51 protein-coding genes and 1 riboswitch (2 of these 52 only partly in view) are annotated in these 56,560 nt (G+C 71.7%); of the genes, 20 read left to right on the top strand and 31 right to left on the bottom strand.

Annotated elements, in window-relative coordinates; genetic code table 11:
* From ABZ842_RS28015 to ABZ842_RS28025, 3 genes are all read left to right on the top strand, one after another.
* Nucleotides 1–470 carry the 3' portion of a thiazole synthase gene (locus ABZ842_RS28015; protein ID WP_361542437.1) on the top strand. The gene continues 325 nt to the left of window position 1, outside the view, so the window shows 470 of its 795 coding nt (coding positions 326–795); its start codon lies beyond the left edge, outside the window; it ends in the stop codon at nucleotides 468–470.
* Nucleotides 471–615: 145 nt separating this feature from the next.
* The gene (gene pknB, locus ABZ842_RS28020; protein WP_361542440.1) at nucleotides 616–2,610 is read left to right on the top strand and encodes a Stk1 family PASTA domain-containing Ser/Thr kinase; all 1,995 of its coding nucleotides are present in this window, start codon (nucleotides 616–618) and stop codon (nucleotides 2,608–2,610) included.
* An 8-nt stretch (nucleotides 2,611–2,618) separates the two neighbouring features.
* Nucleotides 2,619–3,518 (top strand): deoxyribonuclease IV, encoded by a 900-nt coding sequence (locus ABZ842_RS28025; RefSeq protein ID WP_361542443.1) that lies wholly within the window; start codon nucleotides 2,619–2,621, stop codon nucleotides 3,516–3,518.
* A 122-nt stretch (nucleotides 3,519–3,640) separates the two neighbouring features.
* Here the strand turns inward: ABZ842_RS28025 and ABZ842_RS28030 are convergent, their stop codons facing one another.
* A complete protein-coding gene (locus ABZ842_RS28030) occupies nucleotides 3,641–4,273 on the bottom strand; it encodes a sulfite oxidase-like oxidoreductase (RefSeq protein ID WP_361542446.1) in 633 nt (210 codons plus the stop codon).
* A 159-nt stretch (nucleotides 4,274–4,432) separates the two neighbouring features.
* Between ABZ842_RS28030 and bfr the strand changes: the two genes are divergently transcribed.
* On the top strand, nucleotides 4,433–4,912 hold the full coding sequence (bfr, locus tag ABZ842_RS28035) for a bacterioferritin (RefSeq protein WP_361542449.1): 480 nt from the start codon (nucleotides 4,433–4,435) through the stop codon (nucleotides 4,910–4,912).
* Between the two features lie 81 nt (nucleotides 4,913–4,993).
* Here the strand turns inward: bfr and ABZ842_RS28040 are convergent, their stop codons facing one another.
* Both ABZ842_RS28040 and ABZ842_RS28045 read right to left on the bottom strand, forming a co-directional pair.
* Nucleotides 4,994–5,269: a (2Fe-2S)-binding protein gene (locus tag ABZ842_RS28040; RefSeq protein ID WP_361542452.1), complete on the bottom strand. Its 276-nt coding sequence runs from the start codon at nucleotides 5,267–5,269 to the stop codon at nucleotides 4,994–4,996.
* A 239-nt stretch (nucleotides 5,270–5,508) separates the two neighbouring features.
* Nucleotides 5,509–6,855: a class II 3-deoxy-7-phosphoheptulonate synthase gene (locus ABZ842_RS28045; protein WP_361542616.1), complete on the bottom strand. Its 1,347-nt coding sequence runs from the start codon at nucleotides 6,853–6,855 to the stop codon at nucleotides 5,509–5,511.
* Between the two features lie 360 nt (nucleotides 6,856–7,215).
* Here ABZ842_RS28045 and ABZ842_RS28050 point away from each other — a divergent pair, with 360 nt between their 5' ends.
* Complete coding sequence (locus ABZ842_RS28050) at nucleotides 7,216–9,114, top strand: anthranilate synthase family protein (protein WP_361542455.1); 1,899 nt, start codon at nucleotides 7,216–7,218, stop codon at nucleotides 9,112–9,114.
* Between the two features lie 279 nt (nucleotides 9,115–9,393).
* Here ABZ842_RS28050 and ABZ842_RS28055 read toward each other — a convergent pair whose 3' ends face one another.
* From ABZ842_RS28055 to ABZ842_RS28075, 5 genes are all read right to left on the bottom strand, one after another.
* Nucleotides 9,394–10,398 (bottom strand): 2-hydroxyacid dehydrogenase, encoded by a 1,005-nt coding sequence (locus tag ABZ842_RS28055; protein WP_361542458.1) that lies wholly within the window; start codon nucleotides 10,396–10,398, stop codon nucleotides 9,394–9,396.
* Nucleotides 10,399–10,509: 111 nt separating this feature from the next.
* Complete coding sequence (locus ABZ842_RS28060) at nucleotides 10,510–11,538, bottom strand: 6-phosphofructokinase (protein ID WP_361542461.1); 1,029 nt, start codon at nucleotides 11,536–11,538, stop codon at nucleotides 10,510–10,512.
* Between the two features lie 335 nt (nucleotides 11,539–11,873).
* Nucleotides 11,874–12,608 (bottom strand): response regulator transcription factor, encoded by a 735-nt coding sequence (locus ABZ842_RS28065; RefSeq protein WP_361542463.1) that lies wholly within the window; start codon nucleotides 12,606–12,608, stop codon nucleotides 11,874–11,876.
* Nucleotides 12,605–13,855 (bottom strand): DUF5931 domain-containing protein, encoded by a 1,251-nt coding sequence (locus tag ABZ842_RS28070; protein ID WP_361542465.1) that lies wholly within the window; start codon nucleotides 13,853–13,855, stop codon nucleotides 12,605–12,607. Before ABZ842_RS28070 ends, ABZ842_RS28065 begins: the two co-directional genes overlap by 4 nt.
* 32 nt (nucleotides 13,856–13,887) lie before the next feature.
* Nucleotides 13,888–14,670, bottom strand: a complete 783-nt coding sequence (locus ABZ842_RS28075) for a lysophospholipid acyltransferase family protein (protein WP_361542468.1) — start codon at nucleotides 14,668–14,670, stop codon at nucleotides 13,888–13,890.
* Between the two features lie 240 nt (nucleotides 14,671–14,910).
* Here ABZ842_RS28075 and ABZ842_RS28080 point away from each other — a divergent pair, with 240 nt between their 5' ends.
* Together ABZ842_RS28080 and ABZ842_RS28085 are read left to right on the top strand one after the other, a co-directional pair.
* Nucleotides 14,911–15,690, top strand: a complete 780-nt coding sequence (locus ABZ842_RS28080) for an alpha/beta fold hydrolase (protein WP_361542471.1) — start codon at nucleotides 14,911–14,913, stop codon at nucleotides 15,688–15,690.
* Nucleotides 15,683–16,318: a hypothetical protein gene (locus ABZ842_RS28085; protein WP_361542474.1), complete on the top strand. Its 636-nt coding sequence runs from the start codon at nucleotides 15,683–15,685 to the stop codon at nucleotides 16,316–16,318. Before ABZ842_RS28080 ends, ABZ842_RS28085 begins: the two co-directional genes overlap by 8 nt.
* Before the next feature lie 399 nt (nucleotides 16,319–16,717).
* Here ABZ842_RS28085 and ABZ842_RS28090 read toward each other — a convergent pair whose 3' ends face one another.
* The 6 genes from ABZ842_RS28090 to ABZ842_RS28115 all read right to left on the bottom strand — a co-directional run bounded on the left by ABZ842_RS28090 (nucleotide 16,718) and on the right by ABZ842_RS28115 (nucleotide 21,658).
* Nucleotides 16,718–17,476, bottom strand: a complete 759-nt coding sequence (locus ABZ842_RS28090; protein WP_361542477.1) for an endonuclease/exonuclease/phosphatase family protein — start codon at nucleotides 17,474–17,476, stop codon at nucleotides 16,718–16,720.
* Nucleotides 17,477–17,570: 94 nt separating this feature from the next.
* Nucleotides 17,571–18,512: an ROK family glucokinase gene (locus ABZ842_RS28095; protein ID WP_361542480.1), complete on the bottom strand. Its 942-nt coding sequence runs from the start codon at nucleotides 18,510–18,512 to the stop codon at nucleotides 17,571–17,573.
* A 72-nt stretch (nucleotides 18,513–18,584) separates the two neighbouring features.
* Entirely contained in the window at nucleotides 18,585–19,043 is a 459-nt protein-coding gene (locus ABZ842_RS28100; protein ID WP_361542483.1) for a DUF5304 domain-containing protein, read from the bottom strand.
* Between the two features lie 95 nt (nucleotides 19,044–19,138).
* Entirely contained in the window at nucleotides 19,139–20,338 is a 1,200-nt protein-coding gene (locus ABZ842_RS28105; protein WP_361542486.1) for an ArsA-related P-loop ATPase, read from the bottom strand.
* Entirely contained in the window at nucleotides 20,338–20,787 is a 450-nt protein-coding gene (locus ABZ842_RS28110) for an SRPBCC family protein (protein WP_361542489.1), read from the bottom strand. Before ABZ842_RS28110 ends, ABZ842_RS28105 begins: the two co-directional genes overlap by 1 nt.
* 115 nt (nucleotides 20,788–20,902) lie before the next feature.
* Nucleotides 20,903–21,658, bottom strand: coding sequence for a metallophosphoesterase (locus tag ABZ842_RS28115; RefSeq protein WP_361542619.1), 756 nt, complete (start codon nucleotides 21,656–21,658; stop codon nucleotides 20,903–20,905).
* 368 nt (nucleotides 21,659–22,026) lie between these two features.
* Here ABZ842_RS28115 and ABZ842_RS28120 point away from each other — a divergent pair, with 368 nt between their 5' ends.
* The gene (locus tag ABZ842_RS28120) at nucleotides 22,027–23,823 is read left to right on the top strand and encodes an AMP-dependent synthetase/ligase (RefSeq protein ID WP_361542492.1); all 1,797 of its coding nucleotides are present in this window, start codon (nucleotides 22,027–22,029) and stop codon (nucleotides 23,821–23,823) included.
* Between the two features lie 120 nt (nucleotides 23,824–23,943).
* Here ABZ842_RS28120 and ABZ842_RS28125 read toward each other — a convergent pair whose 3' ends face one another.
* Nucleotides 23,944–25,098, bottom strand: coding sequence for a glycosyltransferase family 4 protein (locus ABZ842_RS28125; RefSeq protein WP_361542495.1), 1,155 nt, complete (start codon nucleotides 25,096–25,098; stop codon nucleotides 23,944–23,946).
* Nucleotides 25,099–25,240: 142 nt separating this feature from the next.
* Here ABZ842_RS28125 and ABZ842_RS28130 point away from each other — a divergent pair, with 142 nt between their 5' ends.
* Nucleotides 25,241–26,506, top strand: coding sequence for a glycosyltransferase 87 family protein (locus ABZ842_RS28130; protein ID WP_361542498.1), 1,266 nt, complete (start codon nucleotides 25,241–25,243; stop codon nucleotides 26,504–26,506).
* On the opposite strand, the gene ABZ842_RS28135 is transcribed toward ABZ842_RS28130, so the two are convergent.
* From ABZ842_RS28135 to ABZ842_RS28155, 5 genes are all read right to left on the bottom strand, one after another.
* Nucleotides 26,463–27,719: a hypothetical protein gene (locus tag ABZ842_RS28135; protein WP_361542501.1), complete on the bottom strand. Its 1,257-nt coding sequence runs from the start codon at nucleotides 27,717–27,719 to the stop codon at nucleotides 26,463–26,465. The genes ABZ842_RS28130 and ABZ842_RS28135 overlap by 44 nt on opposite strands.
* Nucleotides 27,720–27,748: 29 nt before the next feature.
* Complete coding sequence (locus ABZ842_RS28140) at nucleotides 27,749–28,774, bottom strand: NlpC/P60 family protein (protein WP_361542504.1); 1,026 nt, start codon at nucleotides 28,772–28,774, stop codon at nucleotides 27,749–27,751.
* A gap of 207 nt (nucleotides 28,775–28,981) precedes the next feature.
* Nucleotides 28,982–30,034, bottom strand: a complete 1,053-nt coding sequence (locus tag ABZ842_RS28145; RefSeq protein WP_361542507.1) for an NlpC/P60 family protein — start codon at nucleotides 30,032–30,034, stop codon at nucleotides 28,982–28,984.
* 340 nt (nucleotides 30,035–30,374) lie between these two features.
* The gene (locus tag ABZ842_RS28150) at nucleotides 30,375–31,736 is read right to left on the bottom strand and encodes an NYN domain-containing protein (protein ID WP_361542510.1); all 1,362 of its coding nucleotides are present in this window, start codon (nucleotides 31,734–31,736) and stop codon (nucleotides 30,375–30,377) included.
* Nucleotides 31,737–31,787: 51 nt separating this feature from the next.
* Entirely contained in the window at nucleotides 31,788–32,030 is a 243-nt protein-coding gene (locus ABZ842_RS28155) for a hypothetical protein (protein ID WP_361542622.1), read from the bottom strand.
* 278 nt (nucleotides 32,031–32,308) lie between these two features.
* Here ABZ842_RS28155 and ABZ842_RS28160 point away from each other — a divergent pair, with 278 nt between their 5' ends.
* From ABZ842_RS28160 to ABZ842_RS28190, 7 genes are all read left to right on the top strand, one after another.
* Complete coding sequence (locus ABZ842_RS28160; protein ID WP_361542625.1) at nucleotides 32,309–33,079, top strand: rhomboid family intramembrane serine protease; 771 nt, start codon at nucleotides 32,309–32,311, stop codon at nucleotides 33,077–33,079.
* On the top strand, nucleotides 33,076–33,357 hold the full coding sequence (locus tag ABZ842_RS28165) for an Lrp/AsnC ligand binding domain-containing protein (protein WP_361542513.1): 282 nt from the start codon (nucleotides 33,076–33,078) through the stop codon (nucleotides 33,355–33,357). Before ABZ842_RS28160 ends, ABZ842_RS28165 begins: the two co-directional genes overlap by 4 nt.
* A gap of 165 nt (nucleotides 33,358–33,522) precedes the next feature.
* Nucleotides 33,523–33,945, top strand: coding sequence for a small secreted hydrophilic protein (locus tag ABZ842_RS28170; RefSeq protein ID WP_361542516.1), 423 nt, complete (start codon nucleotides 33,523–33,525; stop codon nucleotides 33,943–33,945).
* Nucleotides 33,932–35,392 (top strand): ATP-binding protein, encoded by a 1,461-nt coding sequence (locus ABZ842_RS28175; protein WP_361542519.1) that lies wholly within the window; start codon nucleotides 33,932–33,934, stop codon nucleotides 35,390–35,392. Before ABZ842_RS28170 ends, ABZ842_RS28175 begins: the two co-directional genes overlap by 14 nt.
* Complete coding sequence (locus ABZ842_RS28180; protein WP_361542522.1) at nucleotides 35,389–36,051, top strand: response regulator transcription factor; 663 nt, start codon at nucleotides 35,389–35,391, stop codon at nucleotides 36,049–36,051. Before ABZ842_RS28175 ends, ABZ842_RS28180 begins: the two co-directional genes overlap by 4 nt.
* Before the next feature lie 173 nt (nucleotides 36,052–36,224).
* A complete protein-coding gene (locus ABZ842_RS28185; protein ID WP_361542525.1) occupies nucleotides 36,225–37,640 on the top strand; it encodes an SLC13 family permease in 1,416 nt (471 codons plus the stop codon).
* Between the two features lie 53 nt (nucleotides 37,641–37,693).
* Complete coding sequence (locus ABZ842_RS28190) at nucleotides 37,694–38,914, top strand: glycerate kinase (RefSeq protein WP_361542528.1); 1,221 nt, start codon at nucleotides 37,694–37,696, stop codon at nucleotides 38,912–38,914.
* On the opposite strand, the gene ABZ842_RS28195 is transcribed toward ABZ842_RS28190, so the two are convergent.
* From ABZ842_RS28195 to ABZ842_RS28220, 6 genes are all read right to left on the bottom strand, one after another.
* Nucleotides 38,845–40,245 (bottom strand): aminotransferase class V-fold PLP-dependent enzyme, encoded by a 1,401-nt coding sequence (locus tag ABZ842_RS28195; protein WP_361542531.1) that lies wholly within the window; start codon nucleotides 40,243–40,245, stop codon nucleotides 38,845–38,847. The genes ABZ842_RS28190 and ABZ842_RS28195 overlap by 70 nt on opposite strands.
* Before the next feature lie 198 nt (nucleotides 40,246–40,443).
* Nucleotides 40,444–40,561: riboswitch (SAM riboswitch) on the bottom strand.
* A 370-nt stretch (nucleotides 40,562–40,931) separates the two neighbouring features.
* Nucleotides 40,932–41,999, bottom strand: a complete 1,068-nt coding sequence (trpD, locus tag ABZ842_RS28200) for an anthranilate phosphoribosyltransferase (RefSeq protein WP_361542534.1) — start codon at nucleotides 41,997–41,999, stop codon at nucleotides 40,932–40,934.
* Between the two features lie 164 nt (nucleotides 42,000–42,163).
* Nucleotides 42,164–43,840, bottom strand: a complete 1,677-nt coding sequence (locus ABZ842_RS28205) for a cytochrome bc complex cytochrome b subunit (protein WP_361542537.1) — start codon at nucleotides 43,838–43,840, stop codon at nucleotides 42,164–42,166.
* The gene (locus tag ABZ842_RS28210) at nucleotides 43,837–44,910 is read right to left on the bottom strand and encodes a Rieske 2Fe-2S domain-containing protein (protein WP_361542540.1); all 1,074 of its coding nucleotides are present in this window, start codon (nucleotides 44,908–44,910) and stop codon (nucleotides 43,837–43,839) included. Before ABZ842_RS28210 ends, ABZ842_RS28205 begins: the two co-directional genes overlap by 4 nt.
* Nucleotides 44,907–45,716 (bottom strand): c-type cytochrome, encoded by an 810-nt coding sequence (locus ABZ842_RS28215; protein WP_361542543.1) that lies wholly within the window; start codon nucleotides 45,714–45,716, stop codon nucleotides 44,907–44,909. Before ABZ842_RS28215 ends, ABZ842_RS28210 begins: the two co-directional genes overlap by 4 nt.
* Before the next feature lie 99 nt (nucleotides 45,717–45,815).
* On the bottom strand, nucleotides 45,816–46,433 hold the full coding sequence (locus ABZ842_RS28220; RefSeq protein ID WP_361542546.1) for a heme-copper oxidase subunit III: 618 nt from the start codon (nucleotides 46,431–46,433) through the stop codon (nucleotides 45,816–45,818).
* Nucleotides 46,434–46,634: 201 nt separating this feature from the next.
* On the opposite strand from ABZ842_RS28220, the gene ABZ842_RS28225 reads away from it, so the two are divergent.
* A complete protein-coding gene (locus tag ABZ842_RS28225) occupies nucleotides 46,635–47,036 on the top strand; it encodes a hypothetical protein (protein ID WP_361542549.1) in 402 nt (133 codons plus the stop codon).
* Between the two features lie 103 nt (nucleotides 47,037–47,139).
* Here ABZ842_RS28225 and ABZ842_RS28230 read toward each other — a convergent pair whose 3' ends face one another.
* The 4 genes from ABZ842_RS28230 to coxB form a co-directional block, all read right to left on the bottom strand.
* On the bottom strand, nucleotides 47,140–48,393 hold the full coding sequence (locus tag ABZ842_RS28230; RefSeq protein WP_361542556.1) for an Ig-like domain-containing protein: 1,254 nt from the start codon (nucleotides 48,391–48,393) through the stop codon (nucleotides 47,140–47,142).
* 144 nt (nucleotides 48,394–48,537) lie between these two features.
* Nucleotides 48,538–48,936 carry a cytochrome c oxidase subunit 4 gene (locus tag ABZ842_RS28235; protein ID WP_361542559.1) on the bottom strand — a complete coding sequence of 133 codons (399 nt, stop codon included), beginning with the start codon at nucleotides 48,934–48,936 and terminating at the stop codon, nucleotides 48,538–48,540.
* A complete protein-coding gene (gene ctaD, locus ABZ842_RS28240; protein ID WP_361542562.1) occupies nucleotides 48,933–50,657 on the bottom strand; it encodes a cytochrome c oxidase subunit I in 1,725 nt (574 codons plus the stop codon). The genes ABZ842_RS28235 and ctaD overlap by 4 nt, the downstream gene beginning before the upstream one ends.
* Nucleotides 50,654–51,580, bottom strand: coding sequence for a cytochrome c oxidase subunit II (gene coxB, locus ABZ842_RS28245; RefSeq protein ID WP_361542628.1), 927 nt, complete (start codon nucleotides 51,578–51,580; stop codon nucleotides 50,654–50,656). Before coxB ends, ctaD begins: the two co-directional genes overlap by 4 nt.
* Before the next feature lie 446 nt (nucleotides 51,581–52,026).
* On the opposite strand from coxB, the gene ABZ842_RS28250 reads away from it, so the two are divergent.
* Entirely contained in the window at nucleotides 52,027–53,394 is a 1,368-nt protein-coding gene (locus ABZ842_RS28250) for an aminotransferase class V-fold PLP-dependent enzyme (RefSeq protein WP_361542565.1), read from the top strand.
* A gap of 276 nt (nucleotides 53,395–53,670) precedes the next feature.
* Here the strand turns inward: ABZ842_RS28250 and ABZ842_RS28255 are convergent, their stop codons facing one another.
* Nucleotides 53,671–54,642 carry a carbohydrate kinase family protein gene (locus ABZ842_RS28255; protein ID WP_361542567.1) on the bottom strand — a complete coding sequence of 324 codons (972 nt, stop codon included), beginning with the start codon at nucleotides 54,640–54,642 and terminating at the stop codon, nucleotides 53,671–53,673.
* Nucleotides 54,643–54,771: 129 nt separating this feature from the next.
* Here ABZ842_RS28255 and ABZ842_RS28260 point away from each other — a divergent pair, with 129 nt between their 5' ends.
* Together ABZ842_RS28260 and ABZ842_RS28265 are read left to right on the top strand one after the other, a co-directional pair.
* Nucleotides 54,772–54,972, top strand: coding sequence for a hypothetical protein (locus ABZ842_RS28260; RefSeq protein WP_361542570.1), 201 nt, complete (start codon nucleotides 54,772–54,774; stop codon nucleotides 54,970–54,972).
* Between the two features lie 94 nt (nucleotides 54,973–55,066).
* Nucleotides 55,067–56,560 carry the 5' portion of a hypothetical protein gene (locus tag ABZ842_RS28265; RefSeq protein ID WP_361542573.1) on the top strand. Its footprint extends 9 nt past the window's final position, so only the first 1,494 of its 1,503 coding nucleotides appear in the window; it begins with the start codon at nucleotides 55,067–55,069; its stop codon lies beyond the right edge, outside the window.

Raw genomic sequence — 56,560 nt, forward strand, 5'->3', positions numbered from 1 at the left:
TGCCCGACCCGGTCGAGCTGCTGGACGCCGCGGAGATCCTGGTCGACGACGGGTTCACGGTCCTGCCGTACACCAACGACGACCCGGTGCTCGCACGCCGCCTGGAGGACGTCGGCTGCGCCGCGGTCATGCCCCTGGGCTCGCCCATCGGCTCCGGCCTCGGCATCCGCAATCCGCACAACTTCCGGCTGATCGTCGAGCAGGCGGGCGTGCCGGTGGTGCTGGACGCGGGGGCGGGCACGGCGTCGGACGCCGCGTTCGCGATGGAGCTGGGGTGCGACGCCGTGATGCTCGCCTCCGCCGTCACCCGGGCGCAGGAGCCGGCACGGATGGCCGAGGCGATGCGGTACGGGGTGGAGGCCGGCCGGCTGGCCTATAGGGCCGGTCGCATCCCCCGCCGCCACTTCGCCGAGGCGTCGTCGCCCACCGTCGGCGTGGCCGCGCTTGACCCGGAACGCCCCGCCTTCTAGCTCGGAGGGCCGGGGTCCCACCCGGCCCTCCGTCCAGTCCCCGCCGGTCACAACTCGGCTCCGGAGTCGCCGCAGGGTTGCTGCAAGGCGAGGGCCCCGGGTGCGGTCGGGCGGGAGTGTCGGCGCCGGCTCGTAGAATCGTTGCGTGGACACGACCCTCCAGGACCCGCTCGTCGGGCAGCTGCTCGACGGCCGCTACCGCGTCGACGCGCGCATCGCCGTCGGCGGGATGGCCACGGTCTACCGGGCCGTGGACACCCGGCTGGACCGGGAGCTCGCCCTCAAGGTGATGCATCCGGCGCTGGCCACGGACGCGACGTTCGTGGAGCGCTTCATCCGGGAGGCCAAGTCCGTCGCCCGCCTCTCCCACCCCAACGTCGTCGGGGTCTTCGACCAGGGCGCGGAGGGGGCGTACGTCTATCTGGCCATGGAGTACGTGGCCGGCTGCACCCTGCGGGACGTGCTGCGCGAGCGCGGGGCGCTGCAGCCCAGGGCCGCGCTCGACATCCTGGAGCCGGTCCTCGCGGCGCTCGGCGCGGCGCACCGGGCCGGCTTCGTCCACCGCGACATCAAGCCGGAGAACGTCCTCATAGGCGACGACGGCCGCGTCAAGGTGGCCGACTTCGGTCTCGTACGGGCCGTGGGATCGGTCACGAACACCACCGGCAGCCTGCTGGGCACGGTCTCCTACCTCGCGCCCGAGCAGATCGAGGACGGCACGGCCGACACGCGCACGGACGTGTACGCGTGCGGCGTGGTGCTCTACGAGATGCTGACGGGCGCCAAGCCGCGCTCCGGCGGCACCCCCGCCCAGGTCCTCTACCAGCACCTGAACGAAGACGTGCCGCCCCCGTCGGCGACGGTCCCGGGGCTGGCCGTGGAGCTGGACGAGCTGGTCGCCACCGCGACCGCCCGCAATCCCGAGGTCCGCCCGCACGACGCGGTGGCGCTCCTCGCCCTCACGCGCACCGCGCGGGCGGCGCTCGACGAAGAACAGCTCGACCTGGTGCCGCCGACGGCGCTCGCGGGCCCGGACTCCGCCGACCAGACCACCGGCAAGCGCAAGGGCAAGGCCGCGAGGACCGGAGCCGTCGCCCGGCGCAGCGGCTCGGAGGAGCGTACGGACGTACTGCCCCGGCCGCCCCGAATACTGCCCCCCGAGGTCGGCCGCGTCGAGCACACGGCCCGGCTGGCGACGCCCCAGGGGCCGCCGCCCGACGGCCCGCCGCGCCGTTCCTTCCGCCCGGGGCTGCCGCGCCGCGGGGTGGTCACGATCCTGGTGGCCGTACTCGCCGCCTTCGCCATCGGCGCCGGCGTCTGGTACATCAACTCCGGCCAGTTCACCCGCGTGCCCGCCGTCATCGGCAAGACCGAGGCCGACGCCCGCAAGCGGATCGAGGGCGCCGGTCTGGACGTGAAGGGCGTACGGCGCGACTTCAGCGAGACCGTCGAGCGGGGCACGGTCATCGGCTCGGACCCGGGGACGAACGAACGGATCCGGGGCAACGGCTCCGTGACGCTCGTCGTCTCCCGCGGCCCGGAGGTCGTCCGGGTCCCCGCCGTGGCGGGTGACCCGCTGGCCACCGCCGAGGACAAGCTCCGCAAGGCGGGGCTGGCGCCCGGCGTGGTCACCGGGGAGTTCAGCGCGGAGGTCCCCCGGGGCTCCGTGATCCGTACGGATCCGGCCGCGGGCACCGGTCGCAGCCCCGACTCCGCGGTGGCGCTCTTCGTCAGCAAGGGCGCGCCCATCGAGGTGCCGGACGTGACGGGCCAGTCCGTCGACGAGGCCACCGCCGAGCTGGAGGGCGCAGGCTTCAAGGTCGCCATCGCCCCCGAGCAGGTGAACGCCCCGCAGGAGGCGGGCACCGTGGCCCGGCAGTCCGCCGCCGAAGGCGCCAGGCTGGCCGCCGGGGACACGATCACGCTCACGGTCTCCAAGGGGCCGCGCATGGTCGTGGTGCCGGACGTCGGCGGCCGTTCCGAGGCCGAGGCGAAGAAGGCCCTGGAAGCCGCGGGCTTCGAGGTCAAGGTCGAGAAGAGCTTCCCCTTCCTCGGGGACAAGGTCGGCGGCCAGTCGCCGTCGGCGAACGAGCGCGCCCCCGAAGGCAGCTCGGTCACCATCACGATCAAGGGACTGTAGGCAGACGCATGCGCAACCCCGTCGGCGGCCACGTACCGGTGGCGGGCGGCCTCGCCACGACCGGACTGAGCTACGCGAGCGAGCTGGCGGCCGAGGCCGTCCAGGTCTTCGTGGCCAATCCGCGCGGCTGGGCGACCCCGCCCGGCAATCCGGCCCAGGACGAGACGTTCCGTGAGCAGTGCGCCGAGCGCGCCATCTCGCCGTGGGTGCACGCCCCCTACCTGATCAACTTCGGCTCGCACACCGAGGAGACCGCGCAGCGGTCGGTGGAGTCGATGCGGCACTCGCTGCGCCGGGGCCGGGAGATCGGGGCGCTGGGCGTGGTGGTGCACACCGGCTCGGCGACCGGGGGCCGACCGCGCGAGGTCGCGCTCGCCCAGGTGCACGAGCTGGTGCTACCGCTGCTGGACGAGCTGACGCACGACGACGATCCGTTCCTGCTGCTGGAGGGCACCGCCGGGCAGGGCGCCTCGCTCTGCTCCCGGGTGGCGGACTTCGGCCCGTACTTCGAGGCCCTGGAGCACCACCCCAAGCTGGGCATCTGTCTGGACACCTGCCATGTGTACGCGGCCGGCCACGACCTCGCGGCGCCGGGCGGGATGGCCGCAGCACTGGACGAGTTGGTGGAGACCGTGGGCGAGGGCCGGCTGAAGCTGGTCCACGCGAACGACTCCAAGGAAGTCGCCGGTGCGCACAAGGACCGGCACGAGAACATCGGCGTCGGCCACATCGGCACGGAACCGTTTCGGGAGCTGCTGCGCCACCCGTCGACCGAAGGCGTGCCGCTGGTCATCGAAACGCCCGGCGGCAAGGAGAAGTACGCGGCGGACGTGGCCCTGCTGAAGGAACTACGGTCCGCGGCGACGCAGCCCCGCGGAGATCACGAGGCCGTCTCCGCCATTCCGTAGGACAGGCCCTAGGTCGTGTCCGTAAAGTCCCGCGCGCGTTCCTGGCGTCTCTTGACGTAGCCGCCGTTTCCCTGCGGGAGCGTTGGTCTCCACTGGCCGGTGGTGGGCTTTACGGGCACGACCTAGAACTCGGGGCCGTCCCCCGGCTCCTCCTGGTAGGAGTAGCGCTGTTCGGTCCAGGGGTCGCCGACGTTGTGGTAGCCCCGCTCCTCCCAGAAACCGCGGCGGTCCGCCGTCATGTACTCCACGCCCCGGACCCACTTCGGCCCCTTCCAGGCGTACAGGTGCGGCACCACGAGCCGCAGCGGGAAGCCGTGTTCCGCGGTGAGCAGCTCGCCGTCCTTGTGGGTGGCGAAGATGGTGCGCTCGGCGGTGAAGTCCGCGAGCCGCATGTTGGAGCTGAATCCGTACTCGGCCCACACCATGACGTGGGTGGCGTCGGGGGCGGGCGGCGCGAGTTCGACGACGGTGCGGGCCGGCACGCCGCCCCACTCGGCCCCCAGCATGCTGAACTTGGTCACGCAGTGCAGATCGGCCACGACCGTCGAGTAGGGCAGCGCGGAGAACTCCTCGTGGTTCCAGCAGTGCTTGTCCCCGTCGGCGGTGGCGCCGAAGACCCGGAACTCCCAGCGCTCCGGCCGGAACTTGGGCACCGGTCCGTAATGGGTCACCGGCCATCCGCGCTGTAGTCGCTGCCCCGGCGGAAGCACGGACTCCGCTGGTTCCCGGTAATCCCGGCTCTCCGGCTGACCCATGTCCCCAATGGTGACAGACCGGGAGAGCCGGTCATGACCGGGCCCGTACCGATTCGGGCAACTCCTACTAAGGAGGCACTTACTGGACGGCCTTCGGTGGCGGTGCGAGGATGCGCGCACCTGCCCCACCCAGCCTCACGCGTGGAAGGAGCCGCTGCGATGCAGGGCGACCCCGAGGTCATCGAGTTCCTCAACGAACAGCTCACGGGCGAGCTGACGGCCATCAACCAGTACTGGCTGCACTACCGGATCCAGGAGAACAACGGCTGGACGAAGCTCGCCGCGTACACCCGGTCCGAGTCCATCGACGAGATGAAGCACGCGGACCGGCTGACGGAACGCATCCTCTTCCTGGACGCGCTGCCGAACTACCAGCGGCTGTTCCACGTCCGGGTGGGTCAGACGGTCACCGAGATGTTCCAGGCGGACCGGCAGATCGAGGTGGAGGCGATCGACCGCCTCAAGCGCGGCATCGACCTGATGCGGGCGAAGAACGACGTCACCTCCGCGCGGATCTTCGAGGAGATCCTGGAGGACGAGGAGCACCACATCGACTACCTCGACACCCAGCTGGACCTGATCGAGAAGCTGGGCGAGCCGCTGTACCTGGCCCAGCAGATCGAGCAGCCGGACAGCTGACACGGCTCTGCGGAAACGGTCCTGCCGGCGGCTCGGCGCCTGACGGCCGACATCCGGCGCACGGGCGCGCCCGACGCGTCGCTACGCCGCTTCGCCGAGCTTCTTCACGGCCGCCGCGGCAGCCGCGATCCCGTCCGGCACGGCGGTCAGCGCGGGCCTGCCCTGCTCGACCAGCTCGCGCCGGGGGCAGTTGCCCCGGCCGAGGAGCGCCTGGATCCGGCGCACGCACGATCCGCAGTCCGTGCCCGCCTTGCTGGCGGAGGCTATCTGGCGGGGAGTGCAGGCGCCCGCCGCCGCGTGCTCCTTGACCTGCTGCTCCGTGATGCCGAAGCACGAGCAGACGTACACGCGGTTCACCTCCTGACGTGGTCCCCCACGGGTCCGGTACGGACTCGGGGCTACGGAATCGGGCCGTGCCTTTCCCGACACATCGACCGATCCGTCAGTGAGGCTAACCTAACCTTACCCGTCGGGGCGAGGCCGCAAAAGCCGGATGGGGTGCGGATCACAAGGATCCACACCCCATCCGGTCAATTCGGACCGGAGCGACGATCTACGTCAACACCGCCGCCGGCACGGTCACAGTCACCGTGCGGTCACTGGTCGCGGTACATCTCGGCGACCAGGAACGCCAGGTCCAGGGACTGGCTGCGGTTCAGCCGCGGGTCACAGGCCGTCTCGTACCGCTGGTGCAGGTCGTCGACGAAGATCTCGTCGCCGCCGCCCACGCACTCCGTGACGTCGTCGCCGGTCAGCTCCACGTGGATGCCGCCCGGGTGGGTGCCCAGCGCCTTGTGCACCTCGAAGAAGCCCTTGACCTCGTCGAGCACGTCGTCGAAGCGACGCGTCTTGTGGCCGGAGGCCGCCTCGAAGGTGTTGCCGTGCATCGGGTCGGTCACCCACGCCACGGTCGCACCGGACGCGGTCACCTTCTCCACCAGCTCGGGGAGCTTGTCGCGGACCTTGTCCGCGCCCATCCGCACGACGAACGTCAGCCGGCCGGGCTCGCGCTCCGGGTCCAGCCGGTCGATGTACGTCAGCGCCTCGTCGACCGAGGTCGTCGGGCCCAGCTTGATCCCGATCGGGTTGCTGATCCGGGAGGCGAACTCGATGTGCGCCCCGTCCAGCTGGCGGGTGCGCTCGCCGATCCAGACCATGTGCCCGGAGGTGTCGTACAGCCGTCCCGTGCGCGAGTCGGTACGGGTCAGGGCGCCCTCGTAGTCGAGCAGCAGCGCCTCGTGGGAGGCGAAGAACTCGACCGCGCGGAACTCGGCCGGGTCCGTGCCGCACGCCTTCATGAAGTTCAGCGCGTTGTCGATCTCCCGGGCGAGCTGCTCGTAGCGCTGGCCGGAGGGGGAGGACTTCACGAAGTCCTGGTTCCAGGCGTGCACCTGCCGCAGGTCGGCGTAGCCGCCGGTGGTGAAGGCGCGCACCAGGTTCAGGGTGGAGGCGGACGCGTTGTACATCCGCTTCAGCCGCTGCGGGTCCGGGATCCGGGCCTCTTCGGTGAAGTCGAAGCCGTTGACCGAGTCGCCCCGGTACGTGGGCAGGGTCACGCCGTCGCGGGTCTCGGTCGGCTTGGAGCGCGGCTTGGAGTACTGGCCGGCGATCCGCCCCACCTTGACGACGGGCACGGACGCCGCGTACGTCAGCACGGCGCTCATCTGGAGCAGGGTCTTGAGCTTCGCGCGGATGTGGTCCGCCGAGACGGCGTCGAACGCCTCGGCGCAGTCGCCGCCCTGGAGCAGGAACGCCTCGCCCCTGGCGACGGCCCCCATCCGGGCGCGCAGCTGGTCGCACTCGCCCGCGAAGACGAGCGGCGGATAGCTTTCGAGCTCGGCGATCACATCGCGCAGAGCCTCGGCATCCGGGTACTCGGGCTGCTGCGCCGCGGGCAGGTCTCGCCAGGTGTTGCCACCGGAAAGGGTGGTCTTAGCGTTCACGGTCACACCGCCAACAGTACGGGGTCGCGCCGCGCCCTTCGGTGGCCGCCCAGTACGTGAGACATGCAGTCCAGCATCTTGTCGCTTTTTGCCCGCTCCCGAGGGGCCCGGTGCCGTCCGGTGCGCACTCGGGTCGTACCGCCGGGCGAAGGGCGTGCGCTACAGTTCGCCGCATGTACGCGCACTCGATCAACCGCCAGTGGTGGTGGCCCGCTCATCCGGCGGCCCGCTGATCGCGCGTACCCACGTGTTTCGAAGGCCGCCCGAGGGGCGGCCTTCTGCTTTTCCCCCGCGACCCGGTGACACCGGGCTCCCGGACCCGGCCGTTCCTCTCCCCGCCCCGATTGGGAAGGAACCCGGATGTCCCGCACCCACCCCGTACTCGCCCGGCTGCTCGACGACGACACCCCCTTCGCCCTGCTGCGCCGCCGCACCCCCGGCCGCGACCACGACACCGTCGAGGTGCTGCTGGGCTCGGTCCACACCTGTGCGACCCTCGCCGAGCTGCCCGTCTTCACCGACCTCCCCACGCTGGCGCTGGTGCCCTTCCGGCAGATCCGGGAGCGCGGCTTCGACGTGCGGGACGACGGCACCCCGCTGAGCGCGCTGGTCGCCCACGCGTCGTACGAGCTGCCCCTCTCGGAGGTCGTCGAGGAGCTGCCCGACCGGGCCGTGCGCGTGGAGGGCGGCGGCTTCGACGTGTCCGACGAGCGCTACGAGGAGATCGTCCGCCGGGTCGTGACGGACGAGATCGGCGCCGGCGAGGGCGCGAACTTCGTGATCCGCCGCACCTACACGGGCACGGTCCCCGGCTTCGGGCGAGCGGACGCGCTCGCGCTGTTCCGCCGGCTGCTCACCGAGGAGAGGGGCGCGTACTGGACGTTCGTCGTGCACACCGGCGAGCGCACCCTGGTGGGTGCGAGCCCGGAGGTGCACGTGCGCATGAGCGGCGGCACGGTCGTGATGAATCCGATCAGCGGCACCTTCCGCTATCCCCCGCAGGGCCCCGACGTCGCGTCGCTGCTGACCTTCCTCGCGGACGGCAAGGAGCGCGACGAGCTCTCGATGGTGGTCGACGAGGAGCTGAAGATGATGTGCACCGTCGGCGACCGCGGCGGGGTAGTCGTCGGCCCGCGGCTCAAGGAGATGGCGCACCTGGCCCACACCGAGTACGAGTTGCGCGGCCGGTCGACGCTCGACGTGCGCCAGGTGCTGAAGGAGACCATGTTCGCCGCGACCGTCACCGGCTCGCCGGTGCAGAACGCCTGCCGGGTCATCGAGCGGCACGAGCCGGAGGGGCGCGGGTACTACGCGGGCGCGCTGGCGCTGCTCGGGCGGGACGCGCAGGGCGGGCAGACGCTGGACTCCCCGATCCTGATCCGTACGGCCGACATCGACGCGCGGGGCCGGCTGCGGGTGGCGGTGGGGGCGACGCTGGTGCGCCACTCGGACCCGGCGGCGGAGGTCGCGGAGACCCACGCCAAGGCGGCCGGGGTGCTGACCGCGCTCGGGGTGCGGCCGGGCCGGGCGACGGAGGGCGGCGTACGGCCCCGGCTGGCGGACGACCCGCGGGTGCGGGCGGCCCTGGACGCCCGCCGTGCCGGGCTCGCGCCGTTCTGGCTGCGGATGCAGGAGCGCGCCGACGAAGCAGCCGGCGGGCTGCGCGGGCACGCCCTGGTGGTCGACTGCGAGGACACCTTCACCGCCATGCTGGCGCACCTGCTGCGCTCGACCGGCCTCTCCGTGACCGTGCGGCGCTACGACGAGCCCGGGCTGCGGTCGGCGGCGCTCGCGCACCTCGGCCCGGTGGTGCTGGGCCCGGGGCCCGGCGATCCGTCCGACGCCGGCGACCCCAAGATGCGGCTGCTGCGCCCGCTCGCCGCCGACCTGTTGCAGGGGCACCCGCACGGCGTGCTGGGGGTGTGCCTGGGCCACGAGCTGATCGCGGCGCAGCTGGGCCTGGAGGTCGTCCGCAAGGCGGAGCCGTACCAGGGCCTGCAGGAGCAGATCGACCTCTTCGGCCGGGAGCGGACCGTCGGCTTCTACAACAGCTTCTCGGCGCGCTGCGACGCGACGGAGCGGGCCCGGCTGGGTGCGCGGGCGGTGGACGTGGCGCGGGACGCGGTGACCGGCGAGGTCCACGCGCTGCGTGCACCGCGCTTCGCCTCCGTCCAGTTCCACCCGGAGTCCGTACTCACCCTGGACGGCCCGGCCCTCCTGACGGAGTTGCTGCGCGACAGCGTGCTGCTGGACGTCTGAACGTCCTCCGGGCCCGTCCATAGCGCGTCTGGGCGCAGCCGCTGTTTCCCTGCGGGAGCGTTGGTCTCCGCGGGCCGTGGTGGGCTTGCCGCGCAGTTCCCCGCGCCCCCCAAAGACCGTCCCCCAACCCGCAGACACACGACGGGGGGACGAAACAGGGGCGCGGGGTACTGCGCGAACAACCACAGACGGGCCGCAGACGCCACCGCACAGCTCGCCGCACGGCGGAACCGCGCCGGTCGAGGCGGGCGGAGGCACGCAGGACTTCGCGGACGCGGGCTACGCGTCGGCCGTCGCTGGGACGAGGACGTTCTCGTTGTGGCGGCCGGCCGCGTAGTCGGTCACGTTCCGGACCGTGGCCTCGACGATCTGGCCGACGGCGTCGTGGGTGTAGTACGCCTGGTGGGAGCTGACCAGCACGTGGGGGAAGGTGACCAGCCGGGCCAGGGTGTCGTCGGTGATCGCCTCCAGCGACTTGTCGAGGAAGAAGAGGCCGGCCTCCGCCTCGTACACGTCGAGTCCCACCCCGCGGAAGCGGCCCCGGCGCAACTCCCCCACCAGCGCTTCGGTGTCGATCAGCCCGCCGCGGCTGGAGTTCACCAGGACCGCGTCGTCCTTCATCGAGCGCAGCGCGTCGGCGTCGATGAGGTGGCGGGTGGCCGGCAGCAGGGGCACGTGGAGGCTGACGAGGTCCGCGGCGGCGAGCAGTTCGCCCTTCTCGACGTACCGCATGCCGAGCGCCGTGCAGGCGGGGTTCTCGGCGACGTCCCAGCCGAGCAGCCGCATGCCGAAGCCGTGGGCGATGCGGGTGAACGCCTCGCCGATCTTGCCGGTGCCCATCACTCCGACGGTGCGGCCGTGGAAGTCCCGGCCCATCAGTCCGTCGAGCCGGAAGTCGAAGTCGCGGGTGCGGGCGGCGGCGCGGACGATGCGGCGGTTGACCGCCATGGCCAGGGTCCAGGCGAACTCGGCGACGGAGTACGGCGAGTAGGAGGAGACCCGGGCGATGGTGAGGCCGAGCTCCTCGGCCACGTCGAGGTCGATGTTGTTGAAGCCGGTGGAGCGCTGGGCGACCATCCGGGTGCCGCCGGCGGCCAGGGTCCGCAGCACCCGCGCGTTGAGGTCCGCGTTGACGGACGTGGAGATCACCTCGTGGCCGGCGGCGATGGGGGCGGTGTCCTCGTTGAGGAAGACGTCCAGGCAGTGGACTTCGTGGAGCCCTCGGAAGGCGGCCTCGATCAGCGGCTGCTCGTCCGCCTGCACTCCGAAGGCGAGGATCTCCACGAGCGCTCTCCCTTGTACGTGCCGTGCGTACGTGAGCTGTGGGCCGAATATACGGCCCACAGCCCGAATGCGCCGATCAGAGCGGTGGCTGCGGTGCGGGGCGGGCGGCGCTCAGCCGAAGAAGACGCCGACCTCTTCGTAGAGCGCGGGGTCGACGGTCTTGAGCTTGGCCGTGGCGTCCCCGATGGGCACGCGCACGATGTCCGTGCCCTGGAGGGCGACCATCACGCCGAAGTCGCCGTCCCGTACGGCCTCGATGGCGTGCAGCCCGAAGCGGGTGGCCAGCCAGCGGTCGAAGGCGCTGGGCGTGCCGCCGCGCTGGACGTGGCCGAGGACGGTGGTGCGGGCCTCCTTGCCGGTGCGCTTCTCGATCTCCTTGGCCAGCCACTCGCCGACGCCGGAGAGCCGCACGTGCCCGAAGGAGTCCAGGGTGCCGTCCTTGAGGACCACGTCGCCGTCCTTGGGCATGGCGCCCTCGGCGACGACGACGATCGGGGCGTACGTGGCCTTGAAGCGCGAGGTGACCCAGGCGCAGACCTGGTCCACGTCGAAGCGCTGCTCGGGGATGAGGATGACGTTGGCACCGCCCGCGAGCCCGGAGTGCAGCGCGATCCAGCCCGCGTGCCGCCCCATGACCTCCACGACCAGGACGCGCATGTGGGATTCCGCGGTGGTGTGCAGCCGGTCGATCGCCTCGGTGGCGATGCCGACGGCGGTGTCGAAGCCGAAGGTGTAGTCGGTGGCGGACAGGTCGTTGTCGATGGTCTTGGGGACGCCGACGCACGGGACGCCGTACTCCCCGTGGAGCCGGGCCGCGACGCCGAGGGTGTCCTCGCCGCCGATCGCGATCAGCGCCCCGACCTCGGTCTTCGCCAGGTTCTCCTTGATGCGGCGGATGCCGTCCTCGGCCTTGAGCGGGTTGGTGCGCGAGGAGCCGAGGATGGTGCCGCCGCGGGGCAGGATGCCCCGGACGGCGGGGATGCCGAGCGGGATGGTGTCGCCTTCCAGCGGTCCGCGCCATCCGTCGCGGAAGCCGAGGAACTCGTACCCGTACTCCTGGACGCCCTTGCGGACGATCCCGCGGATCACAGCGTTGAGGCCGGGGCAGTCGCCGCCCCCGGTCAGTACTCCGACGCGCATGGAAAGAAATCCCTTCGCCAGACGTGCCCATGGAAGAGTGGTGACCGTCACGCTAATGGTGATCCAGGTCACTACGACTGGGCGGAGAAGGTCAATCCCCCTGTCGGACCGGCCGCTTCCCGCGCTGGTCAGCGGGGTGCGGCCGAGCCGAGTCCGGCGGCGCGTTCACTCGTACGAGCGCCGGTGGTGCGGCACGTGCGTCCCGTACGCCCTCCGGAGCCCCGCGAGCACCGGGCGCACCACGGTCACACGGCGGGGCTCAGGGCTCAGCGCGCCCGGCCGGCGGACGGGCCGGGCCGACCCGACTGGCCCCGCTCACCCGTCTCGCCAGCCGCTTACGGCCTGTCTGACTCATCCGGCTCATCCGGCTCGTCGATGCCTTGCTCTATCGCGTACCGCACCAGCTCCACCCGGTTGTGCAACTGGAGCTTGCCGAGGGTGTTCTGCACGTGGTTCTGCACGGTGCGGTGCGAGATCACCAGCCGCTCGGCGATCTGCTTGTACGAAAGGCCCTTGGCGACCAGCCGCAGCACCTCGGTCTCCCGGTCGGTCAGCCGGGGCGCCTTGGGGTCGCCCGGTCCGGACGTCGGGGCGGGGTCGGTGGCCAGCCGGCGGTACTCGCCGAGGACCAGTCCGGCGAGGCCCGGCGTGAAGACCGGGTCGCCGACGGCGGTGCGCCGCACGGCGTCCGTCAACTCCTCCGTGCTCGCGGACTTGAGCAGATAGCCCGTCGCCCCGGACTTCACCGCCTCCAGGACGTCCGCGTGCTCACCGCTGGCGGACAGCACCAGGACCCGCAGCCCGGGCAGCGCGGCGACCAGTTCCCTGCAGACCTGGACGCCGGGCTTCTGCGGCAGGTTCAGATCGAGGACCAGCACGTCGGGCGTCACGGCCTTGGCGCGGCGGACGGCCTGCTGGCCGTCGCCGGCCGTGGCGACGACGTCGAACCCGGCGGCGGCCAGGTCCCGGGCGACCGCGTCCCGCCACATCGGGTGGTCGTCGACGACCATCACCCGGGTCGCCGCCGCGCCGTCCGTCCGCTCCGCCACGTCCTGCGTCCGCTCCGTCATGTCCTGTCCTTCCCCCCGGGGACCCCGTGGGCCCGTGGAACCTTCAATTCGACCTCGGTGCCCTGGCCCGGCACCGAGATCAGCTCGGCGGTGCCGCCCAGGTCCCGCAGCCGGCCGCGGATCGAGAGGGCGACCCCCAGCCGCCCCTCGCCCTCGGCCTGGGCGAGCCGGCCGTCCGGAATCCCCGGGCCGTCGTCCCGGACGGTCACGACGACCTCGTCCGGCCAGTCCTCGACCAGGATCCAGGCGTGGGCGCCGGGGCCCGCGTGCCGGTCCACGTTGTCCAGCGCGGCACTGACGGCGGCGGCCAGCTCCGTCGCCGCGGCGGGCGGCAGCAGCACCGGGGCGCCCGGCTCCGAGAGCGTGACCCTGGCGCCGGCGTGCCGGGCGAGCAGCGAACGCAGGTCCTGCTCCGCTGCTGCGCCGACGTCATCGGAGGCGTCGGGGTCATCGGGGTCGTCGACGTCGACGAGTCGTACGACCGCGCCCTGGGAGGCGTCCTCGGAAGCACGGGTGGTGGGCACCAGGCCGCTGGAGACCAGGGTGCGCAGGGCGATCTCCTGCTCCCCGGCCATCCGACCCAACTCGGCGGCCTCGCCGCCGACCTCGGCGCCGCGCCGCTGCACCATGGCGAGCACCTGGAGCACGCCGTCGTGGATGTCCCGGGCCAGTCGCTCGCGCTCCCGGGTCGCGGCCTCGATCTCCAGGGCGCGCGCCAGGGTGCGCTCGGAGGCGCGGGCGACCTCGACGACGTAGCCGATGGCGATGGACGCCACCCACACCAGCACCACGTTGTGGAAGGTGTCGCCGCTCGGCTCGCCGCGCTCGACCATGTTGGCGACGGCGACCAGGGAGGACGCGAAGCCGGCCCAGCGCCAGCCGCCCTTGAGGGCGAAGGCGAGGACGGCGCCGGCGGTCCATATCGACGGCAGCGTCGGGCCGTCCGTCTCCTGCGCCTGCGCGTCGGCGAGCGGGGTGATCAGGATGCCGGTGAGGGCGATCGTCAGGTCGACGGCGAGGAAGGGGCGGGTGCAGCGGGCGGCGGAGCGCACCTTGGGCAGGGTGGCCAGGGTCCACACCGCGAGGACCGCGAGATAGCCGAGGGCGACCGCCTGACGCTCGATGTACTGCTTGTTGAGGACGAACAGGAGGAGGGCGTAGAGCATGGTGAGGACGCGGTAGCCGGCGAGGGCGCGCCACAACGGCAGCTCCACCGACATCCGTACGACCCGTTCGCGCCGTGCCATGCTCTTCGATCCCCCCGTGCCCTGCCCCGTCTTCAGTCGCGTCTGTCGCCCTCGGCGGCGTCGGACTCGACCGCGTCCTTCTTCTGCTCCGCCTTCTGCTCGGCCTTCAGTTCCGCCTTCTGTTCGGCCTTCTGCTCGGCGAGTTGACGCTTGGCCACCGTCGCGTAGATGTCCACGTACTCCTGGCCGGAGAGCTTCATGATCTCGTACATCACCTCGTCGGTGACCGAGCGCAGGATGAAGCGGTCGCCCTCCAGGCCCTGGTAGCGGCGGAAGTCCAGCGGCTTGCCGATCCGGATGCCCGGACGCATCAGCTTGGGGACGATCTTGCCGGGGGGCTGGATCTTCTCGGTGTCGATCATCGCCACGGGGATGACGGGGGCGCCGGTCGCCAGCGCCACGCGGGCGAGCGCGCCGGGCTTGCCCCGGTAGAGCCGGCCGTCCGGCGAGCGGGTGCCCTCGGGGTAGATGCCGAACAGGCCGCCGTCCTCCACGACCTTGATCCCGGCCTGGATCGCCGCTTCGGCCGCGCCGCGCGCGCCGGAGCGGTCCACCGGGAGTTGCCCGACGCCCTTGAAGAAGGCGGCCGTCAGCTTTCCCTTGACGCCGGGGGAGGTGAAGTACTCCGCCTTGGCGATGAAGGTGACCTTGCGGTCGAGGACGGCCGGCAGGAAGAACGAGTCGGAGAAGGAGAGGTGGTTGCTCGCGAGGATCGCGGGCCCCTCCGCCGGAATGTTCTCCAGACCCTCCACCCAGGGCCTGAAGGCGAGCTTCAGACTGCCCCCGAGGGAGAACTTCATTGCGCCGTAGATCAACTCGGGTGCCTCCTGTTGCCGTCGGTCAGACCTTAACCCGAGGTGGGCCCGGGCTCGCCGTGCCGGGCCGGTGCACGGGGTCCGACGCCCCTCCGAAGGCGCCGCGGCGGGGCTGTGGACCTGGTCGGTGTCAGCGCCGTCGCGTACCGTGAAGTAGACCTTCACAGCCGTGCCCTGTCGCCTGAGCGCTGTCGTCGTCCGGCGGCGGCGCCGCGGGCCCCACCCCGAAAGGAGACTCCGGTGCCGGTCCTCCCCGGAGCCGAGCCGTACCGCCACGAGGGCGGCGAGATCGGCGTCCTGCTGTGTCACGGTTTCACCGGTTCCCCGCAGTCGTTGCGCCCCTGGGCCGAACACCTGGCGGAGCGCGGTCTCACGGTCTCCCTGCCGCTGCTGCCCGGGCACGGCACCCGCTGGCAGGACTTGCAGATCACGGGCTGGCAGGACTGGTACGCGGAGGTGGACCGGGCGCTGCGGGAGCTTTCCGAGCGGTGCTCCCGGGTCTTCGTCTTCGGCCTGTCCATGGGCGGCGCGCTCACGCTGCGGCTCGCCGCGAAGCACGGGGACGCGATCAGCGGCCTGGTGCTGGTCAATCCGCTGAACAAGTTGCACGGCGTCGCGCCGTACCTGCTCCCCGTCCTGCGGCACTTCGTGCGGTCCACGCCGGGCATCGCGAGCGACATCGCGAAGGAGGGCGCCGTCGAGGTGGGTTACGAGCGGGTGCCGCTCCAGGCGGCGTACTCCCTGCGGAACCTCACCCGGCTCGTGGACGGCGACCTCCCGCAGGTCACCCAGCCCCTGGTGCTGCTGCACAGCCCGCAGGACCACGTGGTGAGCCCGGCCGACTCGGCGCGGATCCTCAGCCGGGTCTCGTCCACGGACGTCACCGAGATCCTGCTGGAACAGAGCTACCACGTCGCGACGTTGGACCATGATGCGGAGCGCATCTTCGAGGAGAGTTACGCGCTGATCGGCCGGCTGGCTCCGCACGCGGATCTGAAGGGGAGCATGACCGGTGGCTGAACAGCACGATGCGGACCGCGAACCACAACCCATCGACGAAGAGGCGGCCTGGGCCGCGATCGTGGCGGGATACGGCGAGGAGCCGCCGGACCCACCGGGCGCGAAGCCCTTCAAGTCCGTGGAGGACCTGGCCCGATTGGAGGGCCAGGTGAACGAGTCGCCGCACGCCCTGCGGAAGAAGAAGCCGGAGGGCGACGACGGGACCGATCCCGCCGACCCCGCGGGCGCCGGTGCGGGTGCCGATGCCGGCGCCGGTCCGGACGACGACGGGCCCCGGCTCGGCAGTTCGATCACCTTCGCGCCGGGTGTCGGCGGCGCCGGCCCCCGTGACTACTCCGTCGCCGAGCCCAAGGACGACGACCTCGACGAGACCGACGAGGGCCACTTCGTGCCGCCCGAGCCGCCGCCGCTGCCGGAGGCGGACGTCACGGCGAAGTTCGCCTGGCTCGCGGTGGTCGGCGGCCCCGTCCTGATGCTCCTCGCGGTGCTGCTGCGGTGGGAGATGACGTGGTGGCTCACCACGCTGTCCGTGGGCGGCTTCCTCGGCGGCTTCGTCACGCTGGTGGCCCGCATGGCGAGCGGCGACGACGAGGAGGACGACGACCCGGGCCGCGGCGCGGTGGTCTGAGCCGCGGCCCTCCACGGCGCGACACCTTCCAAATGCCGCGCTCCCTCCTGCCGAGTGCCCCGCCTTACCCTGCGCCCAGGTGAGGCTTGCTCGCGTCCGTGCGGGCACCGGGCTGCCCGACGACCTCGCCGTTCCCCTGCGGGAGCGTTGGTCTCTACCGGCACAATGTGGCTTGTCGCGCAGTTCCCCGCGCCCCTGTTTCGCTCCACCCGTCGTTTCACTGCTGCCCGATGGGGCTTGCCCACGCCCGAAGGGCGGGGCAATCAGGGGCGCTGGGGTCCCCCCACGTCCGCAGGGCACAGGGGCGCGGGGAACTGCGCGACAAGCCCACCACCGGGCCGCAGAGACCAGCGCACCCGCAAGGAGCACGGCGGCAATGTCCACCAGCCCGGGCGGAGCCTAAGACGCGGGGATTGTGAGCGTCGCCAGCACCGGCAGGTGGTCGCTCGCGGCAGCCAGGTCGCGCGAGGAGACGCCGGCCAGCCCGGAGGGCACCCCGCAGGTGTGGACCTCGACGCCCCTGCTAGCGAACACCGCGTCGATCCGCTTGCGCGGTGCCGACTGCGGAAAGGTGTGCTCGCCGCCCCACGGCGCAACCGACCAGCAGTCCTGGAGGTCCGCCGCCACGAGGCGGAAGCCCTCGCCGTCCGGCTCCTCGTTGAAGTCGCCCGCGGCGACGGCGTACGGCGTGCCGAGCCCCGCCAGCCGGTCCAGCAGCATCCCGGCCTGCGCCCGGCGTTCCGCGGCCTCCAGGCTCAGGTGGGCGCTGATGGCGCCGACGCGCGCCGCGGGCCCGAAGCGTACGACCGCGGTCGCGAAGCCGCGCCTCGGCAGCCCCGGGGCGAGCGGCAGCAGGACGTCCTCGGTGCGCTCCACCGTCGCCCGCAGCGAGCAGAGCAGCAGCGGCCCCGCGGCGGTCGCGCCGCCGGTCAGCACGAAGAGGTCCGCCTTCGCGGCGAGGCGGGCGGCGTGCTTGCGCCAGCGGAAGAAGCGGGGCGCCTCCTGGACGAACACGAGGTCCGGGTCGGTCGCCTTGATCACTCGGGCGAGGGCGTCCTCGTCGTCGCGCATCGAGCGGATGTTGTAGCTGAGCACCCTGACGACGGCCGAGCCGTCGTCATTCGTACGGGAGTTGGGCAGCGCATGGTTCACGGACATGCGCCCATCTTTGTGGCTGGGCCCGGCCGACGGGCGACCTTTCGGCAGGGCGCACGGGACGCACCGGTCAGGTGCGCCCCGTGGGACCAAGGCGTCAGCCCTGGCGGGCGAGGTCCGCCGCGCCGACGAGGCCGGCCTTGTTGCCCAGCTGCGCGGCGAGCACCTGCGCGTGCGGACGCCACTGCGCGCCGATCAGCCAGCGGCGGAAGGACTTCCGGATGGGTTCGAGCACCAGCTCGCCCTCGTCGGAGACACCGCCGCCGATGATGAAGGCGGACGGGTCGAAGAGGGAGGCGAGGTCGGCGAGGCCGGCGCCGGCCCAGCGGGCGAGTTCGCGGAAGGAGTCGACGGCGACCGGGTCGCCCTGCCGTGCCGCGGCGCTGACGTGCTTGCCCTCGATGCCCTCGACGGTGCCGTCCCCGAGGCCGAGCAGGACGGCCGCCTGCTCGGGGGTGGCCGCGGCGCGCTGGCGGGCGTACCGCACCAGGGCGCGCCCGGAGGCGTACTGCTCCCAACAACCCTGGCTGCCGCAGCCGCAGAGCAGGCCGTCGGGGACGACCCGGACATGGCCGAACTCGGCGGCGACGCCGAAGCGTCCGCGGCGGAGCTTGTTGCCGATGATGATGCCGCCGCCCAGGCCGGTGCCGAGGGTGATGCAGATGACGTCGTGGTGGCCCTGGCCCGCGCCGAAGCGGTACTCGCCCCAGGCCGCGGCGTTCGCGTCGTTCTCGACGACGACGGGGAGGCCGACGCGCTGCTCGACCTTGTCCTTCAACGGCTCGTGCCGCCAGTCGATGTTGGGCGCGAAGATGACCGTGGCCCGCTTGTCGTCGACGTAGCCGGCGGCGCCGATGCCGACGGCCTCGATGTCGCGGCCGGTGCCGGCGCCGGCGACGGCGGTGCAGATCGCGTCGACGATCGCGGCGGGCGTCGACGGGGTGGGCACCGTGTGGGTTTCGAGGATGGTGCCCTCTTCGTCGACCACACCCGCAGCGATCTTGGTGCCGCCGATGTCAACACCGATGGTGAGTCCCATATGTCCCTCAATTTCAGGTCGAGCCCCGCTAGGGAGAACCGTACCGGAGGGACTGGGGGGCGGCGGGTGGCCTCAGTCGAGGTCGATCTGCTCGCCGGGCCCCTGCTCGTCGTCGGGCTTCCGCTCCGGCTGCTTCGCCGCCGGGTCGGCGGAGGGGTCGGCGGCGCGCTGCGTCCAGCGGTGCTCGTGGCCCTGGACCGCGGAGCGGTACGCGGCGAGCAGTTCGCCGCCGGCCGCCGCGAGGTGGTCGAAGACCTGGGGGTTGCGCTCGATGACCGGCTCGACGGCGGACTTCGCCTGGTTCACGAACTGCTGCACCGCGCTCTGCGCGGCCACCCCCGGCAGCGACGTCTGGAACTCGGAGACCTTGTCGGCGACGGCCCCCAGGAGCTTGCGCAGCTCTTTGGCGGCGGAGCCGGGCGGCGTCCCGTACTCGGCGCGGCGGCGGGCCTTCTCCTCTTCGAGGTCCTCGGCGCACGCGTCGGCCCAGGCGTCGGCGTCGAGGTCGGGACGCTCGGTGGCATCGCTCATGGCGTACTCCTGCACGGGGCTTCGGCTGCGGTTCGGCTGCGGTTCGACTGTGGTCTGTGCGTACGCTCGACGGTACCCGAAGGCGCGCCGGCCGTTCAGCGCCCTGCGGGCCAGAGCCCGGGGTCGGGGGTGAAGCGGAGGGTGAGGACGCCGTCCGCGAGGGCCGCGCCGGAGACGGTGCAGCGGCGCAGTGCGGACGGCAGGGGGACGATCCTTCGGAACGGGCCCACGGTGAGGACGAGTTCGTCGCCGCGGCGCACCAGGCCAAGGCCCTCCTTCGAGGCGCCGGGCAGCGGGATCGACCAGACCAGGATGCCGTCCTCGTCGCGCCGGTCCTCTATGTCCGCCTCAAGCGCTCCAGGCAGGTCGGTCGCCTCAGGCACGTGCGGTACGTCGAGCAGCGCGAGGTCGTCGAGGCCGCGCACCTCTCGGCCGGCGTGTGCGACCTCGTGGACCTCCGTGCCGCTCCCCCACGCGCCGTGCCACTCGTCCAGGCACTTGGCCTGCTGGGCGGCGAGGCCGGCGAGCCAGGTGTCCGGGGAGTGCGCGGGCAGCATCCGGTTGGCGACGACGGTCTCGACGCGCAGCCCGTGCAGGGCGAGCCCGGGGCGAGCGGCGCCCAGGGCGTCGTTCGCCGCCGGCCCCGGCTCGGCCACCAGCCGCAGCGCGGTGCCGGGGTCGTTGATCAGCGCCTCGACGGCGGACAGTTCCCGGTCCCAGCGCGCGGCCGTCTCGTACAGCCACTCCGCCGGCATGGGCACCCCGGCGAGTTGGGCGAGGACGGGCCGCAGGGCGCGGGCGGCCTGCCGCTCGGGCGGCAGGAGCCGGCGCAGATAGCGGCGCAGTTGCTCGGGCAGCGCGAGCAGGGGAACGCTCTGGGCCAGCGGCGGCAGATCGACGACGACCACGTCGTACGAGCCCCCCGCCGAGCCGTCCGTCAGGCCGCCCGCCGCCCGCGCCACCGCACGCAACAGGGCGAACTGCTCGCTGCCGGGCAGCGGCGTCAGCTCCTCCTCGGCCAGCCGGGCGGCCCCGAGCAGGTCGAACAGGGCCGCGCCGCGGTCCTGGAGCGCCAGGAACTCGGCCCGGAAGTCGACCTCGGCGTCGATCCGCGCGGCCCACAGACCGGGGGCGCACTCCTTCGGCGTGCGGGCGAGCGGCGTCCCGAGTACGTCCCCGGGGTCCGGCGACAGCAGCAGGGTGCGGCGCCCGCCGCGGGCCGCGGCCAGCGCGGTCGCCGCGGCGATCGTGGTACGGCCCGCGCCGCCGAGGCCGGTGACGAGGACCGTGCGCATCAGAGGGCGGGTCCGCTCTCGACGCGCTTCTTCAGGCCGTCGAGGGCGCGGTCGATGATGACCTTCTCGGCCTTGCGCTTGATCATCCCGAGCATGGGGATCTTGACGTCCACGGTGAGCTGGTAGGTCACCTCGGTGCGGTCGCCGCCGCCGACCGGCCGCAGCGTGTACGAGCCGTCCAGGGCGCGCAGCATCTGTGACTTCACCAGCGTCCAGCTGACCTGGTCGTCACCGCTCCAGGTGTACTCCAGGGTGTGGTCGTCCTTGATCGCTCCGGCGTCCAGGACCAGCCTGACCTGCTCGGCGCGGCCCCGGTCGTCCCGGGAGACCACCTCGGCCTGCTTGACCTCGCCGGTCCACTCGGGATAGCGGTCGAAGTCGGAGATCACTCCCATGACGTCGGCCGGCGCCGCCTCGATGGTGATGCTAGAGCTGGTGTGTTCCGCCATCGCAGCGGCTCCTTCAGTGCGGTACCGACCCGGGGTGAATGTAGGTGTGAAGGCTATCGCGCCCGGGAGGGGCCCGGCCCCCGACCCCGGCCCCGGTCGCCGCACCGCCGGACGGTCACCAGCTCAGCGTCCAGGGCCGGCCGGAGGAGGCGAAGTGCCCCACGTTCACGCACTCGGTGGCGCCGATCCGCATCCGGGGCACCAGCGGCTGGTGGACGTGGCCGAACAGGGCGTAGCGGGGCCGCGTCCGGTGGATCGCGGCCAGGAGCGCGCCGCTGCCGCGCTCGAAGCGGCGGGCGACGGTGTCGTACGTCAACTCGGGCACCTCCGGCGGGATGTGCGAGCAGAGCACGTCGACGTCGCCGAGCGCCTCGACCTTGGCCGCGTACTCCTCGTCGGAGATCTCGTAGGGGGTGCGCATCGGGGTGCGCAGCCCGCCGCCGACGAAGCCGAAGACCCGGCCGCCGATCTCGACCCGCTCGCCGTCGAGGACGGTGACCCCGGGGCGGGCGTACTCGGGCCACAGGGTGGGGATGTCGACGTTCCCGTAGGTGGCGTACGTCGGGGTGGGGAAGGCGGCGAACAGCTCCGCGTACTGGCGGCGCACGGCCTGCTCGATGGCGGTGTCGCGGTCCGCGTCGAGTTCGGCCCAGAGCCGGCGGCCGAGCTCGCGGGCCTCGTCGAAGCGGCGGGCGGTGCGCAGGGAGACGATCAGGTCGGCGTTCTCGACCCCGAAGAGGTCGGGGAAGATGCCGCGGGAGTGGTCGGCGTAGTCGAGGAAGAGGACGAGGTCGCCGAGGCAGATCAGGGCGTCGGCGCCGTTCCCGGCGGCGGCCAGGTCCGCGGCGTTGCCGTGGACGTCGCTGATCACGTTCACCCGTGTACTCGTTCGCGGGCCCGTCCGCGTACTCACCCGTGCACCCGCCCGTGCGTTCACTCGTGCCTCCCCTGTGATCACCGGCGATCACCTCTGATCACCCTAGAACCCCGCCCGTCCGTGGGACAGGGTCGTTCTTCCGGCTCGCACCGCGCGTGGACTACCGTGGGATTGCTCTGCGCGGAGCACGGTCCGCCGTGTGACGCACGGAACATCTGGTCGGAACCCCCTATCCGGAACTGAGTACTGGTGGGTAACGTCCGGGCAGTCCAGTCGTGCTCACCCCCCGGGAGCACCCTGCCCGATCAGGCCGGCGCACCCCACAGAGCCGTGGCACCGGCGCCCGATGAGGAGCAGCAGTCTTGCGCGAGTTCAGCCTTCCGGCCTTGTACGAGGTCCCCTCCGACGGCAATCTGACCGACCTCGTCCACCGCAACGCGGCTCAGCACCCCGACGTCGTCGTGATGGGCCGCAAGGTCCCGGACGGCTGGGTCGACGTCACCGCCAGGGAGTTCCTCGCCCAGGTGCGGGCCGCCGCCAAGGGCCTGATCGCCGCGGGCGTGGAGCCCGGCGACCGGGTCGCCCTGATGTCGCGCACCCGCTACGAGTGGGTGCTACTGGACTTCGCGATCTGGTGCGCGGGCGCGGTCGTCGTCCCGGTGTACGAGACCAGCTCGCCCGAGCAGGTGTCGTGGATCCTCTCCGACTCGGGCGCGGTCGCGCTGGTCGTGGAGAGCGATGCGCACACCGCAGCGGTGGAGTCCGTACGGGGCGGGCTGCCGCAGCTGCGGGAGGTCTGGCAGCTCTCGGCGGGCGGCGTGGACGCGCTGGTGACGCTGGGTGCGGAGGTCGACGACGCGACCGTGGACGCGCGCGCCGCGAGCGCGAAGGCGGACGACGTGGCGACGATCGTCTACACCTCGGGCACCACCGGCCGCCCCAAGGGCTCGATCCTCACCCACCGGGCGTTCTTCGCGGAGTGCGGCAACGTGGTGGAGCGGCTGAAGCCGCTGTTCCGCACGGGTGAGAGCTCCGTGCTGCTCTTCCTGCCCGCGGCGCACGTCTTCGGCCGGATGGTCGAGGTGGCGGCCGTGATGGCGCCGATCAAGCTGGGCACCCTGCCGGACATCAAGAACCTCACCGACGACCTCGCCACCTTCCGGCCCACCCTGATCCTCGGGGTGCCGCGGGTCTTCGAGAAGGTCTACAACGGGGCGCGCGCCAAGGCGCAGGCCGACGGCAAGGGGAAGATCTTCGACCGGGCGTCGCGGACGGCGATCGCCTACAGCCGCTCGCTCGACACCCCGCAGGGCCCCTCGCTCGCCCTCCGGCTCAAGCACGCGCTCTTCGACAAGCTCGTCTACCGCAAGCTGCGCGCCGTGCTGGGCGGCCGGGGCGAGTACGCGATCTCCGGCGGTGCGCCGCTGGGCGAGCGCCTCGGGCACTTCTTCCGCGGCATCGGCTTCACGGTGCTGGAGGGGTACGGGCTGACCGAGTCCTGTGCGGCGACCGCGTTCAACCCCTGGGACCGGCAGAAGATCGGCACGGTCGGCCAGCCGCTGCCGGGCACGGTGGTGCGGATCGCCGACGACGGCGAGGTGCTACTACACGGGGAGCACCTCTTCGAGGGGTACTGGAACAACGGCGAGGCGACCGCCGAGGCGATGGCGGACGGCTGGTTCCACACCGGCGACATCGGGACGCTCGACGAGGAGGGCTACCTCGCGATCACCGGCCGCAAGAAGGAGATCCTGGTGACCGCCGGCGGCAAGAACGTGGCCCCCGCGGTGATCGAGGACCGCATCCGGGCGCACGCGCTGGTCGCGGAGTGCATGGTGGTCGGCGACGGGCGGCCGTTCGTCGCCGCGCTGGTCACGGTCGACGAGGAGTTCCTGGGCCGGTGGGCGGCGGAGCACGGCAAGCCGGCCGGCTCGACGGCGGCGTCCCTACGGGACGACCCGGACCTGCTGGCAGAGGTCCAGCGGGCGGTGGACGACGGCAACGCGGCGGTGTCCAAGGCGGAGTCGGTGCGCAAGTTCCGCATCCTGGGTGCGCAGTTCACCGAGGAGGACGGCCACATCACGCCGTCGCTGAAGCTGAAGCGGAACGTGGTGGCGAAGGACTTCGCCGAGGAGATCGAGGCCATCTACCACGGCTGACGGCCCGAAGAACACGGCTGACGGCCCGAAGAGGCCAAGAGCGGCGCCCGCCCCCGTACGCATACGACGGTCGGGCGCCGCTCAACGTTTACGCGGCTCAACGTTCGCGCGGCTCAACGTTCACAGCAGCGCGCGCAGCCGCTCCGCCAGCAGGTCCCAGCGCCAGGTCTCCTCGACCCAGCGCCGCCCGCGCTCGCCCATCCGCCGCCGCAGCTCCGGGTCCTGGAGCAGCGTCACGATCCGCTCGCCCGTCTCCGCCACGGCCGCCTCGTCCGTACCGCCGCGCACGACCCAGCCCGTCTCGCCGTCGAGCACCGCGTCCGGCGCCCCGCCCGAGTCGCCGGCGACCACCGGCAGGCCGGTGGCGGACGCCTCCAGATAGACGATGCCGAGCCCTTCGACGTCCAGTCCGCCGCGGCGGGTGCGGCACGGCATGGCGAAGACGTCGCCCGCGCCGTAGTGCGCCGGCAGTTGCGCCCACGGCACCGCGCCGGTGAAGCGCACCGCGCCGGCCACGCCCACCTGCTGCGCCAGCTTCCGCAGGTCCTGCTCGTACGGGCCGCCGCCGACGACCAGCAGGACGGCGTCCGGGACGCGGGCGAGGATCCCGGGCATCGCGCGGATGAGGGTGTCCTGCCCCTTGCGCGGCACCAGTCGCGAGACGCACACCACCACGGGCCGGTCGCTGAGATCGAGTTCGGCGCGGACCGCGGCGCCGCCCGAGTCCGGGTGGAAGGTCTTCTCGTCGACCCCGGGCGGGAGGTGGACCATGCGGCCGGCCGCTTCCGGGGTGAGGGCGGCGGCGATCCGGGACCGGGTGTACTCGCCCAGGTACGTGATGGTGTCGGTGCCCTCGCCGATGCGGCGCAGCAGCGCGCGGGAGCCGGGCAGTTGGGCCCAGCCCGCCTCGTGGCCGTGCGAGGTGGCGACGAGCCGGCGCGCGCCCGCCCGGCGCAGCGCGGGGCCCATCAGCCCGAGCGGCGCCGCGGCGCCGAACCACACCGACGTACAGCCGTGCTCCGTCAGCAGGGAGGTGGCCCGGGCGGTGACGCGGGGGGTGGGCAGCAGCATCGTGGTGCGGTCGCGCACGACGGTGAAGGGCTGCTCCGCGTCGAAGGCGGCCGTCGCCTCCGCGCCCTCGGGCCCGCGCTTCCAGGTGGAGGCGTACACGACGAGCCGATCGGGCTCCAGCCGCAGCGCCATGTTGTGCAGGAACGCCTGGATGCCACCGGGCCTGGGCGGGAAGTCGTTGGTCACGATCAGGGTCTTGTGCATCGTGCGCCGACAGTACCAACCGTGCCGGGCCGCCCCCGCGCGGCGACCCGTCGGCCCCGCCTGACCCCGCGCGCCCGCCCCCGCCCGGCATCATGAGGCTTTGCATATCGCCATCAATGCCAATGAAGGGCGCGAAAGGTCTATGACGGGCAGAGGGTACGGCGGGGTGCGGTGTATCCTCGCGGTGTGGGTCCTCACCAGGGCCGCGCTGCTGCTGTTCGTCACCAAGGCGGTGATCTTCCCCGGACCGGACGTGACCTCGGACGTGTCCGTGATCTACCGCGGCTGGTACGAGGTGCTGCGCACCGGCACGTTCCCGCTGGGCGACGTCGCCTGGCAGTACCCGCCGGCCGCGGCGCTCCCGGTGCTCTCCCCCGGCCTGCTGCCCTTCCTCGACTACGCCTCCGCCTTCTTCGTCATCGCGCTGCTCTCCGACGCCGTGGTGCTCGCCCTGCTGCTGTCCGCCGGCCGCCGCCCCGGGCGCCGGACGCACGGCTGTTGGGTGTGGGTGGTCGGCGTCCCGCTGCTCGGCCCCACCGCGTACGCCCGCTACGACCTGGTGGTCACCGCGGTCGCCGTCGCCGCGCTGCTCGCCGGTCCGCGCCGGCCGGGAGCGTTCGGCGCCCTCGCCGCCTTCGGCGCGCTGCTGAAGGTCTGGCCGGCGCTGCTGCTCGCGGCGGCGCCCAGGCGGGCGTGGTGGAGCGCCGCGGTCACCGCCGTCGCCCTCTCGGCGGCCTTCCTGCTCGCCGCGCCCGGGGCGTTCGCCTTCCTCACGTACCAGCGCGAGCGCGGCACGGAGGTCGAGTCCCTGGGCGCCCTGGTGTTCCACGCGGCGCGGCTGCTCGGCGGCTGGGACGGGCAGGTGCTGCTGAACTACGGCTCGGTGGAGTTCCTGGGCCCGTACGTGTCCACGGTGTCGACCGCCGCGCTGCTGCTGGCGCTCGGCGCGCTGGCGTGGCTCGTGGTGTGGCGGGTGCGGGCCCGGCTGACGGACGCGGGACCGGGCACGGCTGCGGACGCGGCGCTGACGGCGACACTGCTGTTCACCACCACGAGTCGGGTGATCAGCCCGCAGTACCTGGTGTGGCTGGTGGGCCTCGCCGCGGTGTGCCTGCTGCACCGCGGCAGCCGGATGTCGCTGCCGGGCTGGCTCGTCGTCGCCGCGGCGGCGGTGACGGTGCTGGAGTTCCCCGTCTTCTTCGCCCGGGTCGTGGCGAGCGATCCGCTGGGCGTGCTGCTGCTCGCCGTGCGCAACGGGCTGTTGGTGGCGGCGACGGTGACGGCGTGCCGTCGGCTGTGGCGCGCGACGGTCCCCCGCCCGGCCGACCCCGGACCGCTGCCCCCGGTGCGGCGTGCGACGGGCACTAGTCCAAGCGTTGGCGGAGGTAGTCGCGCCAGCGTGCGGTGAACTCGGCGGTGTCCATGTCGAGCACCCGGGACAGCTCCCGGTCCACGGCGCCGGCGGGGTCCCCGCGCTGCCGGCCCACCGCGTGGTACAGCTCAAGCAACGCCTGCTCGCCCCAGCGTCCGACGATGAACTCGCAGGCCAGCCACCCTCCTTCGTACGCCACGGCGAGGGTCTCCGGATCGCTGCCGAAGGAGAAGTCGGCCTCGGTCGGCAGCGCGTCGGGCAGGTCGCCGGAGCGCACGGCGCGCTGGATCTCCGGGGCGATCTGCCCGGTGGTGCGGGCCGTGTCCCGGTAGGCGACCCAGTCGGCGAAGCCTTCGGAGAGCCACATCGGGGTCGTCGGCGTGGTGCGGGCGCGGGTCGCCACGTGCGTCGTCTCGTGGGTGAGGACGACCTGCTGTCCGTAGCGGTCCAGCGCGTCGTACGCGCCGGGGTTCACGATCACCCGGTCCGCCGGCACCGCGTGCGTGCCGCCCGTCTCGCCGGTGGTCACCGCGGCGATGCCCCGGTAGCCGGCCCCCTCGGAGCCGAGCAGCGCGCCCATCCCCTCCAGCGACGGCGGCACGAGGACGACGACCCGTTCGGCCCACGGCGAGCGCCAGGCGCGGGAGACCGCGGGCACCGCGCGGTCGGTGGTGTCGGCGAGGGCCCGCAGCCGGTCCGGCTGCTGGCCGACGGCGAGCACCAGCGAACGCTGGCCGTGCACAGCGGCCACCGGGCCCTGCTGCCACAGCTGCTGCGCCGTGCCCTTCGCCGGGCGGTCGGCCGTGACGTACCAGCGGCCGTCGCGCAGCCCGAGTTCCATCGCGCGGGCCACCACCACGGGTGCGGTGTCGTAGTCGGCGATCCGGTAGTGCAGTTCGACGTCGGCGTACGCCTTGGCGCCGTCCCGCCGCACCGTGCCGACCCGGTACGCCCACTCCCCGATCGGCACGTCCGCCAGATTGCGGAACTGCCGGCGCTCCTCGGCCCGCAGCTCGCTCTGCTCGGGCCCGCAGGAGGCCAAGAACGCCTCCTCGTCGCGGTCGAGGAGGGCGGCAGCGCGGGCGTTCAGGGTCTCCTGCACGGAGTCGACGGTGTGGTGCGACGCCTCGGGAGCGGCGGTACAGGCGGGCACGAGGGCGGTGGCGAGCCACAGGGCCGCCGTCCGTCTCGTCACCGTGCGTCCACTGTGTCCGCTGCGTACGCCCCGTACGCGCTCACCGTTCGCCACGCCGCTGATCGTACGGAACGCGAGTGGCGTCAGGGACGGGTGACCGAGGAGATCGGCATCATGCCGACCGGGTCGGCGCGCACCGCGGCCCCGGGGTAGGGGGCGTGCACGACCCGGCCGCCGCCCACGTACATCCCGATGTGGCTGGCGTCGTCCCGGTAGGCGACGAGGTCGCCCGGGCGCGCCTGGGACAGCGGGACCTGTCGGCCGGCGAGCCGCTGGGCCTGCGAGGTGCGGGGCAGCCCGACGCCGGCCCGGGCGTAAGACCACTGCATCAGCCCGGAGCAGTCGAAGCCGGCGGGGCCGTTGGCGCCCCAGACGTAGGGGCGGCCGATCGCGCTGCGCACGGCGTCGACCGCGGCTGCGGCGCGCCCGGACGCGGCGCTCTCGCCGGCGGCGGGGCCCAGGGCGTCCCGGTCGGAGCGGGAGGCCCGGTCGTGGGCGGCGCGTTCGGCGGCCGACAGGGAGTTCAGCAGCCGCTGCGCCGCGGCGAGCTTGTGTTCCACGGTGCGCTTGTGGCGGGCGAGGTCGGCCCGGCTGCGCTCCCACGCTTCGAGGTCGTGCCGGGCCTCGGTGCGCTGCTGGCCCAGGGCCCGCTGGGCGCGCAGGAAGTCGCGCAGCGCGGTGGTCTGGCGGGCGCCGGTGCGCTCCAGGAACTCGGCGTGCTCCAGATAGCTCTCGGGGTCGGCGGAGAGCAGCAGCATCAGCGCGGGGTCGAGGCCGCCGGAGCGGTACTGGGCGCCGGCGACGGCGCCGAGCGCGCCGCGCAGCCGGTTGACGCGCTCCTGGCCGCGGGCGACGGCGTCCTGCGCGGCGGTCACCCGGGTGCGCAGCCCGCCGGCCCGTTCGCCGGCCTCGTTGAAGCGCTCGGTGGCCCGCTCGGCCTCCTCGAACAGCCGGTCCACGCCGGCGCGGGTGGCCTCCGGGGAGGAGTGCGGCTCGGCGGTCGCGGGCGCGGCGCCGAGCGCGGCGGCCGTCGCGGCTGCGGCGGACAGGACGGTGACCCGGGCGCCGTGGGCGGGGCCGGGTTGCGGGGGCCGTCGATGGGACGCCACGGGCCGCGCTCCTTCTGCGTACGACAGTGGTGCGCGGCAGACAGTAGCCGGCGGCTGCCCGCCGACCAACGACCCGCCGGCCGGGGCGCGGTGGGGTGGACGGGGAGTGCACAGGTCACCGGCCGAACGCGGGGCTGCGGTGCGGCGGGGAAATCGCCCGTTCGGGCGCGGCGCCCGAACGGGCCTTGCGCGCGGCCCTCGGTGGAGCTATATGCGAACGCCGAACTTGAACGGCATGTTGTTGATGGACTCGTACCGCACGACGGCGCCGGTGCGCGGCGAGTGCAGGATCTGGCCGTTGCCCGCGTAGAAGCCGACGTGGTGCAGGTCGTCGTAGAAGAAGACCAGGTCGCCCTGTTTGAGCTGGCTCTGCGAGTAGATCCGCTGGCCGGCGTTGGCCTGGGCCTGGGAGGTGCGCGGGATCTGGACGTCCGCCTGGGCGAAGGACCAGGAGGTGAAGCCGGAGCAGTCGAAGGAGTTGGGGCCCGTCGCGCCCCACACGTACGGCTTGCCGATCTTGCTCACGCCGGCGGCGTACGCGGCGGCTGCGCGGCTGGAGGCGGGCTTGGTGGCCTTGTCGGGCTTGCCCGGCTTGTCGAGGTCCGGGCGGGCGGTGGTACCGGCGCGGTTGGCGCGGGTCTCCTCCTCCTTCAGGGCCTCGCGCTCCTTGGCGGTCAGCGAGTTGAGCAGCTTCTGCGCCTCGTTCAGCTTGCCCTGCACCTGGCGCTTTTGGGCACCGAGTTCGGTACGTGCCTCGGCGAGTTCGGTCAGCTTGGTCTGGGCCTCCTTGCGCTGCTGCGCGAGGGCCCGCTGCTTGGACTGGATCTCGTCGATCGAGTCGCTGTGCTTGCTGCCGAGCTGGTCGAGCGCGGACGCCTTGTCGAGGTAGGTGTCCGGGTCGGCGGAGAGGAAGAGCTGGAGGGAGGGGTCCAGGCCGCCGGAGCGGTACTGGGCGCTGGCGACCGTGCCGAGGTTGTTGCGCAGGGTGTTCAGTTCCTCCTGGCCGCGGGCGACCTTGTCCTGGAGGCCGTCGACCTGCTTCTGGAGCTTGGTCTGCTCCTCCTTGGCGCCGTTGTACTTCTCGGTGGCCTTCTCGGCCTCCGCGTACAACTTGTCGACCTTCGCCTTCACCTCGTTCTTGCCGGGCTGCGGGGCGGCGTTGGCGCCCTGCGAGGTCAGGGCGACCGCGGCGGCTGCGGTCGCGGTGAGGACGGTGACGCGGGTACGGCCCGGCTGCTTGGCTCGACGGTGGGACGCCACGGAGGCGGGCTCCTTCTTCCTCAAGGCCGCCTGCCGGCGTGGGGAGAGACAACGCCCCCCGGCTCCGCGGTGCCAGCTCCCCCGGACTTCGCTGTACGCACGGACGGCGGTCCTTCGCTGTCACCCCGGGTGGGCGATCAACCGCGCGAAGGTTCGACGCCTGACCCTAGTGACCCGCTTGTGATCACTTCAAATCTTCCGGCGAAAAAAATCCCGTCACCCGAGCATTCTTTACTCTGATCACACACTGTGTCATGGGTACTTGACCGTACGTCCCGACCCACGGGGCAACAAAGCGGTCATACGCTGACACCAGCCAGCAAAGCCGCCCAACAGTGCATCAGGTGCGGGAAAGCCGCTTCAGGAGCAGAAGGGAGGCAACCGGACGGGCACCGGCCCTGGCGACCCCGTCGGCGACCTCGCGATCGGTGGACGCGACCACCACGGGCCGCCCCGGCGGCTCGGCCCGGACGAGCTGGCGGATCAACTCGTCCGCGGTCACCCCCGGTTTGGAGAAGAGCACCCGCACCCCGCGCGGCGGGGCGAGCAGCACGGGCGCGGCCAACTCGGCGCCGTCGAAGACGCAGGTGACCTCCGCGCCGGTCTGGGCGGCGAGCACGGAGAGCCCGCCGAGCAGCCGCAGCCGCTGCTTCTCCAGCGGCATCGTGGGATAGCCGGTCTTGGTGACGTTGTAGCCGTCCACGACCAGATGGACCTGGGGCAGCGACAGCAGTTGGTCCAGGAGCGCCGGGTCGGTCTCCGACAGCGCGCGGGCGGCAACGTCCTTGGGCGTCATCCGCCCCGGCTCGACGGCGTCCACCGTGTCGGCGGGGTGCACGGAGACGGGCGGCAGCGCCAACTCGCGCCGCAGCCCCTGGGCCGCGTCCAGGACCGTGTCCAACAGCAGCCGCAGCCGCATGTCCTCGATGGAGCGGCCCTCGCGGGCGGCGCGGCGCCCGGCCTCGACCGCCGCCTCCGCCTCCCCCAGCCGCGCCTTGAGCCGTCGGGTCTCACTCTCGGCCGCGGACACCTGGGCCGCGGCGTCGGCCCGTACGGAGTCGATCTCGGCGGCGGCCCGGCGCAGTGCGGCCTCACCGCGCTTGACGTCGCTCTCGGCGCTGCGCAGCTTGCGGCGAAGCGATTCCGCTTCCTTGCGGGCCGTCTCCAGCTCCGTGCGAAGCCGCTCGGTCTCGCTCTTGGTGAGGGCGCGCGCCTCGGACAGCTCGGCGCGCAGCCGGTCCTGCTCGCGCCGCCCGGCCTCGTCGGCGCGCTCGGCGTCCGCCCGCTGGGCCTCTTCGCCCGCGGTGGCCACCAGCTTCACCCATCCGGTGGGCCGCAGCACGTAGGCCGCCGCCGCCACGTCCAGGGGATCGGCGGCGGCGGGCGGCGAACCCGCGGTGAGCGCGGCGCACAGCTCCGGCTGGAGCTGTGCGATCCGCTCGCCCACCCGCTGGCGGAACACCGGGTCGCTCTCCAGCGTCGCCGCCATCGCGTTGCCCGCGAGCTTGGCGCGCCGGGAGGGGGTGAAACGGGCGTACTGCCGCAGCTGGGCCGGGAGTTCCGCAACGGTCAGCCCGCCGAAGACGTCCGCGACCAGGGTCACGACCCTGCGCCGCACGCCTTCCGGCAACGGCCTTTCGAGCGCCTCCGCGGCGTCGTCGGCCGCACCGGCCGGTTCGGCGCCGCCCTCAGGCTGCTCCACGATCCGTCACCCCATTACCCGTTCGCCCGTCACCGATCCGGGCGCGGCCCCTCAGGAGGTCGCGCCCGGCCTGTCCACCAGTTCGATCTGATCCACGGCGTTGCACCAGCGGCAGCGCACCGACTCGATGGTCTCACTCACCACCTCGCGCTCCTCGACCGTGGGCTGCCCCGCGAGGTCCAGATGGACGTACTCCACCACCTTCGACGAGCGGGTCACGTCGAAGCGGGTCAGGTTTCCGCAGAGGGTGCAGCGCCAGCGGGTGTCAGCCGTGGGAGAGGGAACCGTCGTCATCGTTCCGTCCGTCCTCATTTCTTTGACGTTCCTTGACGTTCATGGGCTTCTCTTGGGCGTCTCTTGGCCTTCGCCAGCACGTGTCGACACGCTTCCACGTGCGCCGACGCCCTGAGCGCCGTCGACTTCCTCGACCTCGGTGGCGGCTTGGAGCCGCCCGCCACGCGCGGTCGCCGCGGTGCGCCTTCGAACTGCGGGTGTACTGCTCGTAACTCTATGGCCTCACGGGGCTCCCGGGGCACGGCGAGGCACCCTGTACCACCATGGACCGTTCCGTCATGATCTGTCCCGTGACCCTTTGGCAGTCGGTGCCGTCGGCGGTGGGCCGGGCGCTGCGCGGTGCGGTCCGGGGCGGCACCACCGGCCCCGCCGTGACCTCCGGCGTGATCGCCCTGTGCTGCGCGGTCTTCCTCGTCAGCCCGGTGTCGGGACTCAACCCCTCCTACGGGAGCGGGGACGCACTGCTCGCCGCCCAGAGCCGCTACTTCGAGCAGTGGGGGGTGATCCCGGCGCACCTCACCGGCGGCGCCGCCGACGCCCTCGTCACCCCGCTCACGGCGCTCTTCGTCCACGGCAACTGGCTCCACCTCCTCGGCAACATGCTCTTCCTGCACGTCTTCGGCGCCATGACCGAAGAGCACTTGGGGCGGTTCGAGTACACCCTCTTCTACCTCGGCACGGGCTATGCGGCGCTGGTGGCCTACGCCGCCGCGAACGCGGAGTCCGAGCAGACCCTGGTGGGCGCCTCCGGGGCGATCTCAGGGGTGCTCGGGGCCTTCCTCTTCCTCTTCCCCAGGGCCCGGGTCACCAGTCTCTTCCCGTTCCTCTTCTTCCTTCCGCTGCGCTTCCCCGCCTGGGTCGTGCTGGTCTTCTGGTTCGTGCTCCAGTGGCTGGCCGCGTCGGGGGCGGGCGAGGGCGGCCCCGGGGTGGCCTACCTGGCCCATCTGGTGGGGTTCGGAGCGGGGTTCCTCTACGCCTGGGGCCGCTTTCGACGGCCGGCTACAGTGAAGGTCCCAGCAGCGGCGACCGAGGGAGAAAACCAGCCGTGATCACCGCGATCGTGCTCATCAAGACCAGCGTGGACCGCATCCCCGAGATCGCGGACGCCATCGCAGCGCTGGACGGGGTGAGCGAGGTCTTCTCCGTCACCGGCACCTACGACCTGATCGCCATGGTCCGGGTCGCCCGGCACGAGAACCTGGCGGACGTGATCCCCGGCCGGATCAGCAAGGTCGAGGGCGTGGTCGGCACCGACACGCACGTCGCCTTCCGCACGTACTCCCAGCACGACCTGGAGGCCGCCTTCGCCATCGGCCTCGACTCCTGACCGCTGCGCCGCAGCCCCGCAGCCCCACGCCCCGCACCCGCTCCCCGGCACCGCACTCCCCCGCACCACTCCCCTAGCACCGGGTCCCACCCGCGACAGTCGGATGAAGAAATCCTCATCTTGTCCTCATCCGCTTGCGCCGGTCCGGCTCCCACCATCGACACCATGGTCTTCTCCCATCGCATCGCGGCCCTTGCCGCCGTCGTCGCGATCCCCCTCGGGATCGCGGTGACCAGCTATGCCCTCACCGACAACCCAGACTCGAACAAGGTTCCGCCGAAGGTGCGCCTGGAGACCGGTACGCCGTCGGGCTCGCCCGGCACCCCCTCACAGGCGCCCAGCGCGCCCGCGACGACCCCCGGCGACGAGACCGTCGCACCGCCGGTGAGCGAGAACCCGGCGGGCGACGACGACGCCCCCTCCAACGGCTCCGGCAACGGTTCCGGCGGCACGGGCACCGGCTCCGGCGGCAACGGCACCGGTTCCGGCGGCAACGGCTCGGGCGGCAACAACAACACGAACCCGGGCAACGGCAACGGCGGGGACGACGACGGCCCGGGGGGCGACGACTACGGTGACGACGGCTGATCCAGTACGCCGTTGGGTCACCGCACGGCTCCAGATCGTCTCCGCACGGGCGCGCATCCTGCTGTGGCTGCTGATCGTGATGACGGTGGCCCTGGCCGCGGTCGCGCTGGCCACCCGCTCGGTGCTGCTGCGCGACGCGGACCACCGGATCAACGGGCTGTTGGTCCAGGAGACGAACGAGTTCGCCAACTTCGTCCGCCAGGGCGTCGACCCCGACAACGGACGCAAGTTCACCGACCCCAACCCGCTGCTGCGGGTGTTCCTGGCCCGGCAGTACCCCGACCCCGACGAGGAGCTGATCGGCCTGGTCCAGGACCCCGGCCGCGGCTTCGCCGTCAAGCAGCAGTCCCGGGACCAGCGGGTGCCCCACCCCCTGGTCAAGGACGAGGCCGCGATGACGGCGATATTCCACTCCGGGGACTCGATGGGCACGCTCAACCGCCCCGAGGGCGAGATCCGCTGGGCCAAGGTGCCCATCGAGGGCGCCGGGGGACAGCTGCCGGCCGCCTTCGTGGTCGCCATCCACCCCGCCGCCGAACAGTCCAAGGCCACCGACGTCTTCCACATGCTGCTCGGGATCTCCGGCGTGGCGCTGCTGATGACCACCGGCATCGGCTGGGTCGTCGCCGGCCGCATCCTGCGCCCCGTACGCCTGGTGCGCACCACCGCGGCGCAACTCACCGAGCAGGACCTGACCCAGCGCATCCCGGTGCAGGGCCGGGACGACATCGCCGCACTCGCCCAGACCTTCAACGGGATGCTCGACCGCCTGGAGCGGGCCTTCGCCGCCCAGCGGGAGTTCGTCGACGACGCCGGCCACGAGCTGCGCACCCCGATCACGATCGTGCGGGGCCATCTGGAGCTGATGGGCGACGACCCCGTCGAGCGCGAACAGACGGTCCGGATCGTGATGGAGGAGCTGGACCGGATGAGCCGGATCGTCGAGGACCTGCTCCTGCTCGCCAAGGCGGAGCGGCCCGACTTCGTCTCGCCCGAACCGGTGCAGCTCGGCGAGCTGACCGCGGACGTCTTCGTGAAGGCCCGGGCGCTCGGCGAGCGCGACTGGCACCTGGACCAGGCCGTGGACGCCGAGGTCCTGCTCGACCCCCAGCGCATCACCCAGGCGATGGTCCAACTGGCGCAGAACGCCGTCCAGCACACCGTCCCCGGGCAGCGCATCGGCATAGGATCGCGCGACGGAGACGGCACGATCGAGCTGTTCGTCGCCGACAGCGGCCCCGGCGTCCAGCCCAAGGACTCCGAAGTGATCTTCGAACGGTTCCGGCGGGGCACCTCGCGGCGCGGCTCGCGGGCGACCGGTGCGGGGCTCGGACTCGCCATTGTGAAGGCCATCGCCGAAGGGCACGGTGGACGCGTGGAGCTGCGCCCCACGGACGGCGGCGGCGCCACCTTCGTCCTCGTACTGCAGAAGGAAGCGACGTCGTGAACCGGATACTCATCGTCGAGGACGAGGAGCGCATCGCCGCCTTCGTGGAGAAGGGCCTGCGCGCCAACGGCTTCACCACCTCCGTCGTCCACGACGGCGACGCCGCCTTCGACTACGCGGTGACCGGCGGGTTCGACCTGGTGATCCTGGACATCGGGCTGCCCGGCAAGGACGGCTTCACGGTGCTGCGCCAACTGCGCGAGGCCCAGGTCTCGGTGCCGGTGATCGTGCTGACCGCCCGGGACTCCGTACGGGACACGGTGGCCGGCCTGGAGGGCGGCGCGGACGACTGGATGACCAAGCCGTTCCGCTTCGAGGAGCTGCTGGCCCGGGTGCGGCTGCGACTGCGCACCGCCGCCCGCGCGCCGGAGGTCACGGTGCTGCGCAACGGCGAGTTGACGCTCGACCTGCGGACCAGGCGCGCTCGTTCGGGGGAGCGCACCGTGGACCTGACGGCGCGCGAGTTCGTCCTCCTGGAGCTGTTCCTGCGCCACCCCGGACAAGTGCTGTCGCGCGAGCAGATCCTGTCCCACGTGTGGGGGTACGACTTCGACCCCGGGTCGAACATCGTGGACGTGTACGTGCGGGCGCTGCGCAAGAAGCTGGGGCCCGACCGGGTCGAGACGGTCCGGGGCATGGGGTACCGCCTGCCCGAGTGAGCCCGGGCGCACCGCGACGAAGACGAAGCCGTACGGCACTCAGGGGCTGTACGGCTTCTTCATGTTCCGCTCCCCCGTACGGCGCAATCGTCACACCGCCGCGTCGCCTTTGGTGAAGTTCCTTTCATCATCGGCTCATGAAGTGCTCACCGCGCCCGTGAACCCTCTATGACGTGACACTGAACCTGCGACAAGCCGTGACCCTCTGCGTGGCGCTCAGCATCTGCGCGCTGCTCGTGGTGCCCGGCAACTTCCCCGGCCTCAGCGGTGACGCCAGGATCACCCTGGCCGTCTTCGCCTTCGCGACCTGCGCCTGGATCGGCACGCCGATCGACGACACCTACATCGCGCTCGGCGCGGGGCTGGCGCTCACCGCGACCGGGGTGATCAGCAGCGACACCCTCTTCGGGACCCTCGGCGACGACACCGTCTGGCTGCTGATCTGCGCGTTCGTGCTGGCCGCCGCGGTCACCAGGACCGGGCTCGCCGGCCGGGCGGCGGCGTTCTTGGTCACCGGTGCCCGCAACGTGCGGCAGCTCGTCCATCTGACGACCGCCGCGCTGGTGGTCACCGCCTTCGCGGTGCCGGCGACCTCCGGACGGGCCGCGCTCGCGCTGCCGGTCTTCATAGCGCTGGCGAAGGCGCTCGCCGACCGCAAGCGGCTCGTGGTCATGCTGGCGCTGCTCTTCCCCACGGTGATCCTGCTGTCGGCGGTGGCCACCCTGATCGGCGCGGGCGCCCACCTGATCACGGTCTCCGTGCTGTGGGAGTCCGCGGGCGAGCGCATCGGCTTCGCCGAGTGGCTGCTGCTCGGACTGCCGCTCGCGGTGGTGTCGTCCCATCTGGCGGCCGAGGTGGTGCTGTTCACCACCACGAAGCGGGCCGACCGCAAGGGCGCGGTGCACATCACCGCCGAACACATCCAGGAGCACACCGAGCACCCCGTCACCGGGCCGTGGTCGCAGGCGGAGGCGCGCTGCGCGCTGCTGCTGGCCACCGTCGTCGTGCTGTGGTGCAGCGAGCCGCTGCACCAGGTGCCGCCGGCCGTGGTGGCGCTGATAGGGGCCGTCGTCGCCGCCTCCCCCGCACTGGGCACCGTGAACCTCAAGGACGCGCTGAAGACCGTGCCGTGGTCGCTGCTGCTCTTCATGGCCGCGACGATGGCGATGGGCCTGGCCCTCGCCGACTCCGGGGCGGCGAAGTGGCTGGTCGGCGGGGTGCCGTTGGACCTGCCCGCCTGGGCGTTCCTCACCGTCGTGGTGGTGGTGTCCACGCTCGCCCACCTGGTCCTGCAGTCCCGCTCGGCGCGCTCCTCCGTGCTGGTGCCGCTGGTGGTGGCCGCCGCGGTGGGAGCCGGGGTCAATCCGGTCGCCGCCGCGCTCGCGTCCACCGCCGCGGCCGGGTTCTGCCACACGCTGCCCGCCTCCGCGAAGCCGGTCACCCTCTTCGCCGACATACCGGACGTCCCCACCTACACCCCGCGGGACCTGCTGAAGATGTCCGCCGTCCTGGCGCCGCTGACCGCCGCGCTGGTGCTGCTGTTCGCCGTCGCCGTCTGGCCGCTGCTCGGCGTGCCCCTCACCCCCTGACGCCCGACGCCTCCGACTTCTCCTCACCCTCACTCGTACCGGGAGTTCACACGATGCTGACCCGTTTCGCCATCGCACCCAGCGGCTTCAAGGAGTCCCTGTCCGCCCAGTCCGCCGCCGAGGCCATCGCTTCGGGGGTGCTGCGGGTGGTCCCGGACGCCGAGATCGACCTGATCCCGCTGGTCGACGGCGGAGAGGGCACGGCCCGCGCGCTGGCCGCCGCCTCCGGCGGCCGGCTGGTCGCCCTGACCGCCACCGGCCCCACCGGCGCCCCCGTCCTCACCCACTTCGCCATGCTCGACAAGTACACGGCCGTGGTGGAGATGGCGGCGGTCGCGGGCCTCTCGCTGGTCCCGCGGGACCTGCGCGACCCGGGCGTCACCACGACGTACGGCGTCGGGCAGCTGATCCGCTCCGCCCTGGACTCCGGCGCCCGCGAGATCCTCGTCGGCTGCGGCGACTCCGGGACGTCGGACGGCGGCGCCGGTGCGCTCCAGGCGCTCGGCGCCCGGCTGTTGGACGCGGACGGCCGGGAACTGCCGCACGGCGGCCGGCACCTGCTGGAGCTGGACCGCATCGACACCAGCGGGCTGGACCCCAGGCTGGGCCGTACCGACATCCGCGTCGCCTGCAACCCGTTCAACGTGCTGTGCGGGGAGCGCGGGGTGGCCCGGGTCTTCGGCCCGCAGAAGGGCGCCACCCCTGAGCAGGTCGAAGAGCTCTCCGCCGCCCTGGAGCACTGGGCGGACGTCCTCACCCGCGACCTGAAGGTCCGCGGCGACCTGTACGGCGGCCCCGGCACGGGCGCGTCCGGCGGGCTCGGCGCGGGGCTCGCCGCCCTCGGCGCCCATCTGCTGCCCCGGTTCGAGGTCCTGCTCGACCAGCTCGACCTGGACGCCCGGCTGGCCCGGGCGGACCTGGTGCTCACCGCGGAGGGCGCGCTGGACCACCAGACCCCGCGCGGCAAGGTGCCCGCCGAGGTCGCCCGGCGGGCCAAGCGGTACGGCCGCCCCGTGCTCGCCCTCGCCGGCACGATCGGGGAGGGCGCGCACCAGGTGCGGTCGGCGGGCGTGGACGCGTACAGCTCGATCCTGCCCGCGCCCGTCTCGCTGAGCGAAGCGCTGGGGCGCGGCGGGGAGTTCCTGGCGGACGCGACCGAGCGGGCGCTGCGGATGGTGCTGCTCGGTACGCGGCTGCCGGAGCGTCAGCCGGTCGGCGCGGCTGCGGGGCCCGCGGTCGGGTCGGGGACGCAACGGCCGTCCTCGGTGCGGTAGTTCCACCGGGCGCCGTCGGTGACCAGCTCCCGGACGGCCCGTACGAAGCGCTCCAGGTGCTCGTCGGGCGTACCGGCGCCGAAGCTGACCCGGATCGCGTTCAGCGACCGCTCGCCCGGCTCGGCCTCGGGGGCGCCGCACTCGCCCGGCTCCTCGGGGTCGCTGCCGAGCAGGGTGCGCACCAGGGGGTGGGCGCAGAACAGTCCGTCGCGGACCCCGATGCCGTACTCGGCGGAGAGCGCGGCGGCGAAGTGGGAGCTGTTCCACCCCTCGACGACGAAGGAGATCACGCCGACCCGGGGCGCGTCGTCGCCGAACAGGGACAACACCTTCACCTGCGGCACCTCGGCGAGCCCCGCGCGCACCCGCGCCACCAACTCCTGTTCCCGGGCGACGAGGGAGTCGAAGCCGGCTTCGGTGAGCGCGCGGCACGCGGCGGCGATCGCGTACACCCCGATGACGTTCGGCGAGCCGGCCTCGTGCCGGGCGGCGGTGGTGTGCCACTCGACGTCCACGCCGCCGTCCGCGCGGCGGGCGACCTTGCGCGAGGCGCCGCCGCCGGCGAGGTACGGCTCCGCCTCCTGGAGCCAGTCCGCGCGGCCCGCGAGCACCCCGGAGCCGAACGGGGCGTACAGCTTGTGGCCCGAGAAGGCGACCCAGTCGACGTCCAGCTCGCGCACGGACACCGGGTGGTGCGGGGCGAGTTGGGCCGCGTCCAGCACGATGCGGGCGCCGTGCGCGTGGGCCGCGGCGGCGAGCTCCTTCACCGGCCACAGCTCACCGGTCACGTTCGACGCACCGGTCACGCAGACCAGCGCCGGCCCGTACGGGTCGCGGTCGGCGAGCGCGCGCTCCAGGGTGCTGACCGCCTGCTGCGGGGTGCGCGGCGCGTTCAGGTACGTCACCCGCGCCTCCTGCCAGGGCAGCAGGGAGGCGTGGTGCTCCGTCTCGAAGACGAACACCTCGCAGTCGGCGGGCAGCACGGCGGCGAGGAGGTTGAGCGAGTCGGTGGTGGAGCGGGTGAACACGACCTGGTCGCCCTCGCGGCAGTCCAGGAACTCGGCGACGGTGCGCCGGCTGTTCTCGAAGAGGTCGGTGGAGAGCTGGGAGAGGTAGCCGGCCCCGCGGTGGACGCTGCCGTAGTACGGGGCGTACGCGGCGACGTCGTCCCACACCCGCTGGAGCGCGGGGGCGCTCGCCGCGTAGTCCAGCGCCGCGTACGTGACCTCCCCGCCGGTCACCAGCGGCACGGTGACGTCCCGGCCGAGAACGGGGAGGATGACGCGGTCGGTGGCGATGGCGGTGGCGGCGGTGTTCGGGCATGCGGACATGGCGGAATCTCCCGGTGGGGCACAGCGGAATGGAAAGACTTCAGGACGGACTCCGCGGGAACGCGCGTGCGTGCTGGGCGCTGGGCGCTGACGGCGCGGTGCGGCGGAGGGGTGATGAAGAAGGGGCTACGAGGCCCTATCGCATTCGCTTGCTCACGAGGCTGCTCCCTTGAGGACCAGGACCCCAGGGTTCGCAGGGGTCCGCGCTTGCCGCGGACCTCGCTGCCCACGACCTGGTCTTCACCCGGGGCACCCCGCCACGGACGGAGGGTTGCCGGACAGCGGGCCGGGGCCGTAGTCGCTGTCACTCATGACCTGCGCAAACCGTATGCGACGCCCCGCCCCCACGCAACCACGTCCGCATCCCGGACACACTGCCGCGCGCGACCGGCATGGCCGGCCCCCACCGAGCCGCACCGAGAAACGCCGCGTCAGCGCCGTTGCGCACGGGTGTTCATGGCGTCTACATGCCGTCGTGGGCTTGTCGCGCAGTTCCCCGCGCCCCTGTTTCGCTCAGCCCGTCAGTCACCTGCGGGCCGAGCACGATCAGGGGCGCTGGGGGTACCCCCCGTACCCTCTGAGCATGGGGGGCGGAACTGCGCGACAAGCCACAGATGGGCCGCAGACGCCATCACAGCGCAGCCGGCACGGCGCAAGGGCGCCAAGGCGCAAGGCGAGCGCGTGCGCTAGGACGCGTTCGTGGCGCGGACCCAGCGCGCGAGGGTGGCGGACGCCGCGCCCGAGTCCACCGCCTCCGCCGCCCGCTCCATACCCGCCGCGATCTGCTCCCGCAGCGACGCCTCCCCCGGCTCCAGCGCCACCAGCGCCGCCGCCGCGTTCAGCAGCACCGCGTCCCGCACCGGGCCGCGCTCGCCCGACAGCACGCGGTGCGCCACCTCCGCGTTGTACGACGCGTCAGCGCCCCGCAGCTCCGACACCGGCACCACGTCGATGCCCACGTCCCGCGGGTCGAAGTGCTCCTCGCGGACCGTGCCGTCCCGCACGATCCACACCCGGGACGTGGACGTCGTCGTCAGCTCGTCCAGCCCGTCGTCCCCGCGGAAGACCAGCGCCGACGAGCCGCGCCGGGCGAGCACCCCCGCCATGATCGGCGCCATCCGCGCATCGGCCACCCCGGTGGCCTGCGCCTTCACCCGCGCCGGGTTCGTCAGCGGACCCAAGAAGTTGAAGATCGTACGGATTCCCAGCTCACGGCGGGCCACCGCCACGTGCCGCAGCGCCGGGTGGAACTTGATCGCGAAGCAGAACGTGATGCCCGCCTCCTCGGCGACCTCGGCCACCCGCTGCGGGGACAGCTCCAGGTTCACCCCGAGCTTCTCCAGCACGTCGGAGGCGCCGGAGGCGCTGGACGCGGCGCGGTTGCCGTGCTTGACGACCTTCGCGCCGGTGCCGGCGACCACGATCGACGCCATGGTGGAGATGTTCACCGTCTTCGCGCCGTCGCCGCCGGTGCCGACGATGTCCACGCTGGGCCCGGGCACCTCGATGAGGTTGGCGTGCTCGTACATCGTCGACACGAGACCGGAGATCTCCTCCACGGTCTCCCCCTTCGCCCGCAGCGCGACCGCGAAGCCCGCGATCTGCGCGTCGGACGCCTCGCCGCTGAGGATCCGGTCCATCGCCCAGGCCGTCGCGTCCGCGCCCTGGTCGTCGTTGTTCAGCAGCGAGTTCAGCACGGTCGGCCAGGAGTGGGCCGCCACGCTGTCGCCGCCTGCCGGGGTCACAACGTTCATGGTCCGCTCCTGGGGTCCAGACGAAGGGGAAAGGGGATCGATGCGAAAACGATCGCGGTACGAAAGGGAAGGTACGCCATCCAGCCTATCCAGGCCCGGGAACGGCGAAGAGCCCCGTCCAGGCAGTGGACGGGGCTCTCACCGTGGCGACGGTGGTTCAGCGGTCAGTGCTTGCCGCTGGTGACCTCCTCGTGCTCGCCGTGCCCGTGACCGTGGGCCGCGGCGATCTCCTCGTACTCCTCGCGCGTCGCCTTGGGGATCTGGTTCCCCTCGCCGTAGTAGCCCTTGCTGAGCTTCGCGCGCAGCTTCTGCGTCCGCGAGATCTTGCGGCGCACGCCGTTCTCGTCGACCTCGGGGCCGACTTCGAGCGGCTGGTGCTGCTCGTGCGCGGTGAGGGTGTGCAGGTCCGCCTGGCTGAGCGGCTCGTGGACCTCGATGAACTCACCGTGCGGCAGCCGCTTGATGATGCCGGACTCGCGTCCGTGCAGCACCTTCTCGCGGTCCCGGCGCTGCAGGCCCAGGCAGATGCGCTTGGTGATGATGAAGGCCAGCACCGGACCGACGAAGAAGAAGATCCGGACGAACCAGGTGATCGAGTTGATCGACAGGTGGAAGTGGGTGGCGAAGATGTCGTTGCCACCGCCCACCAGCATGATGAAGTACGCGAACAGCCAGGCGACGCCGAAGGCGGTGCGGGTCGGGGCGTTGCGCGGGCGGTCCAGGATGTGGTGCTCGCGCTTGTCGCCGGTGACCCAGGACTCGATGAACGGGTAGACCGCGATCGCGCCCAGCACCAGCGGGAAGATCGCCAACGGGATGAAGACGCCCAGGGCCAGGGTGTGGCCCCACGCGTTGATCTCCCAGCCAGGCATCACTCGGATCAGACCCTCGGCGAAGCCCATGTACCAGTCTGGTTGCGCACCCGTGGAGACCTGGTCGACGCGGTAGGGACCGACCGACCAGACCGGGTTGAGCGTCGCGATCGCCGCGACCACCGCGATGACGCCGAAGACCAGGAAGAAGAAGCCTCCGGCCTTGGCCATGTAGACCGGCAGCAGCGGCATGCCGACGACGTTCTTGTTGGTGCGGCCGGGACCCGCGTACTGCGTGTGCTTGTGGTAAACGACGAGGATCAGGTGGCCCACCAGCAGCGCCATCATGATGCCGGGCAGCAGCAGGATGTGGATCGAGTAGAACCGCGGCACGAAGTCGTGGCCGGGGAACTCGCCGCCGAACAGGAACATCGAGATGTACGTGCCGACGATCGGCACGGACAGGATCGCGCCCTGCATGAAGCGGACACCGGTGCCGGAGATCAGGTCGTCCGGGAGGGAGTAGCCGGTGAAGCCGGTGAACATGCCCAGGACGAGCAGCAGGAAGCCGAACAGCCAGTTGACCTCGCGCGGCTTGCGGAACGCGCCCGTGAAGAAGACGCGCATCATGTGCACCATCATCGCCGCGACGAAGATCAGCGCGGCCCAGTGGTGGATCTGCCGGATCAGCAGACCGCCGCGGACGTCGAAGCTGATGTCCATCGTCGAGGCGAACGCCTCCGACACCTTGATGCCCTGCATGGGCACGTAGCTGCCGTTGTAGACGACCTCGTTCATCGAGGGGTTGAAGAACAGCGTCAGGTACACACCCGTGAGGATGATGATGATGAAGCTGTAGAGGCAGATCTCACCGAGCATGAAGGACCAGTGGTCCGGGAAGATCTTGCGCATGTTGGCCTTGGCGAGGGAGTAGATCCCCAGCCGGCCGTCCGCCCAGTCGGCGACCCGCTCGCCCGCGGGTGCCTTCCGCTGCTCCGCGGACTGCTTGTTCTCGGTCGTAGTACTCATCCGCGCTCCCAGAAGGACGCACCGACGGGCTCTTCGAAGTCGCCCAGCGCTTCGAGGTTGCCCTCGGCGTTGACACCGATCCGCAGCTGCGGAAGCGGGTGTCCCGCGGGGCCGAAGATGACCCGGGCGCCGTCGGAGAGGTCGAAGGTGGATTGGTGACACGGGCACAGCACGTGGTGCGTCTGCTGCTCGTAGAGGCTGATCGGGCAGCCGACGTGGGTGCAGACCTTGGAGAAGGCCACGATGCCCTCGTGCGACCAGTCCAGCTCGCGCTTGTCCTTGATGTCCTCCGGCTTGATCCGGACGAGCATCAGCGCGGCCTTGCCCATCTGGATCTGCCAGTCGTGCGCGTGCGGGTCGAGGCCCTCGGGGCTGGCGAAGACCAGCGAGCCGACCGTGATGTCCTCGGGACGCAGCGGCTCGTTGGTGTTCATGTTGATGAGCTGCTTGCCCTTGGCCCACAGGGTGCTGCGGAGCTTCTTCTCCGGCAGCGGACCGAGGTCGCGCAGCAGCACCACGCCGGAGAGCGGCACCAGCGCCATCGCACCGAACATCGTGTTGCGGATCAGCTTGCGGCGGCCGAAGCCGGACTCCTCGTTGCCCGCCCGCCAGTCGGCCATGACCTGGGCCTTGACCTCGGGGGACGCCTCGATCGGGTGACGGTCGTCGGCCACCTCGACGTCGGACATCAGGGTGCGGGCCCAGTGGACCGCGCCCGCGCCGATGCAGAAGAGGGCGACGCCGAGCGTCAGTCCGAGCGAGAAGTTCAGTGCGCTGATGTGCCCGAACGGCCAAATGTAGACGATCTTGTCGATCGGGAAGATGACGTAGCAGGCGATGAAGCCCACCGTCGCCAGCATCGACAGCGTGAACAAGAACGCCACGGTGCGCTCGGACCGCTTGGCGGCGCGCTCGTCGATGTCCTGGATGCGCGGCTTGTGCGCCGGCAGTCCCGGGTCGGCGAACGGGTCGTTCCCGTGGGGGGTCACGGCCGAGCCGTGACCGGCCGCGTCGTGCGCGGCGCCCTGCTCCGACGGCAGGTTCTCTTCTGGAATGTCTTGGCTACTCATGACTTCTTGGCCTTAGCGGTGTGGGCCGCGACCCAGACGGCAACTGCGATCAGCGCGCCGAGCCCGAAGACCCAGGCGAAGAGACCCTCAGTGACGGGGCCGAGAGCGCCGAGGGAGAGACCGCCCGGGCTTTCGGCCTGGCTGTCGTTCATCTCCCGGACGTACGCGATGATGTCGCGCTTCTCCTGCTCGGGCATGATCCCGTCGGGGAAGGAGGGCATGTTCTGCGGGCCGGTCTGCATGGCCTCGTAGATGTGCTTGGCACTGACGCCCTCAAGGGTCGGGGCGTACTTGCCCTCCGTCAGCGCGCCGCCCTTGCCCGAGAAGTTGTGGCACTGGGCACAGTTGTTACGGAAGAGGTCGCCGCCCTTGGCGACGTCCGCGCCAGTGGGGCTGTACTGCTTCTCGGTCGGCGTGATCGGACCGGCGCCCAGCGAGGCGACGTACGCCGCGAGCTGGTCGATCTCAGCCTGGGTGTAGATGACCTTCTTCTTCGGCGCCTGGGCGCCGGGCTGCTGCGCGGGCATGCGGCCGGTGCCGACCTGGAAGTCGACGGCTGCGGAGCCGACGCCGACCAGGCTCGGGCCGTCAGTCGTTCCCTCACCGCCGGTTCCGTGGCAGCTGGCGCAGCCGACGGTGTAGAGCTTCTTGCCCTCCTCGATGGCGAGGGACTGGGCGGTTTCGTCAGCCTGTGCCTTGTCCGCAGGCGCGAACGCGGCGTACAGCCCCCCGGTAGCCGCCAGCGCGAGGAGTAGGACGACGACCGCCGCCAGCGGATGGCGTCGTCGTGCGGAGAGCTTTTTCACGGATTACCCCGGTGTCAGGATTTTCTGCGTCGTGCTTCTGGACTGTGTCTGCACTAGGCAGCGTCTGTGTTCGTCAGGCGGCGATGGGCGCCCGCCCCATTACTTGATCATGTAGATCGTGAGGAAGAGGCCGATCCAGACGACATCGACGAAGTGCCAGTAGTAGGACACGACGATGGCGGAGGTCGCCTGCTCGTGGGTGAACCGCCGAGCCGCGTAGGTGCGGCCGAGGACCAGCAGGAAGGCGATGAGGCCGCCGAGCACGTGCAGTCCGTGGAAGCCGGTCGTCAGGTAGAACACCGAACCGTACGGGTCGGAGCTCAGCGAGAGACCGTGCTGGACCAGCTCGGTGTACTCGTACACCTGGCCGCCGATGAAGATCGCGCCCATGATGAAGGTGACGATGAACCACGTCCGCAGCTTCTTCACATCACCGCGCTCGGCGGCGAAAACGCCGAGCTGACAGGTGAGCGAGGAGAGCACCAGGATCGTGGTGTTCGTCGCCGAGAACGGAAAGTTGAGAAGGTCTGCCCTCTCGGTCCAGAAGCTTGCACCCTTCACCGAACGCAAGGTGAAGTACATCGCGAAGAGAGCCGCGAAGAACATCAGCTCGGAACTCAGCCAGATGATGGTTCCGACGCTCGTGAGGTTCGGTCGATTGACCGGCGGGTGCGCATGCCCGATATCTACTGTCGTTGCTGTCGCCACGACCGACATTATGTCGGTCGCTTATCCCGCCCTCACTCCGGGGGGTGCCGTTCGGTGTGTCAGCCCGCCCCGAGCAGGGCCCTCGCCCCGTCGGGGCACCGTTCGAACCGGTGTTGACCGACAGTCGGACGGAGTAGCATCCGCCCCATCAGTACCCGGTCCACACCGGCCGAGGCCGGTCCACACCCGGTTCGACGACGCGGAGGAACGATGCAGCCGACCGCCACCGTGCTGGTCTACAGCGATGACGCCAACACCCGCGAGCAGGTGCGGCTGGCCGCCGGGCGCCGCCCCGCCGCCGATCTGCCACCGGTGGAGTTCGTCGAGTGCGCCACCCTGCCCGCCGTGCTGGCCCGGCTCGACCGGGGCGGCATCGACGTGTGCGTCCTGGACGGGGAGACCGTCCCCGCGGGCGGCATGGGCGTGTGCCGGCAGATCAAGGACGAGGTGTTCGACTGCCCGCCCGTGCTGCTGCTGATGGGGCGCCCGCAGGACGCCTGGCTCGCCACCTGGAGCCGCGCCGAGGCCGCCGTGACGCTGCCGGTGGAGCCGGTGGAGTTCGCCGCTTCCCTCGCCGCGCTGCTGCGCTCCCGGCTGTCCGTGGACGCCTGAGGGCCGTTCGGGCGCCTTCCCGGCGCGAGGATCGTACGGGGTCGGTACGGGCGGTGTGCGCCGCCCGTACCGGCCCCTGCGGCTTGTCCGCCGGGCGTCGGCGTCAGACCCGGGGACGCAGCCGGGCGGAGTCGGCGGCGCTGCTGCCGTCGGGCCGGGTGTCGGCCACCAGGGCGCTGCCGTCGCGCCACTCGGTCCAGTCCAGGTTCCAGTCGCCGTAGCCGTTGCCGAAGGGGTCCATGTCCTCGCCGATGCTGTTGATGACCTCGACGATGTCGCCCTCCTTGAACGTCTCGTAGAACCAGGCGGCGTTGGAGGTGGACATCCCGGTGCAGCCGTGGCTGACGTTGCGGCTGCCGTGGTCGCTGAGGGACCAGGGCGCGGCGTGCACGTACTCGCCGCTCCAGGTGACCCGGGTGGCGTAGTACACGGGCAGGTTGTACGCCTCGGAGCCGCCGATGCCGACGCTGGATCCGCGCATGCGTACGAAGTATTCCTGGCCGAGCACCACCTTGATGCCGTTGCGGGTGGAGAAGCCGGGCTTGCCGGTGGTGATCGGGATGGTGTTGATCACCTCGCCGTTGCGCAGCACCGTCATCCAGTGCGAGGAGGCGTCCGTGATGGCCTCCATGCGGTCGCCGATGGTCATCTTGAGCGGCTTGCCGGGGGCGCCGCCGTAGAGCTTGTCGGCGATCTTCACGCCCTGGAGGTTGTTGCTCACGGTGACCTTGGCGCCGGCGGGCCAGAACTCCTTGGGCCGGTAGTGCAGCACCTCGTCGTTGAGCCAGTGCCAGGCGCCCTCGGCGCCGGGCTTGAGGTCGACCTTGAGTCCGCGTTCGACGGCGGCGCGGGCGGCCTTGCCCTCGACCGGGGCGCTCAGCTCCGCGATGATCGGCTGTCCGACGCCGTACTCGCCCTCCTCCGGGCCGAACTCCACGCTCAGCTCCCGCTTGGCCGCGGAGGTGGCGAAGGTGAGCGTACGGGTGCCCGGGGAGCCCTCGGCGTCCTCCGTGGAGACCCTGGCGGTGTACTTGGCGCCGGCGGACAGGGCGCCGGTGGAGCGCCAGCGGACGCCGTCGGCGGAGAGTTCGCCGGCGAGGTGGTGGCCGGTGCCGTCGACCACGGAGACGTCCATGATCCGCCCCTCGTCCCGCTTGACGGTGACTTCCAGGGGCTTGTCGGGGTCGACCTTGGCACCGCCACGGGGCGTGTTGAACGTGACCTGTTTGGCCGCGTCGAACGGCTTCGTCGTCATCGGGTCGGGGCCGGCCTCGCCGCACGCGATCGCGACGGCCCCGAGGGAGACGAGCAACAGGGAGCACCGGAGGACGGTGCGGGAGCGCGGCGTCTGGTTCATACCGACCACGGTATGAAGATCACATCGGAAGGGCGCGCTGGATGCGTGCAAAAGGGGCGGGCCCGGGTCCCCTTGGGTGAAGGGGGGCCCGGGCCCGGCGCGTGCCGTTGACAGGGCGACGACACGCCCTAGCGGTGTTCGCCGCTACTGGTTCTGGTTCTCACCGCGGTAGTACTCGAAGACCCAGCCCCAGATGCCCATGAGGATGATGGGGGCGGAGAAGTACATCAGCCACCAGCCGACCGCCACCGAGAGGAAGGCGAGCGCGCCGCCGAACCCGAGGAAGAGCGGCTGCCAGCTGTGCGGGGCGAAGAAGCCCAGCTCGCCGGCCTCGTCGGCGACGTCGGCCTCCTTGTCGTCCTGGGCCATCGCGTCGACCCGCTTGGCCGTGAAGGCCAGGTAGTAGCCGACCATGATGCTCAGGCCGAAGGCCAGGAAGAGCGCGGTGGTGCCGGCCGGCTCCTTCGACCACACGCCGTAGAGGATGGCTACGGCGAGGATGAAGACGGCGAGCCAGATGAACATCCTTCCCTGGATCTTCACTTGCCGGCCTCCTTCCCGGTGGTGAGGACGGCGTGGTCGTCCAGGTGGTCGAGGGCAGCGATCTCCGGGTGGTGGAGGTCGAACGCCGGCGATTCGGAACGGATGCGCGGCAGGGTGAGGAAGTTGTGCCGCGGCGGCGGGCAAGACGTCGCCCATTCGAGCGAACGGCCGTAGCCCCACGGGTCGTCGACCTCGATCTTCTTCCCGTACTTGGCGGTCTTCCAGACGTTGTAGAAGAACGGCAGGAGCGACGCGCCGAGGACGAAGGAGCTGATCGTGGAGATCGTGTTCAGGGCGGTGAAGCCGTCGGCGGCCAGGTAGTCCGCGTAACGGCGCGGCATGCCCTCCGCACCGAGCCAGTGCTGCACCAGGAAGGTGCCGTGGAAGCCGAGGAAGAGCGTCCAGAAGGTGATCTTGCCCAGGCGCTCGTCCAGCATCTTGCCCGTGAACTTCGGCCACCAGAAGTGGAAGCCGGCGAACATCGCGAAGACCACGGTGCCGAAGACGACGTAGTGGAAGTGCGCGACGACGAAGTACGAGTCGGAGACGTGGAAGTCCAGCGGCGGCGAGGCCAGGATGACACCGGTCAGACCACCGAAGGTGAAGGTGATCAGGAAGCCGATGGTCCAGAGCATCGGTGTCTCGAAGGACAGCGAGCCCTTCCACATCGTGCCGATCCAGTTGAAGAACTTCACACCGGTCGGTACCGCGATCAGGAAGGTCATGAAGGAGAAGAACGGCAATAGCACGCCGCCCGTCACGTACATGTGGTGCGCCCACACCGTCACCGACAGACCGGCGATGGCGATGGTCGCGGCGACCAGACCCATGTAGCCGAACATCGGCTTGCGGGAGAAGACCGGAATGATCTCCGAGACGATGCCGAAGAACGGCAAGGCGATGATGTACACCTCTGGATGGCCGAAGAACCAGAAGAGGTGTTGCCACAGCAATGCGCCGCCGTTGGCCGCGTCGAAGATGTGCGCACCGAATTTGCGGTCGGCTTCGAGCGCGAAGAGCGCGGCGGCCAGCACCGGGAAGGCGAGCAGCACCAGCACACCGGTGAGCAGCACGTTCCAGGTGAAGATCGGCATCCGGAACATCGTCATGCCGGGCGCGCGCATGCAGATGATGGTGGTGATGAAGTTGACCGAGCCGAGGATCGTGCCGAAGCCGGAGAGCGCCAGACCCATGATCCACATGTCCGCGCCGACGCCCGGGGAGCGGACCGCGTCGGACAGCGGGGAGTAGGCGAACCAACCGAAGTCGGCGGCGCCCTGCGGGGTGAGGAAGCCGGCGACCGCGATGAGCGAGCCGAAGAGGTACAGCCAGTACGCGAACATGTTCAGCCGCGGGAACGCCACGTCGGGCGCGCCGATCTGCAGCGGCATGATCCAGTTGGCGAACCCGGCGAACAGCGGCGTCGCGAACATCAGCAGCATGATCGTGCCGTGCATCGTGAACGCCTGGTTGAACTGCTCGTTCGACATGATCTGCGTACCCGGCCGGGCCAGCTCGGCGCGCATGAAGAGCGCCATGAGGCCACCGATGACGAAGAACACGAACGACGTGATCAGGTAGAGCGTACCGATCGTCTTGTGGTCGGTGGTCGTCAGCCACTTCACCACGACGTTGCCGGGCTGCTTGCGCCGGACCGGTAGCTCGTTCTCGTACGAGTCGTCCGTCGCGGCGGCACCCTGGGGTTGGTTGAGGATGCTCACAGTTGCTTCTTCTCCGCGTTCTTGGCCGGGGTCGACTGCTCGATGCCCGCCGGGATGTATCCGGTCTGGCCCTTGTCCGCCAGCTCCTTGAGGTACTTCTGGTAGTCCTCGGGAGAAACGACCTTGACGTTGAACAGCATCCGGGAGTGGTCGACGCCGCAGAGCTCGGCACACTTGCCGAGGAAGGTGCCCTCCTGCGTGGCGGTCACCTCGAAGGCGTTGGTGTGGCCCGGGATCACGTCCTGCTTGAAGAGGAAGGGAACCACCCAGAAGGAGTGGATCACGTCACGGGAGGTCAGGACGAAGCGGACCTTCTCCCCCTTGGGCAGCACCAGGGTCGGACCCGGGTTGCCGGTCTGCGGGTTGCGGGTGCCGGGGATGCCGGCGTCCCAGACGCCGCCCGCGTTCGCGGGCAGGTCGTTCAGCCACTTGTCCGGGATGGCCTTGAGGTTCTTGTCCGTCTTGGCGTCGCCCGTCGAGCCGGGGACGTCCGCGATGTAGTTGAAGCCCCAGCTCCACTGGTAGCCCACCACGTTGATGGTGTGCTGGGGCTTGTCGGACAGGGAGAGGATCTTCGACTGGTCACGCGCGGTGAAGTAGAAGAACACTGAAACGACGATGAGCGGAACCACCGTGTACAGCGCCTCGATCGGCAGGTTGTACCGGGTCTGCCGGGGGATCTCCACCTTGGTCCGGCTGCGCCGGTGGAAGAAGACGCTCCACAGGATCAGGCCCCAGACCAGGACGCCCGTGATGAGCGCCGCCGCCCACGATCCCTGCCAGAGGGAGAGGATGATGGGCGCCTCTTCCGTGACCGGAGTGGGCATGCCGAGGCGGGGGAAGTCTTCCCAGGTGTATTCACAACCGGTGGCGGTAACCAGGATCAGGCCCGCAGTCAGCACCTGCGGCAGCTTCCGCCGCATCGGGCGCCGCGACACGGGGGTACCACCCGCGCCTTGGCTGCGGGGGAGGTCGGAGCCGTTGGGACTCACGTAGCGCCTTCCCGAGAGTCTTTAGGCCCGCGCGACGGGGTGCGGCCGTCTCTCAGGTCGGTCGCCGGCCCTGACGCGGGCTGGGGTTTGGATGTTTATGCGGACCAAACCCTACTGGACGCTATTTGGGGTCGCGCGGGGAGGGTGCCCAACGCGCCGTCCCACCCCCTGAAGGGGTGGAATCCCCAGGATTTTTCGCCCTATGTCCGCCGCATTTCGGCCGCAAATCCGCGGGTCAGGGGTGGTGCGCAGGGCGCGGGAGGCAGGTTTTCGGCCCGCCCGCGAAGCGGGGTGCGGCGAGTGCGCGCCGTCCGCGGAGTGCTGGATTCCGGCAGGCATCTGACGCCCCCTCGAAGGGGCGGGGTTACGTTGAAGGCGTGCCCTACTTCGACGCCGCATCCTCGGCTCCCCTGCACCCCGTGGCCCGCCAGGCGCTGCAAGCCGCCCTCGACGAGGGCTGGGCCGACCCGGCCCGGCTGTACCGGGAGGGGCGGCGGGCCCGGCTGCTCCTGGACGCGGCGCGGGAGGCCGCGGCGGAGGCGGTGGGGTGCCGTCCCGACGAACTCGTCTTCACTCCTTCGGGGACGCGCGCGGTCCACCTCGCGGTGAGCGGGGCGGTCGCGGCGCGCCGGCGGGTGGGGCAGCGGGTGGTCGTCTCGGCGGTGGAGCACTCCTCCGTGCTCCAGGCGGCGGGCCGCTTCACGGTGGACGAGGTGCCCGTGGACCGGCTCGGCCGGGCGTCGGCCGCGGGGTACGAGGCGGTGGTCCACCAGGTCCCCGGGCGCGAGGGCGCGGCGCTGGCCTGCCTCCAGTCCGCCAACCACGAGACCGGTACGGAGCACCCGGTGGCGGAGGTGGCCTCGGTGTGCCGGGCCGCCGGGGTGCCGCTGCTGGTGGACGCGGCGCAGTCGCTGGCGTACGGGCCGGTCGAGGGCGACTGGTCCCTGCTGGCGGGGAGCGCGCACAAGTGGGGCGGGCCGGCCGGGGTGGGGCTGCTCGCGGTGCGCAAGGGGGTGCGGTTCGCACCGCAGGAGCCCGCGGACGAACGCGAGTCGGGGCGGTCGGCGGGGTTCGAGAACATCCCCGCGATCGTGGCGGCTGCGGCGTCGCTGCGGGCGGTGCGGGCGGAGGCGGCGGACGAGGCGCGGCGGCTGCGGGCGCTGGTGGAGCGCATCCGCACCCGCGTTCCCGAGCTGGTGCCGGACGTCGAGGTGGTCGGCGACCCGGTGCACCGGCTGCCGCACCTGGTCACCTTCTCCTGCCTCTACGTCGACGGGGAGACCCTGCTGCACGAGCTGGACCGCGAGGGCTTCGCGGTCTCGTCGGGCTCGTCGTGCACGTCCAGCACGCTGACCCCGAGCCACGTGCTGCGGGCGATGGGGGTGCTGAGCGAGGGCAACGTACGGGTGTCGCTGCCGTTCGGTGCACAGGAGGGGGACGTGGACCGCTTCTTGGAGGTGCTGCCGGGGGTGGTGGCGGCGACGCGGGGCCGCATCGAGTCGCCCGTCTCCGCGATGAGTGAGGAGCGGGTCCTCGACACGTTGGGCAAGCGGTGCCCGATCCCCGTGATCGAGCTGGCCAAGGTGATCGACGAGGTTCCGATCGGCGCGACGATCACGGTGCTCTCGGACGACGAGGCGGCGCGGCTGGACATCCCGGCGTGGTGCGGGATGCGGGGCCAGGAGTACGTGGGCGAGCGCGCGCGCGAGCACGGCGCGGCGTACGTGATCCGCCGCGCCACCTGACCCGGGCGGCGCCTTTGCGGGCCCGTGACCCACCCGCCGTGTTCCTGCGGGATGCGTTGGTCTCTACCGGCCGGTGGGTGGCTTGTCGCGCAGTTCCCCGCGCCCCTAAATGCCCACAGCAGCCCGCAGACGAACGACGGGCAGCAGCGAAACAGGGGCGCGGGGAACTGCGCGACAAACCACAGACAGCCCGCAGAGACCAACGCATCCCGCGGGGGAACGGCGCGGTCGCCCAAGGAAGGGTGCGGCACCCCGCGAAGGGGTGCCGGGGCGCGGCTACAGGTGCTTGCGGACCTCCGTCGCCGCGTCCTCGCCGTACGCCTTCGTGAAGCGGTCCATGAAGTGCGCCCGCCGCAGCGTGTACTCCTGCGTGCCCAGCGTCTCGATCACCAGCGTAGCGATCATGCAGCCCACCTGCGCCGCCCGCTCCAGCCCGACGCCCCACGACAGCCCGGACAGGAAGCCCGCGCGGAACGCGTCGCCGACGCCCGTGGGGTCGACCTTCGCCTCCTCCTCCGCGCAGCCGACCTCGATCGGGTCCTCGCCCGCACGCTCGATGCGCACGCCGCGCGCGCCGAGCGTGGTGACGCGGTGGCCGACGCGGCTGAGGATCTCCTCGTCGCTCCAGCCGGTCTTGGACTCGATGAGGCCCTTCTCGTACTCGTTGGAGAAGAGGTACGCCGCGCCGTCCAGCAGTATGCGGATCTCGTCGCCGGCCATCCGGGCGATCTGCTGGGAGAAGTCGGCCGCGAAGGGGATCCCGCGGGAGCGGCACTCCTCGGTGTGGCGGAGCATCGCCTCGGGGTCGTCCGCGCCGATGAGGACGAGGTCGAGGCCGCCGACGCGGTCCGCGACGGACTTCAGTTCGATCAGACGGGCCTCGCTCATCGCGCCCGTGTAGAAGGAGCCGATCTGGTTGTGGTCGGCGTCCGTCGTGCAGACGAAGCGGGCGGTGTGCAGCACCTCCGAGATCCGTACGGACTCGGTGTCGACGCCGTGGCGGTCGAGCCAGGCGCGGTACTCGTCGAAGTCGGCGCCGGCCGCGCCGACGAGTACGGGTCGGGTGCCCAGCTGGCCCATGCCGAAGCAGATGTTCGCGCCGACACCGCCCCTGCGCACGTTGAGGCTGTCGACCAAGAAGGAGAGGGAGACCGTGTGCAACTGGTCAGCGACGAGCTGGTCTGCGAAACGACCGGGAAAGGTCATCAGGTGGTCGGTTGCGATGGAGCCGGTGACTGCGATTCGCACGGCGTATGCGCTCCTGTGGCGGGGTGGAGTTGACGCCTAACGCTACCCGGTCCTGATCGCGGACCGAAGGGTACAAACTACTCGATAGTAGACCTTTATCGGGTCCTGTTTGGCGCATACCGTGCGGATATGAAGACTTCGAGCGCTTCTCGGGCGACCCGTGAGGCCGAGTTCACCCTGGACGAGCTGCGCGGCGACTGCGCCCGGATGGCCCCGCACTGGGCCCCGCCCGCGAAGGACGCTCCGCGGCCCGTTCCGCCGTCCCACATCCACGGGGTGGTGGTGCCGGCGACCTCGGCGCGGTTGGCCTGGAGGATGCTCGACTACTGAAGTCGTCCACTGAAGTCGTCGAAGCCCCCGGCGGGAACCGGGCGCGCCCTTGTTCCGTCCCACCGACGGATTCGACGGAGCAGGGGGCGAAGCGGTGGGCGACACGGACGGCACGCGGAGCGAGGGGGCGCGCAGGCGTTCCCCCTGGCTGATCTCACTGGTGGCGGCGGCGCTGGTGGCCGGCGCGGGCGGCGGCGCGTACCTGGTCGCGGCGGACTCGGGGCAGGGCGGCGACGCGGAGCGGACGGGCCGGTCGCACGGCGGCGACCTGCCCAAGCTGCCGGTGCACCAGACGGTGCCGCCACCGGGTACGGACGGGGCGGGCGGCGGTCTGCTGGAGCTGCGCGCGGACGCGGACGCGCTGCCGAAGGGGCCGGCAAAGGCCCCGGCGTACCGGGCGGGCGCCGCGCCGACCTCGCAGGACGTGACGGCGCTGGCGCGGGCGCTCGGTCTGAAGGACGCGCCGCGCAAGGCCGCTGGCTCCTGGCTCGTCGGCTCCGAGGAGAACGCGTCGCTACGGGTCGAGCCGACCGCACCGGGTCAGTGGACGTACTCCGCGGCCGGTGTGCGCAAGGGCTCGGACGACTGCGGCAAGGGGCTCACCTGCGGCGGGAGCGTCGCGCCCCCGCAGGGCATCACGATCGACCCGGTCAGCGAGAAGCGGGCGAAGGACGCCGCGGCGCCGCTGCTCAAGGCGGTGGGTCAGCAGGGCGCCGCGGTGGATGCCGACGAGACCTTGGGGGCGAGCCGGACGGTGGTCGCCGATCCGGTGGTCGGCGGGCTGCCGACGTACGGCTGGACGACCCGCGTGGAGGTCGGGGCCGACGGCGGCGTGACGTCCGCGAGCGGCTGGCTGAGCAGGCCGACCGAGGGCGAAAGCTATCCGCTGCTGAGCGCCGCTGCCGCACTGAAGCAGGCGAACGAGCAGAACGACGCGGCGCCGGCCCCGAAGGACGGCAAGAAGTGCGGGCCGCAGACGCAGGGGCCGCCCGACCCCGCGGACCCCTGCGGCGTGTCCGCCTGTGCGACAGCCGTGCCGTTGGCGGGCAAGCGCGCCCAGGGCGGCAGCGCCGAGTGCCCGCCCGCGCAGTTCGCGCCGCCGCAGCGGCTGGAGGTGCGGGGCACGGTGCTGGGCCTGAGCGCGGTGCGGCAGCCGAACGGCGCCGACCTCGTACCGACGTGGCTCTTCGGGGTCGCGCCCGAGGGCGCGCGCAAGCCGGTGTCCACGCTGCCGTACGTCGCCGTCGAGCCGAAGTACCTGACGGTGGCGGGCCCGGCCCCCGAGGCGTCGCAGGAGCCGGTGGAACAACCGCCGAAGGAGCCGCGGGGCCACTCGATGGTCCAGTCGTACCGCACGGACCGGGACGGGCGGACGATGACGGTCACGTTCATGGGCGGGGTCTGCACCCCGTACACGGCGAAGGCCGTCGAGAAGGGCGACCAGGTACGGGTGACGGTCACGGCCGGCCCGCAGGATTCGGGCCGGGTGTGCATCCAGGTGGCCAAGGAGCAGACCGTCCGGGTCACCCTCGACCGTCCGCTCGGCGACCGCGAGGTGGTCGACGAGGCGTCCGGACTGCCGGTCCCC

This window comes from Streptomyces sp. NPDC047315 (genome assembly GCF_040643215.1).
Classification (GTDB): domain Bacteria; phylum Actinomycetota; class Actinomycetes; order Streptomycetales; family Streptomycetaceae; genus Streptomyces.

Coding starts and splice junctions, on each gene's coding strand:
- ABZ842_RS28195 (WP_361542531.1), bottom strand. CDS start 40,245: ATGTCCGCATGCCCGAACACCGCCGCCACCGCCATCGCCACCGACCGC.
- ABZ842_RS28025 (WP_361542443.1), top strand. CDS start 2,619: ATGCGCAACCCCGTCGGCGGCCACGTACCGGTGGCGGGCGGCCTCGCC.
- bfr (WP_361542449.1), top strand. CDS start 4,433: ATGCAGGGCGACCCCGAGGTCATCGAGTTCCTCAACGAACAGCTCACG.
- ABZ842_RS28155 (WP_361542622.1), bottom strand. CDS start 32,030: ATGACGACGGTTCCCTCTCCCACGGCTGACACCCGCTGGCGCTGCACC.
- ABZ842_RS28090 (WP_361542477.1), bottom strand. CDS start 17,476: ATGTCCGTGAACCATGCGCTGCCCAACTCCCGTACGAATGACGACGGC.
- ABZ842_RS28070 (WP_361542465.1), bottom strand. CDS start 13,855: ATGGCACGGCGCGAACGGGTCGTACGGATGTCGGTGGAGCTGCCGTTG.
- ABZ842_RS28210 (WP_361542540.1), bottom strand. CDS start 44,910: ATGAGTAGCCAAGACATTCCAGAAGAGAACCTGCCGTCGGAGCAGGGC.
- ABZ842_RS28220 (WP_361542546.1), bottom strand. CDS start 46,433: ATGTCGGTCGTGGCGACAGCAACGACAGTAGATATCGGGCATGCGCAC.
- ABZ842_RS28170 (WP_361542516.1), top strand. CDS start 33,523: ATGGTCTTCTCCCATCGCATCGCGGCCCTTGCCGCCGTCGTCGCGATC.
- trpD (WP_361542534.1), bottom strand. CDS start 41,999: ATGAACGTTGTGACCCCGGCAGGCGGCGACAGCGTGGCGGCCCACTCC.
- ABZ842_RS28205 (WP_361542537.1), bottom strand. CDS start 43,840: ATGAGTACTACGACCGAGAACAAGCAGTCCGCGGAGCAGCGGAAGGCA.
- ABZ842_RS28065 (WP_361542463.1), bottom strand. CDS start 12,608: ATGACGGAGCGGACGCAGGACGTGGCGGAGCGGACGGACGGCGCGGCG.
- ABZ842_RS28060 (WP_361542461.1), bottom strand. CDS start 11,538: ATGCGCGTCGGAGTACTGACCGGGGGCGGCGACTGCCCCGGCCTCAAC.
- ABZ842_RS28105 (WP_361542486.1), bottom strand. CDS start 20,338: ATGCGCACGGTCCTCGTCACCGGCCTCGGCGGCGCGGGCCGTACCACG.
- ABZ842_RS28230 (WP_361542556.1), bottom strand. CDS start 48,393: ATGAACCAGACGCCGCGCTCCCGCACCGTCCTCCGGTGCTCCCTGTTG.
- coxB (WP_361542628.1), bottom strand. CDS start 51,580: ATGCGGCGGAAGCTGCCGCAGGTGCTGACTGCGGGCCTGATCCTGGTT.
- ABZ842_RS28160 (WP_361542625.1), top strand. CDS start 32,309: ATGATCTGTCCCGTGACCCTTTGGCAGTCGGTGCCGTCGGCGGTGGGC.
- ABZ842_RS28095 (WP_361542480.1), bottom strand. CDS start 18,512: ATGGGACTCACCATCGGTGTTGACATCGGCGGCACCAAGATCGCTGCG.
- ABZ842_RS28125 (WP_361542495.1), bottom strand. CDS start 25,098: ATGCACAAGACCCTGATCGTGACCAACGACTTCCCGCCCAGGCCCGGT.
- ABZ842_RS28030 (WP_361542446.1), bottom strand. CDS start 4,273: ATGGGTCAGCCGGAGAGCCGGGATTACCGGGAACCAGCGGAGTCCGTG.
- ABZ842_RS28190 (WP_361542528.1), top strand. CDS start 37,694: ATGCTGACCCGTTTCGCCATCGCACCCAGCGGCTTCAAGGAGTCCCTG.
- ABZ842_RS28260 (WP_361542570.1), top strand. CDS start 54,772: ATGAAGACTTCGAGCGCTTCTCGGGCGACCCGTGAGGCCGAGTTCACC.
- ABZ842_RS28050 (WP_361542455.1), top strand. CDS start 7,216: ATGTCCCGCACCCACCCCGTACTCGCCCGGCTGCTCGACGACGACACC.
- ABZ842_RS28110 (WP_361542489.1), bottom strand. CDS start 20,787: ATGGCGGAACACACCAGCTCTAGCATCACCATCGAGGCGGCGCCGGCC.
- ABZ842_RS28225 (WP_361542549.1), top strand. CDS start 46,635: ATGCAGCCGACCGCCACCGTGCTGGTCTACAGCGATGACGCCAACACC.
- ABZ842_RS28130 (WP_361542498.1), top strand. CDS start 25,241: ATGACGGGCAGAGGGTACGGCGGGGTGCGGTGTATCCTCGCGGTGTGG.
- ABZ842_RS28100 (WP_361542483.1), bottom strand. CDS start 19,043: ATGAGCGATGCCACCGAGCGTCCCGACCTCGACGCCGACGCCTGGGCC.